Consider the following 57,671-nt stretch of genomic DNA (forward strand, 5'->3'; position numbering starts at 1 on the left):
CTCGGCCAACGGGCACGTCCGGTTCGGCGGGCGGGGACGGGAAAACCGACACCGGAAACGGTGCACGGCGTCCCGTCCCCGACCCAACATATGGAGCTGGACCGGCGCGGGGCCGAGCTGCTGTTCCAGGTTCTGACCGAGCGCGAGGAGAAGAACAGTATGGCCATCGCCTCCAACGAGTCGTTCTCTTCGTGGACCAAGACGTTCACCGACCCACGGCTCTGCGCGGCCATAGTGGACCGCCTCACCTTCGGCGGCAACATCATCGAAACCGGCAGCGACTCCTACCGACTCGCCCACACCAAAGCCCAGGCCGAACGCGCCGCAGCGAGCTGACCCGCGTCCTCAATGGAAACGATCATTGGTGTCGTGGCGAGCTTTGTCGGCGTCTTCGTGGGAGCTCTCCTGACTCGGCGGTCAGCCGATAGGCAGCGCAGGCTGACCGTCACCTTTGACCTTCACCGGGAACTGCAGGGAGCGGAGATGATGCGCGCACGGCACGCCGCGGCCGAACTGGTCGAGCAATATGCGGACAAGGACTACCGGGAACTGCGGGAGCTGTTGGGCGCCTCAGGAGTGTCCGACCTCCACCAGGTCCTCTACTTTTTCCAGCGGCTCTGGCTGGCGATCGAGCTCGGCGCCCTCCAGAAGGAGTACACAGCACGTCTGTTCGGCGACACGTTCTCCTGGTGGTACGACACGACGTTCCGTTCCATGCTCGTTCCGACACAAACCGAAGTGGCTCACGACATCGAAGCCCTGCACGGTTGGTTGGTGAGTCATTCAACCGAGGCTCAACAGCAGCGCTGGCGGGGAGCCAATCCTGATGCGTGGCGAAGGCGAGATACGCAAGGCTCCTGACGGGCACCGTCATGTCGACAGATTGCCCCGGGCGAACCCGGCATCAGCCATGGCATCGCCGAAAGCTGCGTTACGACTACGAGAACCCCGCAATGGGGCCAATCGACTCGTTCGCGACGAGCACCCAAGATCGCTAATCGGGGCCAGCGCACTCGTTCCTCTGGGGCCAATCGACTCGTTCGAAGCCACCAGCGCCAGGGCACCGCTCATGGAACCGCCTGCGACCCGGCTCTTGACCTGAACCGCCATGCGCACGGTTCCGTCCGCGTCCACCACGTCAAAATCAACCTTGTCCACCGCTTGGTCGCCGGGCGGCGGGCCTTCCACCCGGACGCCGGCAACCTGCGGCTCGTCGATCGCCGCAACCAGCTGTTCCAGTGTTCGCAAATACTGGTAGAGAAACCCTCGTGCCGCGACGCGTCCCCCGTCCATGCCCACATGCTCCTTCCGGATCGGCGCGCCGGGTGCAACCTCCCGACGACGGCGTGGGGATCAACAGCCAAGGCTATGGGAGAGCCGGCAGGACCGGACACTCCTGCCGATTCTGTCCCGATCACGTTTCCGGCCAACCCGCGAATGCGGCCGTGCCACCTGGGTCGCCTGCCGAGGTCAGGTCCGGCACCTCGGTGGCGCATTGGACGAGCGGGGCAGCCAGGTGATCTGCCTCACGGGGCTTCCACCTACTCGCCGGGGTCAGCGACGAGATCCGCCGATGCTTCACCCGCGGACGCCCGCGCGTTCAGACCGTCCGCACTCTGCGGAGGTTCCGGGACAGTAGCGGCATGGGGAATGGCGGCGGCACAGGCCGTACAAGCGTCTGCAAGGTGCCAAGTACGGCCGCGATCAGCCCGGATGAGCAGCAGGAGAAGCGGCCCCGAGCAGGGCCCCTGCCTCCGGTGCCATGGGCAGACCTTCTCCCGACATTGGCAGGTGCGCAGATGCGCAGGGAGTCGGGACTCCATGAGGTGACCTGCAAGGTGCCGGCGAATCTCCACAACCCCGGCGACAGCCAAGGCCACGGGCTGCGTGCACGCACTGCACATCAGCACACGCCGTCCAGCCGGACTGCTGATCGTGACGGTCCAGGCGCGTGAAGACAGGGCCACGGACATCGGTCCCTCCAAGCCGTGATCGGTCAGTCGCCGGCCCTCATTCCGGTCGACTTCGGGCGCGCACACCGTAGTGCAGACCCCTGCCCTTCCGGGGTCACTTCCGTTTCGACACAAATAGGGCAGAGGTCTGCACTGTCAGGGCAGGGGTCTGCACCGTCGGATGGACGGGTGACGATCTTCCCGCCGCCGGAGCCCGACCCGACGGCACTGAGGCTTTCCCTCGCACAGCTGCGCGCGCAGCACGGGTGGAGCTACGACGAGCTCGCCGCCCGCAGCGGCCTGTCCCGGCGCACTCTGATCGAGATCGAACAGGGCCGCACGATCGGCACATTGGCCACCTGGCATGCCCTCGCCCACGCCTTCACCATGCCGCTGGGAGAGCTTCTCGGTCCGCTATGCACGGGACACGAACCGCCAGCGTCCGCCACCTGAGCCGAGCCGTCCAACGGCCACCCGAACGGGACAGCGCGCTCGTACATCCGTCCTGGATTCGGATTCTTGTCGCCGTCCTGTCACCTCATCGAGGGGACCGGGCGGCGGGTGCTTAGGTGGCGGGCGCGTCAGTTGGCACTTTTCACTCCGGCACCTTCCCCAAGGTGCGGCCCTTTCCTGCGCCCACGTACCGCTGGGGTGGGCCTTCGAGCCTGCGGAGAGATCTGTCCCATGCCCTTTTCCCCGACCGACGAACAGGCCGCCGCCCTCGAGGCGTTCCGCAGCGGCAGTCATCTCGCCATCCAGGCCGGCGCAGGCACAGGAAAGACGTCCACGCTCGTCTTTCTCACGGAGCAGATGCTGCAGCGGCGTGGGCGCTACCTCGCCTTCAATCGCGCCATCGCTCTGGACGCCGCCGCCCGTTTTCCGTCGACGGTCCAGTGCAAGACGGCCCACTCACTGGCCTACGCCGCCCTCGGTCACCGCTACCGCGGCCGCCTCAACGGCCCTCGGCGCCCCGGCTGGCGGATCGGGCAGGACCTGGGCCTGTACGCCCCTGCCGATATCGGCAGGGCGGGGCTGATGCCGGCAACGCTCTCCAACGCCACCCTGCGGACGGTGACCCGCTTCTGCCAGTCGGCCGATGCAGAGCTGGCCCACCATCACGTTCCACGCCTGCGGGGCCTCGACGACGAGGACCATGCTGAACTGGCCGACCTGATCCTGCCGTACGCGGCGAAGGCCTGGGCCGACCTGCAGGACCCCTTCGGCGGAATGCTCCGTTTCGAGCATGATCATTATCTGAAGATGTGGGCGCTGACCGAGCCTGTCCTGCACGGCGACTTCCTCCTCCTGGACGAGGCCCAGGACACCAACCCCGTCCTTGAGCAGATCGTCCTGGCCCAGCAGGAACGCGCACAGATCGTCATGGTCGGCGACTCCGCACAAGCCATCTACGGCTGGCGCGGCGCACGCGATGTGATGGCAAGGTTCACCGGCCATCATCTGAGGCTCACCCAGTCCTTCCGATTCGGCCCCGCGCTCGCCATCGAGGCCAACCGCTGGCTCACCCTCAGCAACGCCCCCATCCGCCTGACCGGGACACCCGGCATCGCCACCACGGTCGGATCCCGTGCGGGCCGCCCGGATGCAGTGCTGTGCCGGACCAACATCGGCGCGATGACCGAGATCCTCTCTCTCATCGCGGCCGGCACCAGAACGGCGCTGGTGGGCGGCGGCGATTCCCTTCGCACCCTGGCATGGGCCGCCCGCGACCTCATCCAGGGGCATCGCGCCCACCATCCCGAGCTCGTGCTCTTCCCCACCTGGATGGCCCTGCGCGACTACGCGGAGCACGACCCGACCGGCAGCGACCTGCAGCCCTTCGTCAACCTCATCGACGAGCACGGCCCAGACGCCATCCTCCAAGCCGTCGACCGACTCGTTCGCGAAGACGACGCCGAGGTCACCGTTTCCACCGCCCACAAAGCCAAAGGCCGGGAATGGGCCCGGGTGCGCATCGCACCCGACTTCACGCCGCCGCCCGACACCGACGAGGTCGACTCCCAGGGTCATCCCGTTCCCCAGCCCGTCGACGAGGCAGAAGCCCGCCTGGCATACGTCGCCGTCACCCGAGCCCGCCACCACCTGGACCCCGCCGGCCTCGCCTGGATCCACCAACACCCCGACAATCCCGCCTGAACTGCCACCTACGAAGGCGTCGCGGGACGCGCCATACGCTGTCTCATGAGACAGGTCGCATCTTGGAGAACAGCGACCACCACAGGAAATTGGGCTGATGGGCGTCGCCGCGGCTTGAAGCCACCCAATGATGCTCAGACGCAGTGAAATTCCACCATCATGATCTGCCGACTACCCCTCTCAAGATCCGCCAACAGGACACCTCCACACGTTCCTGAAGGAACATCTCAGACCATGATTCGCCAACGAAGACTCTCGGTCACATGATTGAGACTGGCCAGAATCTCGCGCGGGTCCCGGGTACCGCAGGGTCCAGTCTGTCAGCGAACATCCGCGTACCAATCTGCATTTCGTTGCAGGTAGCGATATCCGACCCATTCCTGAGCGAGTCGTTTGCCTTCCCTGAGAAGTCCCACGGTATCCGCGCGGTGTTTTGCGGGAAGCCAGCTCGCCAGTTGTGTGGCCTCCGTCGCATTGGCCGGAGCTTCCTTGGCATTACGGGGCCGCCCTAGGTCGAATAGCACTTCGTACAGCTTTTCGGTGGGCTGCACGGCGGGCAGACCGAGCTGCGATGCCGTGTGGGAGGCCTTCAGCGGGATGCGTACACCGCTGAGGTCCAGGTCGCCGAAGTAGCGGATCTCCGAGATGCGGTGCTCCGCGGTGATGGCCCGGACTGACGCTCGGAAGGTGCCGCCCAGTCCCCACGCGACATATCCAAGGCGGTGCTGTTCGGGAAGGCACTTGACGAGGGACCACCAAGTGGTCGAGTTCTCGACAACGAGCAGGACGTCACCGGTGCCGACCCGCCAGTACCGGCCATCCGTTTCCTCCAGGGGGAAGGTTTCCGTGAGCAGCGGTGGGGGCGGCCGGAAGGTTCGGATGACCTCGTCGAGCCGGTCCGGATCGGAGAAAAGGGGCCCGGACTTCAGCTCGTCGAAGGTCTTCTCGGGCATGGGGAAGTCTGCCTCGGAGCCGAAGGTGCCGAAGATCTCCAGGGCGCGCTCGCGGATCGGTACGGCGAACAGGTCCGGGTCACTCTTGCGCCACAGGTTGAGGGCTGTGTAGGCGGTCCGCTGCTTGGGAGTGGCTCGCTGCCATTCTCGGGCGAGCCAGCTCAGTTCGTGATGCCAGCGTGGCATCGGTTCTTCGGTACGGACGGGACGGTCCTCGGGCAGGAGCCAGATACTGACCGGCAGGGATACCGTCTCGGGAGTCCTGTCCTGGAAAGCCTTGATCAGACCATTCTGTTCGAGGACTTTCAGACAGCCGTCGAGCACCGCCGGCTCGAACTCTCCTTCGGGATTGCGGTTGCGGATGGTCCGGAAGGCCTTCAGTACGGCGTCCAGCGGGATCTGCGTCTTGGTGTCGGCTCTGCGCTTGTTGTCCTTGGCCCACTGTCGCAGGAGCGCGAGGAGTTCACGTTCCCGTCGGCGCAGTGCGGTCGCGTCAGTTGGTGTCTCCCGCGTCATTCTCCGGCACCTTCCGCGTCGCGGGTGAAGACCCTGGCGGTGGACAGACGTCCGGTGCCGTCCGTGGGAGGGAGACGGTCGAGGTGGTTGCGGATTAGTTCGTCCACGACCAGGTACTTGCGCGCGGCCCTCAGGTCGGCGTCGTTCCGCAGCCGGATGATCAGGGGGAACTGTCCCAGTGCGTTCTCGTCGAAGAGTCCTGTGGTGTAGACGAGTTGGACTCCGAGCGCCTCCGCCACCGATCGTTGCAGGTCGAGCAGGTAGTCGGCGTTGGCCCGTCCGATGGGGTTGTCGAGGAAGAGGACGCCTGCGTGGCGGTCGCTTCTGCGGCCCTTGGTGTTGGCTCGCAAGGCCGCCATCGTGCAGTACAGGAGGATGGCGGCAGTGAGTTCCTGGCCGCCGGAGAAGATTTCCTTGACCTTGCACACCCGTACGCGCTCCGTTCGCAGGACCTTGTCGGGCTTGAGTATGTGCACCCGGAATCCCTTGGGGACGGCTGTGTGCACGCCACGCAGCAGCAGGGAGAGACCGTCGCGCCGCGTCTTGCGTCCGTCGCTGGTGACGCCAGCGGCAGCCTCGTCGACCACCTCTCCCAAGTGGGCCGTGAGTAGTTCGTCGCTGAGCCTGTCGAAGTTGAACTGGATGAATTCCTGCCCGGCCCATTCGGCGAGGGAGCGCGGTAGCGCGGACAGGCGCTGTGCCGACCGCAGGACGGCCAAGGCCTTGTCGACCTCGCCCTTGAGATGATCGATGATCACTTGCCGGTGTCTGCTGATCTGGTTCAGGTCGTCGGTGAGGCTCCGCAGTCGCGAGGTGAGGGGGATGTTCCAGCCGCGTGCCTGGGCGGTCAGTTCCTCGGGCGGGAGGATCAGGATCTGGCGACGGACGGGGATGTTCAGGGAGTCGTACTTGTCGGCGCCCGCGTGCTTCTTCAGCTTCTCGATTGCCTTGCGTAGGTTCCGCTCATGTCTGGCCAGATCGTCCCGGGCTGTGTTCCTGGCGTGGTCGAGCCGGCGGTGCTCGTGGCGTGCCGCAGCGGCGTCATCCGTGAACGGCTCGTCGGCGGCTTCCTCGGGAGTGAGAGCCGCGAGGGTTTCCGCCAGGATGGTGAACTCCTTGGCGGTGTCCTTCGCCGCCTCCCATGCCAGGACGGCCGCTGTGTGCAGGGAGGTCACCGAAGCCTCCGCGTCCGCGGCGGCCGACTGCTTCGACCGGGCTTCCTCGACCGCTTCCTGACATGCGGTGATGTCGCGGGGCTGCCGCTCCAGGGGCATAGGGGCAACGCTCTCCGAAACGAACACCCGGAATTCGCTCTCCCGCTCTTTCAGGGCGTTCTCCTGCTGCCCTTGGGCGAGTTGGGCCTTTCCGACCGCCACTTCGGCCGCCTTCTGCCTACGGCCCGCGCGCCGTAGGGCTTGTGCGCGGGTGGTCGCGTCGGAGGCCTCCGGAGTCAGCAGGAGTCGGTGGGCCTGGTCACGAGGAGCATCGTCCAGTGTGGAGTACTCGTCGCTGGCCTCCGTTTCCTCCGCCTCCGCCCGGATGAGACTTCGGCGCAACTCGTCCGGCACATTGGCTTTCTCGTAGTTGTCGGATGCGGTCTTGTAGATGTTACGCAGCAGAGCAATGGGCTCGTGTGGAGCATCCGCCTCGTCAGGGACACCTTGCGCGCCGGGCAGTGCAGCCCGTTCCTTGAGCGCGTCTTCCTTGATCCGGAGTTGTTCACCGGCTGTGTTCCTGTGTTCTTTCGCCAGACGGCGGTGTTCGTCCGCGGCAATCAGGGCTTGGTCAGCCGCTTCGTTCTGCTGATCTCGTCGTACTTCGGCGGCACGGGCCAGGTCTGACCATCCCGGGATCTGGGCCAGTCGTTGGGCGATGTCGTCGAGTCTGCCGCTCACCGCCCTCAGACGGTCCCGCTCGCTCGCGGCCGTGCGTTGCGCTGTCCGGTTTTGTGTCTGCCGCTTGACCAGGTCGGTGACGCCGCGTCGTCGGTCGGCTGTGAGTTTCTCCGCCGTGGCGAGATCCTCGGCGGCCACAGCAGCCCTTTCGGATAGGGCTGCGACGGCACCAGGCGGGTAGCTCTCCCGCCATGTGGTGATCCGGTGCCTGAGTTCCTCGTCCCTGCGTTTGGAGGCCACGACCTCGGCGAGGCGCTGTATCCGTTGGGAGCACCGCTCCTCAACGGCCCGGTGTTCGGTTTCGGCTGCGTCGTGGTCGTACAGCGCGGGATGGAAGGGGAGCGTGAACGCGACGCCGTCCGGTTGCCCGGCCTGTAGGGATTCGAGTGCCTCGCTGGTGCCCACGGCCACGTAAGCGGTGGGCTGGGGTGTGAGCGCGGCGAGGATGTCACGGGCCTCACTCACATCACCACCGGAGTTCAGCAGGACGCCGCTGACGAGATGGGGAGCCCTGGCTATGAACTCCTCGCGCTTGCGCTGGGGGTAGTCCGCAAGATGTTCCCAGCCCGGCCAGGCGTCGATCTGCCGGTCCCTCAGGATCCGGCAGGCTTCGGTTACGACGGCCGGCGGAGGCAGCAGCCGCCCATCGGCCAGGGCCAGCCGGGCTTGCTCGTCGCGGGCGTCCTCGATCCGCAGCGCAACGTGTTCCCGTTCGGCTTCGGCGATCGCTCCGGCAAGACGCTCGACCAGGAGGTGCGCGTCCTGGTCGAGGTCGACTCGTTCGCCGTTGAGGAGCTCGGTCAGCCGTGGCTCGGATTCCAGTGCCGTCTTGGGACCCGTGGCCTGTTCCAGCCTGTCCTGGAGGCGGTCGGCAGACTGACGTGCCTTCCCCTCGTTCTCCTTCGCATCGTCCAGGAGCCGCTGGACCTCGAGGTGTTCTTCGGCGAGCGCTTCCGCCTCCTCTGCCAGCGCGTCGACTTTTTTGCGTGCGGCTTCGAGAGCGTGCTGTGCGTCCTGGGCGGCCTGCGGCAGCGCCTCCGTGTCGGCTGCCAGTCCGTCGGCCACGGTCTGCTGGGCGTCTGCACGGACCGCCTCCATACGCTGGACGAGGCTCTGCCGCTCGGCCTCCGCTGCGGTCGAAGCCTTGAGCGACTCCTCTCGCTCGCCGCGGACTTTCGCCTCGGCCTCGTCACGTTGACACGCCGCCTCCTCCTCATCGCGTGCCCGGGTTCCGGCTTTGCGGACGAGGGCCGAGAGCCCGGCGGCAAATGCCCTGGCGGCCTGCTCACGCGCCTCGAAGGCGGGGCGGGTCTGTTCCTCGCCTGCGTTGACCAGCTCACGCAGCCGGGTCGCCTCGCCGGTCTTCTCCTGGTGGCGCAGTACGACGGCCGTCGCCTGCCATCCTGCTGTCAGAGCGTTGGCATCGTCCCGCTCCGTGGACGCCCGCGCGACAAGAGCCCTGGCCTCCTCCAGACGCATCGCGGCAAGGCTGAGTCGCTGCTCGGCAACGGTCGCGCTCCACCGCCTGGCCAAGCGCGCGGCGTCGTCCCGTTCCCGTGCGAGACGGGTCGCCTCCTGCTCCAGTTTCCCCAGGCGGGTGTCGTCGTCCTGGACGCGACGCTTGAGCTGCCCGGCGAACTTCACCAGGCCCTCCTCGGCCTGCTGGACGTGCTTCCGTGCTTCGGCCTCCGCGCGTGACGTCTCGATTAGCGGTCCGTGGAGTTCGACTGTGTGCTCCACGAACTCCTGCTCCAGCAACAGGCTCCGCCTCCGGGCGAGCTTGTCCAGGTGCTGGGACACCAGCTTGGCCAACTCGGTGAGGCTGTCCTGCTTGATCACGGCTTTGAGCAGGAAGTCGACGAAGCTCGCGTCCGAGTCGAGGTCGAACGCGCGTACCGCCTCACCCTCGCCCTTGTTCATCACCCGCTGGTAGCGGAAGAGTTCGGAATCGATGCCGACCTTCGCCAGACGCTCCGTCCAGTCGGTTTGGGACTTCGGCCAGTCGAGTCCCAGACGGGGGTCCTCGTCACTGAGTTCGAGCAGTTCATTGCGGTAGGAGTCGAAGGACAAATAGCGGCGTCCGCCGTCGGTGATCGGCAGAGTGTCCAGGGCCAGCGTCTCGGTGGGGTAGAAGTAGTACCACCCCTCCTGGAGGTTGTCGGCGGCCTTGGAGACTGTCTGGTTCTTCCACGCCATTGCCTTGCCGGTGACAAGGGACCGGCCGTTCACCGCGTGCGTCCATTCGAGAGCGACGTGTGAGACGTCCTGGGCCATCACGTAGTTGTCGAGGAGGCGGGGGTCGTCGGCCCCCTTCACGAGGCCCCGCCCCGGGAGCAGCACCGAGAACACCAGCTTGAGAAGCACGGACTTGCCGCCGCCGTTCTCGAGGAAGAGCACGCTGGCGGGCGACGGACGCAGTGTTTGCGTCACGGAATCGAACAGATCCGCCTGCTCCTGGGCGACCGGACGGCCGGCACCGCTGAGGTCCAGAGTCACATCCTGGAACCGTGCGCCCGCGGGGCCGACCGAGCAGAGGCGGATTCGGGAGAGCTCGTAGTTCATCGTGTTTTCCATGCCCGAGCCCGTCAGTACAGCGTGCCGGAATCGGAAACCCGCACGATGCCTGCGGCAGCCGGTCCTGCGGGGGCACCTAGGCGCAGCAACTCGTCGTACGCCTGGACGCCTGCCAGTTCGCGGACCTGGAGTTGGTAGCGGCTGGTCGTGCGGTAGACCTTGACCGAGCGCTCGTCGTCCTCGGTCTCGGTCAACATGCCCTGGTCGACCAGGTAGCGAAGGGCCTTGCCCACGATGGCCTCGGTGGACGGCGGGGCGACGCGGCCGTCGCTGGTCGAGCCGGCCTCGGGTCTGCGCAAGTACACGCGCCAGGCACGCTCCAGTTCGAGGGCGTCGGTCATGGGGTCGCTGTTCTCCTCCGATCCGGCCACACGCTCGGATAGTTCCTGGCACGCGTGACGTACCAGTTGGTCCACCGTCGGAACCGTGGCCTGGCCGACATAGCCGTCGTCGGCGAGATCCTCGGGCCGCGGGAAACAGCAGGCGGCGATGGCCAGGTGGGCGATGCCGTGCAGCACCCGCTCTGCCTCTCGCTGATGGGCCTGGCGCGCCTGCCGTGCGTAGTGATCGAGTTTGGTCTCGAACACCGAGCCCGGCAGAGCCCCGAAGACGGCACCGGCACGCTGGGTGATTCCGATGACCCGCAGCCCGAAGCCTGCCGCGCTCCTTCTCACGAGTTGCTCGAACGCCGGTTCCTCGTCATAGCGGCGGACGAGGGCCGCGTAGTCGGCGTCCCGGTGCGGACGCAGCCTGGGGCGAAGGCCGTATCCGACGAGCCGTGCCGCCTCCTCCGCGTCGTGCTCGCTGTAGGTGCCGAGGACCCCGCTCATCGGTTGTCGCCTCCGGTGTTCTTCGTGGTCGGTTCCGGGCCGTCGGCCGTGGCCGGGTCCACGAGCCGTGCCGTGGTGAGGAGCAGGTCGTCTCCCTCGAAGGCTTGGCTGTCCAGGCCGGCGTCGGCGTGCACGGCCACCAAGACCCGGGGATCTCCGCGGCGCAGAGCTGTTCCGGTTTGCGGACCGTACGCGTGCAACGCCAGGAGTGCTACGAGTTCAGGAAGCTCGGGGTCGAGGGCTGCCGCTTCGTCTAGAAGACCGGACAGCGTGCGTACTTCGTCCGGCAGGTCGAGGAGCGCGTTGGCCTGTTCCCACTGGCGGTTAGTGAAGCGCTTCCGCTCTTCCAACGTCTCCAGGTCGGGTTCGAGGACTTCTCCCGCGAACCGCGTGCGCTCCGGTGCCGGGCGCAGCAGCAGGGGAACGAGGGTGGCCAGGTCCGGAAGATCGCGGACGACCGGACCCGAGGAATCCGTGAAGTATCGGTCGGCTAATCCGGAGACATCAGTGACCGGCAGGTCGAGAGCAGGCGTGAGGAGGTGGCCGTACAGGTCGAGGGTCTGGCGCTGGGGAGTGTCGGCGAACTGCTGGCGATCCTGCTGCTCCCGGAACAGGTCCCTGGCTCCCATGAGGTGGGTGTGGAGCTTGATGTGGCGTCGTACGCAGTCCTCGACGATTTCGACGAGTTCCGCCGCCCGACTCTTGCGCACGGGCTCCTCCGCCTCGTCGCGTGCCTCGGCCATGTACTTCGCGATCGCCCGCTCGGCCTTGACCCGTTCCTCGACGTGGGCGAGCGCGTCGTCGAGCAGTTTCGGGACCTTCTCCTGCCAGTCCACCGCCTGCACGTTGCGCTTGGTGGCGTCCAGCTGGACCCGGATCATCTCCCCGTACTGGATCGTACGGATACGCGCCTGCTCGGCGATCTGCTTGGCGTCTGCCAGCTGGCCCCGCCTGATCAGGTTGTCGAGTTTCACCTCGGCGGCGACCTGGGCGGACTCGACGTCGGTGTCCAGGGCGCCGACCAGGACGTTCAGAGCCTCGTGCGAGGCACGCAGGTACAGCTTGCCCGTGGCGTCCCTGCGCTCCTCGATGAGCTTGAAGTCGAACGTGTGCACACGGTAGACGCCGTCGGCGTCCACTGCCCCGTACGGGCGGCGGAACGCGCGATCCACATCCCCGACATTGATCAGACTCTCCAGTACCCAGGCCGTGACCCGCGCGTGCTCCTTGGCTGGGCGCTGCGACGCCTGCCGCGCGACGAACCGCTGGACTCGGTCCACGATGTGCTGGTGACTGGCGCCCGTGTCGAAGTCCATGGTGATCGCGACCTGGTCGATGGTGTATAGAGCGATCTCCGCCATCAGATAGGTCTTCGCCTCGGCCCACTCGATCATGCCCTTACGGGCGTCGAGCTCGTGCAACGGGGCGGTACATGCCAACGCCTTCGCTCTGCGGCTGAGTCCTTCGTCAACCGTGACAGCAGGCTCCCAGGTCTCGTCTCGCACAGTTGACACACTAACCATGTACGACTACTCCGAACTCGGGTTTTCTCAGCCTATGTCGCCCCCGCCCTCAGATTCGCCACCCGACTGAGCCGTCTCGCTGTCCCGATGTGGGTCCGGTACCTCCTGGTCTCCGGCTGGACGGATGACGTGAAAGCTGGGGCGGGACTGGCGGACTTGGTGACGCGGCTCGCCACGGGCGACCAAGAGGACATCTGCCGTTCCACGAGCTCAGTGGCGCGATGCACGAGGCCCTCGGCACCCCGTCCCCACAGCGCAACGCCCAAGTCCTACGCGGGAGTCGATTCAGCCGATACGGGAGATCGACCTGAAGGCCTACTGAGCCGGAGTGAAGCGATCGATCAGGTAGCGGGCTACGCCGGTCAGAGCCTGTAGGCGAAAGCGTGCCTCGCCGGCGTGCGAGGCGCCCGGATGCGGGCCGTTGGTGTGCGTGATCTGCCACAGACCGCGTACGAAGGAGCCACCGTCGTTGTCGGGCAGCAGGCCCTGGTCGACGAGGTACCGAATGGCCGCTCCTCCCGCCCCCTGCATCGTGGTGGTAAATCCGTGGGCAGTGGCCACGTACACGGCGACAGCCTCGAACATCGCTCTCAACTGGCCGTTCGCCGCCTCGAAACGCTGCTCCACCAGGTTGTCCACGGCCTGGCGGTAGCAGTTCCTGGCGACGGTCAACCCGAGCCGGTCGAATTCGTGCTCCAGCGCTGTGATCTCGTCACTCAGCGGCGCACGCGGCTCGTCGAGAGGCAGGAGACGCGCACCAAGCAACCGCGACCTGGACCTGCCCCACATCTCCTCGGTGGTCTCGTACTCCGCGACGAGGTCCAAGCCATCCGACCTGAGCGCCTCCCGTAGCTGCCAGAACGAGGTACCGGCAGGAACATCCCCGTCCTCGGCGGGCGCCGTCCGCTCCGCGACCAGGCGGACGAACTCGTAGAGCGCCTTACGGGCCGCCAGATCGGCGTCGGCGGCCTGTTGCTGTGCGCCTCGAACCGTCCGGACAACCAGTTCGGCCTTGCCGTACGAGTCGGACGGCATGAAGCCGTCCAGGCCGGCCTTCATGAAGAGGAGTTCCAGCTCGGCCTTGGAGAAGACATCCTTCGCGATGTCCGCCGCGCACCCGATCACGGGCGACGAAATCAGTTTCACCCCGGCATCGTCCCAGCCCGGCGGGAAGCGTGTCGTGCCGTTTTCACATCGATCACCGGAATCGCTGCTCGCGACGCGGTCTGTTCCACCACGGGCCAGGCCCTCGTCGCCTTCGTCATCCTGCGCGGCGCCACGGAGGAGACTGACGCGTCCACGGCTGGCTACGCGAGCACGTGGCCCAGGAGATCGGCTTGATCCCCAAATCTCGCCGGGTCCTCCTCCGCCTCAGTGATCCGCCACGATGAAGCAGGCCCGCTCGTAGAGTTCGTCGAACGTGATTACCTCGACGTCCTGGATGGATGTCCGGTACAGCTCGAAGGAACTCATCTTCTCCGGGTTCACATCGCCGTTGTGGGTGAACTCGCGCAGGCACCCGATCACCACGACCTGTCGCGGGCGGGTGGTGGACAGTTCGGTACCTGTTGGGGTGCCGTCTTCCTCGTAAATCCGGGTGAGGAACTGGCTGGAGATGAGCTGTTGGGCCTTGCTGGCCGTCTTTTGCACCTGCGCCACACCGCCGCCGAGTTCCTTGGATGCCTGGTAGACGCCCGTGCGGTACGGGGTCTTGGAGAGCAGTTCGGTTTCGTGGGTCTTGATCTCGCAGAAGATCATGCTGCTGATCAGGCCCTTGGACCGCATAATGGCGTCGATGCGTTTCCCGGTTCCGCCGAAGATGTTGGCGCCGGTGGTGATGCGTTCCAGTTTGCCGTCGTTGATGGATTCGCAGGCGATGAGGTTGAGGCCGTAGCCGAATATCCACTGATTCGCCTCGAAGAAGGCCTGCCAGACCGCCTCTGCACCGCGTGTCGTTGCCAGGCTCTCCTCATGCTGGAAGTAGTCCGGATCGGTCAGCAGTCGTTCGAACCTCTGGAGCTGTTCCTTGCGGTTGCTGATCAGCCGGATGTCCTCCTCTGTGAGCCCGCCGCCGATGGCTGTCCTGACCGCACCGAGAACCGTCGTCCGGTCCTGGCCGGTCAGCAGATGGGCCAGTTGGGCCTCGTCGCCGACCACGAGCTGGAGGGAACTGCCGGGTGTGCTCAGGCCGGAGCAGCCCTGGAGGAAGTTGATGACTTTCCAGAAGTTCTCGTGGACGTCCCCGGTGTCGACGAGCGCTTTGACGGCCCGCGTGGTCCCGGTTTCAGGCACTGTCTGCGTGGTGGAGACTTCCCCAGCCTTCTTCTTGTCCTTCTTCCAGAGCTTGATCCTCGGCGTGAAGGTGTCACCCTTCTTGATGATGGTGATGTTGCACAGAGTCGCTACCTGCGGACGGTCGTCGAGGACGAAGTCTGTGATCATCCGGCTGGCGCGGGTGTCGTAGAGGTAGTGGAACCCGCTGCTGTCCTGCGAACCGCGGATCTCTAGGTCGGTGAAGTCCCTGCGAGTGACATCGAACTCGGTGGTGGAGAAGGGGAGCCGAAGGCCTCGAACGGTGGGGGTGGCGGGCGCTGCGGCCTGGGTCCGCCAGTCCGGTGGGATGTTGGGCAGCGGGCGGGTGTCGCCTTCGACCACGAGGTCCTGGACTTCGATGCGCCCGAGCTGGATGAGCACGGACCGCAGTGTCTGCCAGACCACCTCCTTCGCCTCCGGGGTGCAGGTGGGCAGAAGCTCGCGCTCCACCGTCAGGACCGCCTCGTAGGTGGCATCCGTCCAATTGTCACCAGGTATGGGATGGAAGAAGCCGCCGTCACGACGGAGGGTCAGGACCGCGGTGCGGAGTAGGTCACGTGAGGTCTCCTCGCCAGCGCAGTCCAGGAGGCTGAAGGTCTGGCCGAGGACCAGGTCGAGTTTGCCCGCGTCCTCGTCCTCAAGCGGCAGCGGGACCAACGGGCCACTAGGCGGAACTCGTACCGGCTTATACAGGGGACGGCCCGAGAGGAACTCGTGCGCACGCAGACCCCATCCGTCCGGCGCCAGAAGCTGGTTCAGTTCGTCGACGTGTTTTGTGGCCTCCTCGACGTCAGCCGCCACTTCAGGGTGGACCACCCGTGCCAGAAAGCTGAGCAGTACCTCGTCCGGCCCGTCGGAGAGCTCCAAGCGGGAGTCCTCGAAGATCCAGTCGTCGGGAAGGTCATCGTTGTTGAACCGGTGCTGCTGGATATCGGCGCGGACAGTCGGAAGCTGACTGTCGCCGACTGGAGTTCGGTCGAGGTCGTAGAGGCCCTCCAGGAAGGTGACCTCGTCCAGTTCGCCCCACCAGGGGCGCGAGATCCCGCGGAGGTACTTGATGATGTCACGTCGTGTCACCGCTGTGATGGTCGGCGGCTCGCTCGCTCTGACGGGATCGGTGGAAGTCATGCGTCCAGAATGGACGGTTAGGCAGCAGGGCGCCGGACCATTGCGACTCTCACCTCGCCGAACACGCTGACACCCACACTCGCTCTATCCGCACCGCCTCCAGGTGCGGGGGAGGCAATCCGTACGAGTCGTCACACTCGCCGACACTGCCGCTACCCGTGAGGAAGTGTCACGGGTAGCGGCGCCGGAGTCCGGTCATGAGGATGGCGTGGTGGCGGAGGACTGGAACCCCGGCGCGACCGGCCGTGATCCGTTTCTGGAGCTTCAGATCCGTGATCCGGCCTTCATTGAAAACGGAGTTGAACGGGGTAGTGATCCACGGGGCGACTGGGCGGGGCGAGTGTGGTCCGCTCGCGCGGTGTGTCGATCGGCAGACCGCGACGAAGGGGGCGCAAGGGCCATCTTGACTTTCTGGTACTGGCCGCCATAGTCCTTGGCCACGACCTCCTGGTGCAGCACTGTCGCGGTGTGCTCGCCTTCCTCCCAGTGTTGACGCATTACTCCAGATACGGCTCAAGGCTCGTGGACCGGCTAGGCCCGTACTTCGCAGGTCACCCGATCGTGAAGATCAAGTGGTCACGGCCGATCGGACGGCGATCGGCCCGAGCGTGCGTGTATCACGGCCCGCTTGATACCGGTCGGGAACGGGCGGCGATCATGCGCCCAGGCGTCACTAACGGGTGACCTGCGAAGTGCGAGGCTAGGCGGAGTGCGCCGTACGCACTCCTGCCAGGAGGCAGCGCGCTCGTACTTGGCCACGGTGCTTCGCTTCAGGCCCAGTTCGCGAGGTATCGCGCTTAGCGAGCGGCCGAAATCGTAGACAGCGTGCCGCCAGTCACCGCCCCGGCGTCAGCGTTCAATGCACGTCGCCTGAATGCGGGCAGATCCGCCACTCGTTCAGAACGCCGTTCGCCGTCAGACGGCTGAGCACACAGTGGAATCCTTGATCGCGCAGGCCGCAGTCGCTGATGATCCGGTCGCATTTACTCAGTCCCTCTCCCGAGGATGGATCGCTGCGCGCCGCGAGATAGACGCCCGACAGTCACAGGTGCGGCTCTCCGCACCGACCCCGGCAGGGCACCCGATGCGCAATGCCCAGTCGGCCGCGCGCCGCCGATCAGGGCGGGCCGGCGATTGGGCGAGCAGCGTCGCATCGCGAAGCTCCGTAGCCACCCCGGCCGTTCACCACGCTCAGCCACTGCGCGCGCTCCAACTCATGGCACGCCTCCTCCGCGTCGATACGAAGGCTGCGCAGCAGGCCCGCACTCAGTTCGACATGCATGTACGCGTTCATACGCAGGGCGCACTGCAGCGCGAGGAGCCGAGCCTCGCCCCGGCGGACACGTCCGCGGGCAGGGCTGCGGCCAGGTAGCTGAGGATCTCGCTCACGCGGACACGCTCCCCCGGCCCCCGGCAGGGCCGGGGACCGCGTGGCCGCGCGGAAGGCGGGTGGAGCGGTGCGGCCAGTACGGGAGAGCGTCAACTGAGTTGTCAGATCCGCTGGGGAACTCTCACGAACCCACGCGCGTCCTCGTTCGTATAGTGCTGGGATCACCATCGGACGGAGGTAGGGCGTGACGGCAGGGAGCAACCCGGAGGCGGCCACGCCCTTGCAAGTGCGGCAGGTCCGGCAGGCCCTCGCGAGCGAGTTCGACGGGTTGATCGAGCTGGGGGACGGCGAGTTCGCCCGAAACCGCGAGACCGTGTTCTTCTCCCGCGCCCTGGCGGCGAAGGCCGTGCGGATCACAACCGACTGCACCTCGCAGGAGGCGGCCGCCGCTGTCACTGACGGGGCCGATGACTTCGGCATCGATGCCGTGGCCACGTCACCGGCAACCGGCGAGTTGTGGCTCATTCAGGCCAAGTGGAGTGACCAGGGCACTGCCCGGTTCACGTCCTCCGACGCCTCCAAGCTCCTCCATGCCTTCCGGATGCTGGACAACTTGGACTTCGATCGCTTCAACGCCCGGTTTCAGGCCTTCGCTGACCGGATCCGCCACGTGCTCGCCCAGCCAACGCCCCAGGTTCACCTCGTCGCTGCCGTTATGGGACCGGCAGCACCAGCGACTCGTGCCCTGCAGCTAATCCACGGGGAATCCGCCGACCTGGACACTCGCACCGATCTGAGGGTGCTGGCGAGCAGCGACCTGTACGCCGCTATCCGCCAGGACGTGGCGCCGCAGCCGCTGATCGTGACCGCTACCTTCACCGACGGCTGGTTCGGGCAAGATCTGCCCTATCCCTCCCACGTCGGTACGGTCACCGCAGACGAGATCGCCCATTGGTACGAGCTTCACGGCGCAGAACTGTTCAACGTGAACGTACGCCGCCCGCTGGGGCACACATCCGTCAACGCCACACTTGATGACAGCCTGGCCAAAAGCCCTGAGCACTTCTGGTATTTCAACAACGGCATCACGGTGCTGTGCGAGTCGACCATCGCTGAGTACTTCGGCCGCCGCGCCCAGGGCGCGCCGGTGCGCCTCACCATGACCGACGCGCAGATCGTCAACGGCGCACAGACCGTGGCAGCGCTATACCGCGCCTTCGCGGACGATCCGCAGACGCTCGCGGAGGCCAAGGTGATGGTGCGGATCATCACCATCGGACAGACCCCGCCAGGGTTCGCCAACTCGGTCACGGTGGCCACCAATACCCAAAACCATGTAGAGCAGCGCGACTTCATCGCGCTGGACCAGGCGCAGGCGTACATTCGCGACGACTTCCGAATCACCCTGGACAAGGACTACGTCATCAAGCGCGGAGAGCTTGAGCCCGCGCCCGATGCAGGCTGCACCGTGCTGGAAGCAGCCACTGCGCTGGCCTGCGCCCATCCCGACGCGCGGATGGCCGCAGGGGCTCGCGCCTCCACCGATTTCCTGTGGCAATCTGCCCCGGAGGGCGGCTATACGCAGCTGTTTGCGGAGCCGCCCAACGCCGTGCAGATCTGGCGCTCGGTGCAGCTGCTGCGTACGGTGCAGCAGACCGTCCACGACCTCTCGGCGACCTTGCCCGGCCGCGCCGCCGCGATCGCAGAGAGCGGCGTACTCCTGGTGGCCCATCTTGTGTTCCAGCGCGCAGACACTGAGGCGATCGACGACCTAGACGCAGACTGGCAGCCCGCACTGAATGCGGCTCCGGAACTCACCGCGCAGACCCTGGCCCATCTCATCTCCGAAGTCGACCGGCAGTACGGGCCGCACAGCTTCGTCTCGCGCACCTTCACACAGGCGGCCGCCTCCCGGGAACTGGCGGCAGCAGTCCTGGCCTCGTTCAACGGCCAGGGGCACTACCCCCAACTTGCCTCCTACCAGCGTTCCACCGAGCCACGTCGCGGGCGGCGTCCCAACCCGACGCGAGTCCTGGTCGATCAGCACCGGCTGCAGGACGGCACCCAGCTCATGTATCACCCCAGGCCCCGGGAGGACGAGGCAATCGGGGAGTGGCTGAACGCCGACCCGAACCGGTTCATGGCGACATGGACTAACGACATGGCCAAGCCCCTGCTGTGGGCGGCTGACGGAGCGCGTTATTCCCCGGCCGGCCTGATCCTGCACATGTGGCGGCAGGCTGGCTGGGACGACGCCCCGCTCGCGGTGCAGGCCAGCACGCAGTGGGCCCTGCCCGGCGGCCCCACATTGAGCGAGCTTGCGCTGGAGCTGTGGCACGAGGCCCGGAGCACCGAGCCGCACTCGGGCGAAATCGGCGGAGAAGTGAGGCGGGGGGACGGCACGAACGGTGCCTGAGCCACGGATCATCGCCAAGCGCTACGCGCTGCGTGAGTCGATCGAGGAAGGCGGGATGGGCCAGGTCTGGCGCGCCAACGACCTGACCCTGGGGCGCGATGTCGCCGTCAAACTCATCCTTGACAACCTCGCTGCCCACCGTGATGGCGACGCCGTCGTGGAGCGCTTCCGCCGGGAGGTGCGCGTGACGGCGCAGTTGCATCACCCGGGCATCCCCCAGGTATACGACGCCTTCTTGGACGGCACCGCAGACCGCATGTTCATGGTCATGGAGCTCGTGCAGGGCATTTCCCTGAAGCGAGTGATCGACACTTCCGGCAGTGTGCCTCCCGTGTGGGCCGCGTGTCTGGCACTGCACATATGTGCCGCTCTGCACCACGCGCACGATGTCCACGTGATCCACCGTGACATCAAGCCAGCCAACATCATGATCGCGGTCGACGGCACCGTGAAGGTCCTGGACTTCGGCATCGCCATGGCCCTAGGCCTGGATGCACCCACCCGCCTGACGAAGCCCCAACAGATCATCGGCAGCCCGCACTACATGGCTCCAGAGCAGTTCGATGCGGGTCACATCACGCCCCAGACCGACCTCTACGCCCTGGGCGTAGTCCTGTACGAGCTCCTGACGGGTGAGCGGCCGTTCGACGGGGGCAACGTCGTGAACCTGATGTGTGCGCATGTGCTCCAGCAACCTGCACCACTACGCAGCCACCGTGCGAACGTCAACCCGCGACTCGAACGGCTCGTCCTCGGCCTGTTGGCCAAGCGCGCCGATGCGCGCCCCAACAGCGCCCGCCACGTGATGGACGAGCTCCTGGGCCACCTGCCGCACCAACATCACGGGTACCTCTCCTTCCCTGGACTGCCGACCTTGACGGTGCCCCCGGTCCTTATGCCCGGCCCCGACACACCTCGAATCCCGGCAGTCGCGTCGAGGGGCGTTCGCCATGTGCCCCCCGAGCCGGTCAGTACGGACGGTCACACCGACCGCCTGGGAACACCGCGGGCTCTGTTCGAGGCAGGTCGGCTGAGCGAGGCGCTGTCGGTCTACGAGGCCCTAGCTCATGAGTTCGACCTCCTCGGCGTGCAGGGTGCCGAGGATGCCCTGACCTGCCGCATCCAGGCCGCCCGTTGCCGGATCGGACTCGGCCAACATCAACGCGCGCTGGGCGATCTCCAACGCGAACTGGCCCAGTTGCGCGCCCATCACGCACCCACGGACACCGTCGTTCTTGAGGTGCGCCTGCAGGCAGGGCTGTTGCTGCGCGATGTGCACCGCTTCGCAGAGTCGGTACAGGAGTTGAGCAGCCTGTACAACGACTTGGTAGGCAAGCATGGTCCGGATTCTGCCCTGGCAAACCAGGCGCGCGAGGCTCTCATCGCGATTCGTCGGCGGCCGCCGGGCGGCCGGTCCATCTGATGGGGCCGGGGCAACCCCGCGCTTAGGTGTCGTCACCGTCCTCGGGGACGTCGACGCTGATGCTCGCAAGGTTCGCCTCGCGGTACTTCGCACCGAAGCCGTCCTCGGGGATCAGGTACTTGTCCGGTGGAAAGTCCCACGGCAGGCACCAGGTCATGGCCTTGCCGCGCATCCCGTTGTCGCGCGTGATGACGGTGATCTGGCGCGGTGCGATGGCCTGCTGCAGGTGGGCCGCGCGGGCCACGGCTTCGTCGTCGTTGTTCGGCAGGCGTCGGTGCCCAAGCTCGTCGCGTAGGACCTGGACCTCGGTGCCGTCGTGCAGTTCGAAGCGGCCGTCGCTGGACAGGCCCTTGAGGACGTCGCCCAGCAACTCGTAGACCCCACGCGCTCGTTTCCTGATCTTCTCGCTGCCGTCGGAGTAGGACTTGGTGTCGATCTCCTCCACCACCACGTGCGGGATCACCAGCGTCGCCGGGCCCTTCCCGCACACCCGAGACCACGGGATCTTGTCGAAGCGCTGACAGTGCAGCAGGGTGTTCGCGTCCAGGACCAGCACACGCTCCCGGTAGCTGCAGTAGTCCTCCACGGTCCGCCGCATCCGGTTCTGCAGTTCAATGAAGTACGTCGCCAGCTCGTCCAACTCCCAGTGCAGCAGCAGCGCGGTTCGGTAGGGCGTCAGGGGACTGTGCATGATGTGGCTGTAGTGCTCGTCGCGCAGCCGCGCCGGTACTGCGGGGTCGGCGAAGACACCCGCCAGTTGCCGGGCGGTCGTCGCGGTCCACTGGGCGTACTGCCGCAGCGTCACCACCAGGTCGGGCCCGGCCAGCTTCGAGGGCTCCACGCCCGCCAGCGTCGGCTGGGCGAAGTGCGGGACGGAGTTGCGGACGTCGTTGAGCCCGCCCTGGACCAGATCGTCGAGGAACCTGATCGCCTTCTCACAGGTGACCCCTGGCCGCAGCAGCATGGACAACTCCCTCGTCTCTCGGGCTGCCGCACCGTTGCGGGCGGCTTCGCCAGCCACATCGTGGCAGCCGATCCCGGCAGGCGGCCACCGAGATCCGCGGGTCTGCCGCACCCTGACGCTCGTTAAACCAGCAGAGACCATCCTCCATGGTCGATTCCAGAGGCGAGGGCTCATGACACGGTCGTTAGCGGTGCCCCGGGTTGTGAGAACCGTGCGGCATAGGTCCGCAAGTCGGGGCCCCCAGGTGAGGAATCAAGGAGAGCAAGTCTGGGGAACCCGTGAGCACCGGGTGGGGAAAATCAAGGCTCTGGCCCCGATTTCGTGAATGATCTTCGACTTCTGGCTTGGCCTCCCGAGCTCCTGCTCCCGATCGGAAGACGGCGGTGTTCTCAGTGGCAGAGTCGCCGCCTCCTTAGTGTCCGGCCGGGGCTCCCCGTCAAAGGCGCCTTCGGCGTCGCTCACGCGATGGGCTTCGACCCCGTGCTGTCAGTGCCGCCTTCTACAGTGCTTCCATGTCTGACAACGAACGGCCGCCGAACCGCAGGCTGGTGGAGGCCGTGTATCCCGCCGGCACCCACCTCGACTACTCCCGCGCCTCCTCCAACGGGATGCGCGGCAACGTACGCGACGACCGGGACAACTCGCTCATCGGCCAGGCCGAACTCTTCGACGCCCCCGACCGGTACGCCGACGGCTACCACGACGGCTACGACCACCGATCCCACGACGGCGAGTTCCGCCGCTACCTCATTGACGCCCTTGCCCGCGAGGTGACCCTCTTCTTGGGGGACCTCGTTTATGCCGCGGCGACCCGCGGCATCGACGCCGCCCGCCCACGCATCAACGCCTGGGTGCGCCAACGCGTGGACAAGCTGCGCAGCCGCTCAACGAGGGTCGCTGCAGCCGCCCTCCCCGAGCCCGCGCAGGAACCCGGTCCCGAGCACGCACCGCCGCGACCGGCCGCTGCGACGTCGGTCCACCACCGGGTGGACCCCGTGCTGCGCGCCGACCAGGGCGATACCTGCGCGAACGCCGCCCTGGAGCGGATCAGCGCTCGGGCGGTCGAGGTCCACGGGATGGCCGCGCACTACGCCGCTGACCTGCCCGCGGCCGACGCCGCCGACGAGGCCATGCGCCAGGCCGTGGCTGCGGCTGCGCCCGGACTAGCCGCCGCCGCTCTCCAACTCATCGCCTCTGACGAGGCGCTGGGCCTGACCCCTGAGCAGCAGATGTACATGTGGGAGCGTGCCGCCGAACTCGACCTCGCCGTGGTCGAAGACCTCACTGGCGCCCACACCATGCCGACAGAGGTCGTCGCGCCGCAGCCCTTCGGCCGATAGTAGGAGCGTGATGCCCCGGGCCGGCGGATCCGAAGATCATTCACGGAATTGCGGTCAGAGCCAAGCTCAACGAGTCTCATCCACGACGGAGGCGAGCATCGCGCTGTTCGGGTAGATGGACGGTTTTTACAACTCCCGGCACAGCCAGAAACGGCTCGGCTACCTCAGCCCACCGTTCGAATGGAAGCACCACACTGACCAGGCAACGTCCGAACGCACCTGAAAACCGAGAACCCCTGGCCATCCGATGAAAGTAACCACCGCACGTAGGGTGAACCTCAGACAGCACCCTCGACCGCCTGCCGGTCCGCTTCGACGGCGCCCCCTCGATCCCATACATAGGGGTCCAGATCAAGAGCGGCGTCGCCCATTTCCTCGCTTGCCCCGAACAAGCTCTGCGGCGACCCACTGCTCGAATTCGCCGATAGGGACTACTGGCACGCTGGAGGCAAGCACTCGGGGAGCCATGAGATCCCTGCTGGTGACGATGGCGGATGTAACGGTCCAGCTGGTGGTATCGCGATCCCTGAGGAAGTGAGTCAACGTTGCCCCAAGGTTCTGGCGTACCCACGCTGTGCGGCGACCAAGTTTGAAGAGAGCACTTTTGTCGCCGCGCAATAGCGCATCGGCTTCGTTGGCCATTTCGGTCGGATTACGTGACATCTCGAAATCCTTGGCTTCGATAACGATGATCACACGTCTAGCCGCGTTGATACCAAGCGCATCGATGTCGCCCAGATCGTGCCCCTCGGCCGACACGAGTCTACGTCTCGCGATTTTAGAGACACCCCTGACAGCGATGGAACAGCCTCCAGCCCTGAGTGTTTCGACGGCATGCGCTTCGAAGGCCTTGTTCTCGTCCTGCCGAATCACTCCCAGCAGTTTCTTCATCGCTGATGATGTGCTGCGCAATCGTCCGGAGTAGATGAGGTTGACCCAATACGAGCCACTGCTCCAAGTGTGTCTGGCTCCCCAGACGAGTTGAGAGCCGTCCCCTGCGCCCACACGGATAAGCGGGCGTCGAACGTACGACCATTCACGGTTGTAGCGCCACGGCCACGCATCGGAGTTGACAGAAAGGAACTTGGCCCGGGGACGCAGTGTGAGCCGATCGAGGAAGGTCTGCGCTTTCTCATGTTCCCAGTGCAGCGTCGTGGACAAGTGATCGGCAACAACCGACTCTGCAAGGGTGTAGGGCTCTGACTGGCAGCGTTCATCCCCCAGAGCGATGACCTCGCCGACACCCTGGGCCAAGTCGGTGAGAGAGAAGCCGAACTCGGCGACCATTGCTTCTTCTACCGGTGCGGTGGGCCCTTGGGGCTCGGATCCCCGGTGGGAATGACGAGTCGGTGCCGTAAGCAGGAGTGCCTCTGCTCGGGCTGTAGCAAGGGCGTTGGAGCCTGATTCGTATTGGTCGCCGCGGGAGACACCGAGTCGGCCGGAGGCCAATAAGGCAAGTTGAGCCTCTGAGAAGTCGTGGTGAATGGCTTCCGAGAGAGTGGCACGAGAGATGAGTTCTGCAGACAACGCCATGAGGTGGTCGTACGTGTCCAGGGTGAGTGACGAGTCTCCACTGGGAGGTTGGGCAGCGACGTATTCGATGAGGAATCGGCTGGCCTGAGCAGCTTCCACTTGGCGCTTGGTGGTCCTGACAAGGTTCTCGGCCGGCTGGCTTGCCTCTCCGAAGCAGGCGATGCGCGATGGGAGGATCTGGTCATTGAAGGCCTCGTCGTACAGGAGCGCTTCGTGCCGCAAAATCAGCGACTCGACGAGTCCCTCGGCCGCCAGACCGGCCACCATATCCTCGATGAGCGCGAAGTAGTGCCCCACGACCTTCTGCAGAACCTGGGTACGCTTCTCCGAGGGGATGGTCCCCACTGACGTACCGGCGCTATCGAGGTACCGACCCAGTTCGTCAAGAACCGTGGCGGAAGCGGCAGGTTGTACCAGTCGAGCCCTAGGGAGTGGACCGGGGCGCAGCGGAAGGCGTGGGTTCAGTTCGACGTGCAACATCTGTTTGGGACCCTCGGGCGCCAGTTGATCGACGAGCGCGTCAAGATCCTCGTCAGCCAATCCGGCGGTTTGCGTGATGCCTCCAAGCAGGGCTCGTAGCAGGATGCGGTCGGCTCCATTTGCGTCTGCGAGAAGGCTGGCCATGCCCTCCGAGTAGAGGCGCAGATCGACGAGCCCAGGTTCGGCGCCACGGACGCCGACCCAGGGACGTTCACTTTCTGTACCAGGATTGCCGTCCAACGCAGCCCGCCACGCTGAGGGATTGTCGAAGGAAAGGCTCACGTACAGCTCGCCCGTAGACGCGGCTAGCGGCAAGAGCTCGGGGCGGGCGGTGGAAATCTGCCAGGTCCAGAAGGCTGCTGCTTCTACCGTCAGGTGATGGAAACCCTCCAGCCCGTCGGCAACCTCATGGTCGCCAGCACCCAACCACACATTTACGTCTGAGACTTCGACGAGTCTCCCCACCTCGGGCACGTCTGAAAGAGGTCGATAGATCGGCGCAGTAGACGTGCCGTATACGGAGACCACCGGCACGAAGACAGGCCTCTGCGGGCTGGGAACGTCATGACGGTCGTAGCGTTGCTGAACTTCAATGCGCAGCGCTCGAGAGTGGTCCTGTTCGACGAGAAGCATCGTAGGTCTCGCGTCGTCTGACACGTAGTAGCTGTACTCACAGCTCCGGAAGAGCCCGTAGTTGTCCAGTGCGCTCCACGACTGCACACGAGTCGTCTCGTGCAACTCCGTTTCCGCTTGCGCAAATCGCCATAGGAACAAGGGGTCTGAGCCATCCAGCTCTGCCATGACCTGAAGGTCGCTGAGAGAGGTCACGACGACCGGGCCGGTGCGACGCTGGTCCGCGAGTCCCAAGAACGAGGATCGGCCCACGCCTTCGTTGATGATGAGGCGAAGAGTGCACGCGTCCTCGGGAAGAGGCGGGCCGACAGGGTCAATGACGTTCTGCACCCGCAGACCAAGATCCCGGATGGGCCAGTGACCTGCCGGATTGGTCTCGTCGTAGTCGGACAGGTCATCCATGACCACGGCAAGGTCGAGGATCTTGTCCTCAGCGAACGTGAAGGTGCGGCGGGTGATCAGGTCGTCACCCACCTGTTGAGCCGGCCCTGTCGGGACCGCACCACACAACGTCAAAAGGCGGCTGGTGTCTCTCATCGTCTGATCGCGCAGTAGGCGCGCAAGCTGGGGTCGGCATTCGTGCAACCCGGCTTGAACGATGAGTTCATGGCGCAGCGCCGTAACCAGTTCGGCTGGATTTGCGACGATCAAGCCATCTTCCATGAGGAGAAGAGGTTTGACTACGAGTCCATCGTCCGGCCCTGGTCCCGTGGTGAGCGTGTGCTCGCCTGGCCGGATACCCCATCCAGCGAGGAGATCGGCGGAACTGGCCGGCAGCAGGTCAGACAGGTCCGTGAAGCGATAGCGGACGGCTTCCCGCAGGGCGGTGAGGGTCTTCTCTCCCGGAACGAACACCTCGTCACTGTGTCGCTCCGGCGGAGCGATACCCCGGTGAAGCCCGGCCCGACGCAGCATGGCGTCGCTCAACCTCAATGCCGTGTGCGCCCACAACTGTGTCTCCTTGACCAACTGCGCCGGCAATCCAGCCTGTCCATCAGGCCCGAGGATGCTCCGCAGCATGAGATCGAGGGTGTGAGCACACCGTGATGTCAGTCCTTGCGCGACGAGACATGGCCCGCCGTGGAAGGAAACCTCGGCGGTGTACAGGTCGTCGTACAAGTCTTCTTGGGCACGGATCTGAGAGCCGCTAACCAGGGGATCCTTGAGCAGCGCTCGGAGCTTGCTGGGTGACAGCCGGGGTGCATCCGGACGACTGGGGAGGCACGCCCCGATGGAAGCAAGGCGCTGAAGCCTCACAAGGCGCGGAATGTTCTGAGGAATCAACTGCAGAGCGGCTGCCGACGCGACAAGCACGGGGCCATCTACATCGTGCCAAGGGCGGCCGGTCAAGCGGGCAGCGGTCATGCACGTCTCCTAGGGCTGGCGGACGATCCTTGATGCAGCCGAAGAAATCACTGCGACCAGCAACAAGCGCCTCCGTGCGTCACGGTAGCGCCCAAGACTGACAACGGACGCCTCTTCCCAACCCCGAACGTCCGGCGCCTACGGGATCGAGTTCACCAGGCGCTCGGCATCGCCGACGAGGAACCGGCTCACCCCGTCACTCACTCACAGTGAGAATCCAAGCTCATGATTCGCCAACTATGCCTCTCATGATTTGCCAACAAGGATTCTCCACGCGCTCCCGACCTGCGCGTCTCGGTCCATGATTCGCCAACTAAAGTTCTCGGTCACAATGGGTGCCAGGCCTCACCCGTCCGACAGGTCCACGTCCGTGTGCAGCAGGTGGTGGTCCGAGTACGGGGTGGGATGCACGCCGTGTTCGAGCGGGACGATGTCCCGCAGGAAGACGTAATCGAACTTGCTGTGCCAATCGGTGGTCGGCTCGCAGATACCGGTATCAGTGCCGGTGCCGGTGGGCGAGGGATGGCACTGGGGGTCCGTGTCCGTGGCCAGTGCCCATATTCCGGTGAGTTCGGAGGCGTCCGGCACGGCGTTGAAGTCGCCGAGGACGATCGCGCGGTCGTGCCGGGCGACTTCCGCGGCGAGTACGCCGGTCTGGTCCGCCCGGACCGCTTCCTGACGTCGTTGGGCGAGGTGCGTGTTGAAGACCCGGACGGACCGGCCGCCCACCGTGGTGGTCACGGCCATGTAGCCACGGTCCTCGGATCCGCCGTCGGGGTACTCCACGTTCACGCGGTCCGTCATCGGCGCCGCCGAGAGGATCGCCTGGCCGAAGGCCTCCGGGCGCCACGGCCATCCTCCGCAGCGGCCCCGGTTCCGAAGAACCAGCCCGTACTCGACGTGGTAGGTCAGCCCGTAGATGCTCTCCAGATGGTCCCGCATCCTCTCGACGTCACGCACGCACGCTTCTTGCAGGCCGATGACCTGGGGTGCGTACGTGGCGATCTCCGCCGCCCGGCCCACATTGCTCGCGTCGCAGGGGTTGCAGATGTTCCACGTCATGACGCGGTTCGGTACGACATCCCTGGCGGCTTCGGCGGGCAGTGACCCGGCGAAGAAGGGACCGCTCGGCGTACTGGGGCCGACGAGCACCACGCTGGCCAGCGTCATGGCGCCCGCCAACACCTGCGTGCCTCTTCTGCGCACCATCGCCTCCCCGCCTGCGCGGCGCGCGGCGAAAACAAAAAAGCAAGGAGGTCGAGCCCTCCTTGCCACTCTCAATGTATAGCGCACCGGGGGGCTTGCGGCAAGGCCCCCGTCGTGCCGCAGAATGCTCCGTCTCAGGCCAGTGGCCAGGCCACTGACCTGCAAAAAGACAGACTTGCGACGCCTCGTTGAATGGATGCTCCGATGATTGATGTGATCGTGGTCGGCGGCGGACCGACCGGCTTGATGCTGGCCGCCGAGTTGCGGTTGCACGACGTGCGGGTGGTCGTGCTGGAGAGACTGACCGAGCCGACCAAGGAGTCCCGCGGGCAGGGCCTGCACGCGCGCAGCGTCGAGGTGATGGATCAGCGCGGGCTGCTGGAACGGTTCCTCGCCGACAATGAGAAGTTCCAGGTCGGCGGGCTCTTCGGCGGCATCATGAAGCCGTGGCCGGACCGGTTGGACACGGCCCACCCGTACGGCGTCGCCGCCCCGCAGCCGGTCACGGAGCGGCTGCTCAACGAACGTGCCCTCGAACTCGGTACGGAGATCCGGCGCGGCTGCGAACTGGTCGGGCTGAGCCAGGACGAGGACGGGGTGAGCGTCGAGCTGGCGGACGGAACGCGGCTGCGCTCGCGCTACGTCGTCGGGTGCGACGGCGGGCGCAGCGCGGTGCGCAAGCTGCTCGGGGTCGGCTTCCCCGGCGAGCCCGCCACGGTCGAGACGCTGCTGGGCGACATGGAGATCACCGAGGACCCGGCGACGGTCGCCGCCGTCGTCGAGGAAGTCCGCAAGACCCAGCTGCGGTTCGGCGTCGCGCCGGGCGAGGGCGGGTTGTGCCGCGTCGTCGTGCCCGCCGACGGCGTGTCCGAGGACCGGGCCGCGCCGACCCTGGAGGAGTTCAAGGAGCGGCTGCGGGCGGTCGCGGGCACGGACTTCGGCGTGCACTCGCCGCGCTGGCTCTCCCGGTTCGGCGACGCCACCCGGCAGGCCGAGCGCTACCGGGTCGGGCGGGTGCTGCTGGCCGGCGACGCGGCGCACATCCACCCGCCGACCGGTGGGCAGGGGCTCAACCTCGGTGTCCAGGACGCGTTCAACCTCGGCTGGAAGCTGGCCGCCGCGGTCAACGGCTGGGCGCCGGAAGGGCTCCTCGACAGCTACCACACCGAACGGCACCCGGTGGGCGCCGCCGTCCTGGACAACACCCGCGCGCAGATCACGCTCCTCGGCACCGATCCGGGTGCGACCGCGCTGCGGGAGCTGTTCGCGAAGCTGATGGACTTCGAGGAGGTGAACCGGTACGTGACCGGGATGATCACCGCGGTCGAGGTCCGCTACGACTTCGGTGAGACGTCCGCCTCGGGTCACGATCTGCTCGGCCGTCGAATGCGGGACCTGCGCCTGAAGCAGGGTCGCCTCTACGAGCTGACACACGGCGGCCGCGGCCTGCTGCTCGACCAGACCGGCCGGCTCTCGGTGGAGGGCTGGGCGGACCGTATCGACCACGTCATCGACGTCAGCGAGGAACTGGACCCGCCCGCGGTACTGCTACGCCCCGACGGCCACGTGGCGTGGACCGGCGAGGACCAGCAGGACCTGCTCGACCACCTGCCCAGGTGGTTCGGCGCGGCGGCCGGCTGACGGGTGGATGGAGCCCGCCCACTGAATAATCCGCGCCATGGCGGCGGCGGAGGTGCAGACTCGGCTCATGGTGGACATGCGGGCATTCCGGGACGCGGTCGGCGGCTGGGCGAGTGGGGGTTCCGGTGGGGTGGTGAGTGAGCTGGCGGGGCGGTTGGGGGTGCGGGCGGCGGTGTTGTTGGAAGGGCCGAGCGACCTCGCGGCCGTCGAGGCGCTGGCCGCGCGGCGTGGCCGGGACCTCGCCGCCGAGGGGGTGTGCGTCGTGCCGATGGGCGGGGCGATGAGCATCGGCCGCTACGCCGAGCTCCTCGGGCCGCCCGGCCTCGGCCTGCGCCTGGCGGGACTGTGCGACGTGGGCGAACAGAGCTTCTACGATCGCGGCCTGAAGCGGGCACAAGCTCCCCGCCAGGACTTCTTCGTATGCGTGGCGGACCTGGAGGACGAGCTCATCCGCGCGCTCGGCACGGAAGGAGTCGAGGAGATCGTCCGGGCCGAGGGCGACCACCGTGCCTGGCAGACCTTCCTGCACCAGCCCGCCCACCACGGCCGGCCCCGGCACCAGCAGCTGCGGCGCTTCCTCGGCACGAAGAAGGGCCGCAAGATCCGCTACGGTCGCCTCCTCGTCGAGGCCCTCGTCCCCGGACAGGTACCGGCCCCGCTCGACGATCTCCTCACGGCCCTGTGACCCCACAGAAAATGACATGCCCCGGAGAACCCGGCGCGCTATCTTCACCCCTATGAACGACGTCACCGGCCGAAGCCGCACCGCGACCGCGCGAGCGACCAGCTCGCCGGTTGCCGCCGCCTGACGTACTCCCTCTTCCCCACCGGCGACCGGAAACGGCCCGCCGGTGGTTCCGTGGTCTCCCGTCCCGGTTCCGGTGATCTGCGGGCCGTCGCCCGGCGCCTCCCCCGTCGCGACGCGAAGGAGCCACTCCCATGAAGACCGAGCAGATCATCCGTACGTTCGTCGAGTACTACGAGGAACGCGGGCACCGCCGGATCACCGGCTCGACGCTGCTGCCACCGCCCGGTGACCCCGTGCTCTTCACCACCTCGGGCATGCACCCGCTCATCCCGTACCTGGAGGGGCTCCCGCATCCCCTGGGCCGGCGGCTGGTCAACGTACAGCGATGTCTGCGCACCACGGACCTGGAGGAGGTCGGCGACCCCACCCATCTGACCGTCTTCGAGATGCTCGGGACCTGGTCGCTCGGCGACTACGAGGGGCCGCTGAGCCTCGACTGGGGTCACGGGCTGCTCACCGAGGGGTTCGGCGTCGACCCGGGGCTGCTGCACGCCACGGTCTTCGGCGGCGACGACCGGACCGGGCCCGACACCGCTTCCCTGGAGCTGTGGCAGGAGCGCGGGGTTCCGGTGGAGCTGACCGTCGAGGACAACTGGTGGCCCAGCGGTTCGGCCGGCCCGTGCGGACCCGACTCGGAGATCTTCCTGTGGACCGGTGAGGGCCCGCCGGAGTCCACGCCCACGCGCGACGACCGCTGGGTGGAGGTGTGGAACCACGTGATGATGCGTTACCGCCGGCTCGCCGACGGTTCCCTCGTGCCACTGCTCCAGCGCAACGTCGACACCGGCCTCGGTCTGGAGCGGCTGGCCTCGCTGCTCCAGGGCCGTACGTCGGTGTTCGAGTGCGATGTGTTCGACCCCTGGCGCCGGCTCGTGCCGGAGCTGTGGCCGCTGGACGAGCCGTCGCTGCGGCTGGTCTGCGACCATCTGCGCTCGGCCGTGGTGGTGATCGGCGACGGGGTGGGCCCGGCCGTCTCCGGACGCGGCTACGTGCTGCGCCGGCTGGTGCGGCGAGTGCTCACCGTGCTGTGGCGGGACGATCCCTCACGCGGCCTCGGGGACCTGCCGGACGAACTGGTCCGGCACACCCTGGACCGCTTCCACCAGGAAGCCGGTCCGGGGCACGTGCGCCGGGTGCTCCTCGATGAGGAGCGCCGGTTCAGGCGGCTCCTGGAGCGGGGCCGGCAGGTACTGGCCCGGCCCCGGTTCCGGGGTCCGCTGGACGAGGAGGACTTCCGCTATCTGCACGACACCCACGGCCTGCCGCGTGACCTCGTCCTGAGTCTGCGGTCGCGGTCGCGGTCGCAGTAGCGGTAGCGGCGCCCGCTCACCGCAAGGTCAGGAGCGGGCGTCCCCGTCGGCGCTCGCCGCGCGCTTTAGGGCCTGCTCCGCCTGCTGCTCCTTGATCCGGACCGCTTCCTTGCGGACCTCTGCCTGGGTGGCGCGCTCCTGGCGGAGCCAGCCGGGCATCTCGTCCTTCAGCGCTTCGATCTGCTCGGTGGTGAGCGGCTCCGTGACCCCGCCGCGGGCGAGGCCCGCGATGGAGACGCCGAGCTTGGCGGCGACCACGGGGCGGGGGTGCGGGCCGTTGCGCCGCAGCTCCTGGAGCCACTCGGGCGGGTCGGTCTGCAGCGCGTTCAGCTCGCTGCGCGAGACGACACCCTCCTGGAACTCGGCGGGGGTGGCCTCGAGGTACACACCCAGCTTCTTCGCCGCGGTCGCGGGCTTCATGGTCTGGGTGGTCTGGTGCGACGTCATGGTGTCCAGGGTATCGAGCATGTGCGCTACTTCCGACCACGACCGGTAGCCTGGCGAGGTGACAGGCTCGGAAGTAACCCCTTCGTTCCGGCTCGCCTACGTCCCGGGGGTGACGCCCACCAAGTGGGTGCGTATCTGGAACGAGCGGCTGCCCGACGTCCCGCTGACCCTTCTTCAGGTCTCCCCCGCCGAAGTGCCTGACGTGCTGCGCGCGGGCGGCGCCGAGGCCGGTTTCGTACGGCTGCCGATCGACCGTACGGACCTCAGCGCGATCCCCCTCTACTCGGAGACGACGGTCGTCGTGATCCCCAAGGACCACGTCGTGGCGGCGGTCGAGGAGGTGTCCCCCGAGGACCTGGCCGACGAGATCGTCTTCCACCCCCTCGACGAGACGCTCGTATGGGAGCGGCGCCCCGGCCTGCCCGCCGAGGAGCGCCCGGAGACGACGGCCGACGCCGTCGATCTGGTCGCCGCGGGCGTGGGGCTGCTCGTCGTCCCGCAGTCCCTGGCGCGTCTGCACCACCGCAAGGACCTCACCTACCGTCCGGTCACGGACGCCCCCGAGTCGCGCGTCGCCCTGGCGTGGCCGGAGGCCGGGACGACCGATCTGGTCGAGGACTTCATCGGCATCGTCCGCGGCCGTACGGTCAACAGCTCGCGGGGCCGCGCGCAGACCCCCTCGCAGGACAAGGCCAAGGCCGCCGCCCAGCCGAAGCGGAAGCCCGCGGCCTCAAAGACCGGCGCCAAGGCGGCCGACAAGGGCCGCCGCGGAGCACCCGCCCGGCAGTCCAAGACGGCCAAGCCCGCCAAGCGCGGAAAGCCGGGCAAGCCCGGCCGCCGGTCGTAGCGCGTGGGCCTGTGGACGTGTGCCGCCCGTCCCACACCCGGCCTGGACGCTCTCACGCCCCGCGAGGCAGAGGTGCTGCTACTGATCGCGGAAGGTCTCTCGAACCCCGAGATCGCCGCGCGGCTGCACCTCAGCGAGGAGACCGTGAAGACCCACGTGAGCCGCGTCGATCCGGCGGGTCCGGTGCGGGCGAGCTCCGCGATGAGGCGGCGCGTGACTGTCGGCGCCAGCGGGCTCTCGCCCGCCGCGACCGCGCCCAGCGCATCCCCTGAGCTGGGGTGTTGCAACGACCACTAGAACGGAAGGTGACGGAGGAGGGGCCTCCCGCCGGCGTGGCGGGAGGCCCCTCTACTGCTGCGTACCGGAGCGTCAGCTCAGGATGGCGAGCGCCTGGTTGAGCGTCGCGGACGGGCGCATGACCTTGGTGGCCTTGGCGACGTCCGGCTGGTAGTAGCCGCCGATGTCGGCCGGGGAGCCCTGCACGGCGATCAGCTCGTCGACGATGGTCCGCTCCTGCTCGGCCAGCGTCTTGGCGAGGGCCGCGAACGCCTCCGCGAGCTGTGCGTCCTCGGTCTGCTTGGCCAGCTCCTGGGCCCAGTAGAGGGCGAGGTAGAAGTGGCTGCCGCGGTTGTCGATGCCACCGAGGCGGCGGCTCGGCGACTTGTCGTTCTCCAGGAACGTGGCCGTGGCGCGGTCCAGGGTGTCAGCGAGGATCTGGGCGCGCGCGTTGCCCGTGGTGGTGGCGAGGTGCTCGAAGCTGACCGCGAGGGCGAGGAACTCACCCAGGCTGTCCCAGCGCAGGTAGTTCTCCTTGACCAGCTGCTGGACGTGCTTCGGGGCGGAGCCGCCCGCGCCGGTCTCGAAGAGGCCGCCGCCGTTCATCAGCGGGACGACCGACAGCATCTTGGCGCTGGTGCCCAGCTCCAGGATGGGGAACAGGTCGGTGAGGTAGTCGCGCAGGACGTTGCCGGTGACGGAGATGGTGTCCTCGCCGCGGCGGATGCGCTCCAGGGAGAACGCGGTGGCCTCGACCGGCGACATGATCCGGATGTCCAGGCCGTCGGTGTCGTGGTCGGCGAGGTACTGCTTGACCTTGCCGATGAGCACGGCGTCGTGCGCGCGGGTCCCGTCCAGCCAGAACACGGCCGGGTTGCCGGTGGCGCGGGCGCGGGTAACGGCGAGCTTGACCCAGTCCTGGATCGGCGCGTCCTTGGTCTGGCACATGCGGAAGATGTCACCGGCGGCGACGGCCTGCTCCAGGACGACGTTGCCCTCGGTGTCGACGACGCGGACGGTGCCGGTGGTCGGGACCTCGAAGGTCTTGTCGTGGCTGCCGTACTCCTCGGCCTTCTGCGCCATCAGGCCGACGTTGGGGACGGAGCCCATGGTCGACGGGTCGTAGGCGCCGTTGGCGCGGCAGTCGTCGATGACGACCTGGTAGATGCCCGCGTAGCTGCTGTCCGGGAGGACCGCGAGGGTGTCGTGCTCCTCGCCGTCCGGGCCCCACATGTGGCCGGAAGTGCGGATCATGGCCGGCATGGAGGCGTCGACGATGACGTCGCTCGGGACGTGCAGGTTGGAGATGCCCTTGTCGGAGTCGACCATGGCCAGCTCCGGGCCCTCGGCCAGCTCCGCCTCGAAGGACGCCTTGATCTCAGCGCCCTCCGGCAGCGACTCAAGGCCCTTGAAGATGCCGCCGAGGCCGTCGTTCGGGGTCAAGCCCGCGGCGGCGAGGGTCTCGCCGTGCGCGGCGAAGGTCTTCGGGAAGAAGGCGCGGACCACGTGGCCGAAGACGATCGGGTCGGAGACCTTCATCATCGTGGCCTTGAGGTGCACGGAGAAGAGCACGCCCTGGGACTTGGCGCGGGCGACCTGCTGCTTCAGGAACTCGCGGAGCGCCGCGACGCGCATGACGGCGGCGTCGACGACCTCGCCCGCGAGGACCGGTACGGACTCGCGCAGGACGGTGGTGGAGCCGTCGTCACCGACGAGCTCGATGCGCAGCGAACCGGCGTCGGCGATGACCGCGGACTTCTCGGTGGAGCGGAAGTCGTTCTCGCCCATGGTGGCGACGTTCGTCTTCGAGTCGGCCGTCCAGGCACCCATGCGGTGCGGGTGGGCCTTGGCGTAGTTCTTGACCGACGCGGGGGCGCGGCGGTCGGAGTTGCCCTCGCGCAGGACCGGGTTGACGGCGCTGCCCTTGACCTTGTCGTAGCGGGCGCGGATGTCGCGCTCCTCGTCGGTCTTCGGGTCGTCCGGGTAGTCGGGGAGCGCGTAGCCCTGGCCCTGCAGCTCGGCGACCGCGGCCTTCAGCTGCGGGATCGAGGCCGAGATGTTGGGCAGCTTGATGATGTTCGCCCCGGGCGTCTTGGCCAGTTCACCGAGCTCGGCGAGGGCGTCGTTGATGCGCTGGCCCTCCTCCAGGCGCTCGGGGAAACTCGCGATGATCCGCCCCGCGAGCGAGATGTCACGGGTCTCCACGCTGACCCCGGCCGTCGAGGCGTAGGCCTGGACCACCGGCAAGAAGGAATGGGTCGCCAGGGCCGGGGCCTCGTCAGTGTGGGTGTAGATGATGGTCGAGTCAGTCACCGGGTGCTCCGCTCCGCGTCTGCAACATTTCTCGACATCAAGATACCTCGTACCTCCCCCCTGGAGGACAGGGCCCTGGGTATTCCGATCTAGGTAGACACTGTCTACGCGGTGTAGTAGACAGTGTCTATGACGGAACAGGACGCCGGGCTGCGGGCCCGGCTGGTGGACGTGGGCGTCGAACTTCTGGCGGCCGAGGGTGTGCAGGCACTGACCCTGCGGGAGATCGCCCGCAGGGCGGGGGTCTCGCACGGTGCTCCCCGGCGCCACTTCCCCACGCATGTGGCGCTGCTGTCCGCCATCGCGCGGCGGGGCTTCGCCGAGCTGGCGGCCCGGGTGGCGCAGGCCGCGGCCGAAGGGGACGCGCGTACGCGGCTGACGGCGCTGTGCCGTGCCTATCTCGGCTTCGCGGCGGACCACCGCGGCATGTTCGAGCTGATGTTCCGCCACGACCTCCTGGAGAGCGACGGACTCGGCCTGCGGGAGACCAGCCTGCCGCTCTTCGACGTGCTGGTCGGGCTGGTCGCCGAGGCCCGCGGGGCGTCCGGCGCGGCGTCCAGCGCAGTGCCCGGCGTGGGAGCGCGGGTCGCCGCGGGGGCGCTGTGGGCGAATCTGCACGGCATCGCGCAGCTGTGGGGTTGGGGCAGTCTGCGGCTCGCGTCGGGGGCCGCGGATGTGGAACCGCTGATCGAAGCGGCGCTGGACGCGCATCTCGCGCCGGAGCGGCCGTGACGGCCGGGCCTGCGGCGCAGGCAACGCAGGCGACGCAGCAGAGACTGACCCTCGCGTGCAGCGTTCTCGGCGCCATGATCGTCGCTCTGGACGGCACCGTGCTGACCGTCGTACAGCCCGCCCTGCAACGCGATCTGGGCGCCTCGTTCGCGCAGGTGCAGTGGACCAGCACCGGGTATCTGATCGCCGTGGCGAGCCTGCTGGTCTTCTCGGGGCGGCTCGGCGACCGGTACGGGCACCGGCGGCTCTTCGCCGTCGGAACACTCGGCTTCGCGCTCGCCTCGGCGGGCATCGGCCTCGCGTCCGGCGTCGGCTGGGTGATCGCGCTGCGGGTGGCGCAAGGGGTCTTCGGCGCGCTGCTGCAGCCCGCCACGCTCGGGATGCTGCGGGCCGCGTTCCCACCGGACAGGCTGGGGATGCCGATCGCGGTGCGGACGAGCGCGATCGGCCTCGCGGCGGCGGCCGGGCCTGTGCTCGGCGGGGCGCTCGCGACGCATCTGGGCTGGCGCTCGGTGTTCTACCTGAGCGTGGTGCCCGCGCTCCTGATCGGCGTACTGGCGCTGCTGATCCGAGTGCCCGCGCCGCGCCGGGAGGTGCCCGCGCCCGAGCTCGACCTGGCCGGTGCCGCGCTGCTGGCTGCGGTGCTGGGGTGCCTCGTGCACACGCTGGTGGGCGTCCCGGAGAAGGGCTGGACGGCGGCCACCATGCTCGGCTTCTGCGCGGCGGCGGTCTCCGCGGCCGTGTTCGTACGCCACGAACGCCGTGCCGCGAGCCCGCTGGTGCCGCCCCGCCTGGTCGGTTCGGCGGCGGTCGGGCCCGCGCTCGGCATCCTGGTGGCGGCGTCAGCGGCGATGTTCGGGGCGCTCTTCGTGGGGACGTACTACCTACAGGACGTGCTGGCGCTCGACCCGCTGCACAGCGCGCTGAGGGCGCTGCCGCTCGCGCTGATGATGGTGGTGGGCGCGCCGCTCGCGGCGGTGCTGCTGCGGCGGCACGGACCCCGGCGGACGCTCACGTGCGCGATGGCGCTGCTCACCCTCGGGGTCCTCGCTCTCTCCACCCTGGACCAGGCGTCGGGCGCGGTGGCGATCGGCGGCGGGTTCGCGCTGGTCGGCGCGGGTTTCGGCACGGTGATGGTCGCCGCGACGGCCGTCGTCGTACGGCATGCCCCGGTGGCCGAGGCCGGGGTGGCGGGCGGCCTCCAGCAGACGGCGATGAACGTGGGCCCGACGCTGGGCATCGCCGTGGCAACCACGCTGATGACCACCCTCACCGCCCCCGCCCCACACCGGCCCGGCACCCGGCCGCCGCACTGGACCGACTCCTCGTTCCTCGACGCGATGGGCCCGACGCTGGCGGCGTTGGCGGCCGTGGCGGCGCTCGGCGCGGCAACAGCGACGAGACTCCCACGCCGCCCCGCCGACGACCCCCCTCCGACGACGAAGAAACCCCGCCCGACGACTCCCCGTCACACTGCCGGACACTGACCGGCACCCGCCGGACGACGCTAGCGGCCTCCCGGGACATCGGCGGCGCGGAGGCAACGCCAGTCACGGCGATGGCGACGCCGAGGTGCCGCGACGGTTAGAGCAAGCCGCGACCAGCGACCCGTGAGACCGAGCCGCCCCGCCCGATGCCAGGATCCCCGTCACGCCGCCATCCGCTGAGCGGGACTGCCCGGCGGCGCTAGCGGTCTCCCCCGGGGCCGGCGGCGGCCCCCAGTGCCGTATCGACCATCCGAAGCGTGGCCCGCGCCTGCGACTCGTGTCGCTCCGGGCTGTCGAGGCGCAGTGTGAAGGCCGCGCTGGTCACCGCCGTGGTGCCGTCCGGGGTCACGCCGCCCTCGGAGACGCAGCCGAGGCTGGTGCCGCCGTGGAACCAGATGCCGTCACGCCGCCCGGCCACCGGGCGCCAGGCGATGCCTAGGCCGTAGCGGACGCCGTCGGCCGGGATCCAGTCCTTGACGGGCACGGTCCGCTTCATCGCCGCGAGTTGGGCGGGGTGCAGGAGCCGGCCGCCGAGCAGGGCGCGCAGGAAGGCGCCGTGGTCGCGCGTCGTGGAGATGAGGCAGCCGTCCGCGCCGCCGCCGAAGCCCAGGGTCGTGTCGACGGGCCGGCCGTTCTTGGGCGAGTTCGGGAAGTACGTGTAGCCCGTGGCCGTCGGTCCCGGTACGTACGGCGACGTACCGGGCGTGAAGGTGTCGTCGAGGCCCAGTGGCTCGATGATGCGTTCGTGGACCTCCTGGGCCCAGGGGTGTCCGGTGACCGCCTCGACGAGCAGGCCGGCGACGACGTAGTTGGTGTTGGAGTACTCCCAGCGCCGCTCCCCCGCCGGGTCGGCGGCGTCGGGAAGCCACCGCGGCGGCTCGCTCAGGGCCGCCGTCAGCTGCTCCTGGGGCGTCTGCGAGCGGAAGCGGTTCCGGCGGTAGGCCTCCGGGGTGAGGTCGTCGGGGTCCGCTCCGAGGGCGAGGTAGTCGTTCAGGCCGCTGGTCTGCCGCAGCAGGTTGGTGACGGTGATCCGGCGGCCGTCGTTGCCGTGGCCGTGGACCGCCCCGGGCAGCCACCGTTCGACGGTGTCGGTGAGCTTCAGCCGTCCCTCGCCGACGAGTTGGAGGACGACGACGGCCGTGAACGTCTTGGTGTCGCTGCCGATGCGGTAGTACGCGTCCCAGGGCACGGGGTCCTTCGCCGTGAGGTCGGCGACGCCCGCGCGGGCGGCCGTACGGTGGCCGTGCGCACCCTGCACCTCGGCGAGCACACCGGTCGCCCCGGTGGCGAGGATGGCGTCGACGCCGTGCTGGAGGGCGCGTCCCCGCCAGGGGGAGGCAGAGGCGGAGGCGGGTGCCGCCGCCCCCGTGAGCAGGGCCACCGCGGTCGCCGCGAGCCCGGCCCGCCTGCTGATGCCTGTCGTCGTCATCGGTTCGCCTCCGGCTTCGGGCAGGTGAGGTCGGCGGCGGGCAGCTTCCCGTCGCGCAGATAGGTGTTGACGGCCTGGTCGGCGCAGGGGACGGGGGTGAGGCCGTCGTTCCCGCGCCCGTACACGCCGTGCGCGCGGATGTCGGCCGTCACGAGGCGGGACCCGGTGAGCCTGCGGTGCAGGGCGAGGGCACCTTCGTAGGGGACGTTGTTGTCGTGGCGGGCCTGGAGCAGCAGGACGGGCACACCGTTGCCGATCTTCGTGCCGGGTTCGCGGGGCTCGCCGCCCCAGAACGCGCACGGCGCGATCATGCTGTTGACGTAGGGGCCGAAGACCGGCTGCGTGGCGCGGCTGCGCTGCATGTTCTTCCAGTACGTCCCCGGGTTCTTCGGCCAGCCGCCCGCGGGCCACCCGCCGTCCCCGCACATGAAGACCGCGCCGCCGACCATGCTGCTCTCCAGCTCGGGCGAGGAGAGGAGTTCGAGGAGCCCGGCGAGCGCGGGCCCCGGTTCGACCGCCTCACCCGTCGCGGCCTTCCGCAAGTCGGCCACCACGCGCGCCAGTTGGCGGTCGTTCTCCTCGTGCTGGACGAGCTGCTTGAAGATGATCCGCAGGAGCGGCGCGTTGAGCCGCTGCCCCTTGACGGGGACGGGGTTCCGCTCGGCCGCGGCCAGCAACTCCCTTACGCCCGCCCGCATTTGCCCGCCCAGCGCCGCCTCCGCGGGCGCGCCCGATCGCTGGAAGAGTTCGTACTGTGTGGCCGCCGGGTCCGTCGAGGAGTCCAGGACGACGCGGTCGGCGCGGCGCGGGAAGAGCTGGGTGTAGACGGCGCCCAGGTCGGCGCCGTACGAGACGCCGTAGTACGACAGTTCACGCTCGCCGAGTGCGGCGCGGATCGCGTCCATGTCGCGGGCGACGTTGCGGGTCGAGGCGTGGGGGAGCAACTCGGCGTTGTCGCCGTGCTCCTGGCAGCGGCGCGCGGTGTCGCGCGAGGCACGCACCGAGGCCTCGAAGTCCTTGCGCGGGGTGGTGGCCGGCGCGGCCGGGGCCGGGCGCGGGGTGGTGCCGCAGGTGATCGGGGTGCTCTCACCGAGGAAACGGGGGTCGAAGCCGATCAGGTCGTAGTGGTCGGCCACGTCCTTCAGCGTCGGGCGCAGGGCGAGGGTGTGGGCGAGGCCGGTGCCGCCCGGGCCGCCCGGGTTGGAGAGCAGGATGCCGCGCCGCTGGGGCGACTTCGCCTTGATGCGGGAGATCGCGAGCTGGATCGTACGGCCGCCGGGGTCGGCGTGGTCGAGCGGTACGGTCACCTTCGCGCACTGCGCGCCCGCCTCGTTCAGCTCCTTCTGGTCGACGGAGAAGCTGCCCCAACTCAGCGCCGAACGCGGCGTCTTGGGTAACTCGGGGACGGCGGCCGCGGCCACTCCACCCGCGAGGAGACCGGCCAGGCCCAGGCCCGCGGTGACTGCTGACGCGACGCGCATCGTGCGTACTCCTCGTTCGGCGGCGGTCGCCCGGGCCGGACGGCCGGAGCGATCGATCACCACGCCAGGAACACGGGCGGGGCCGGACCATCGGGCCGGCGGGCCGAAGATCCCTGGGGCCAGCCCCCGTACAGTCGCTGCGGTTCTCCGGACTCCCCCGCCTTGACCTGGAGTCCGCTCCAACTCCTAGGGTCGGAACCGACCACGGAGCACCAGCCAGGAGGTACCACCATGAGCAGCCTTCCCACCCGCCGGCTCGGCGCACTGACCGTCTCGGCGCAGGGGCTCGGATGCATGGGGATGAGCCACGCCTACGGCACGTCGGACGACGCCCAGTCGATCGCGACGATCCACCGCGCGCTCGACCTCGGCGTCACCCTGCTCGACACCTCCGACTTCTACGGCAGCGGCCACAACGAGGAGCTCATCGGCCGTGCCCTCGCGGGCCCCCGCCGCGAACAGGCCGTCCTGGCGACGAAGTTCGGCTTCGCCAACCGGCTCGGCGATCCCCTGCACATCCGGGGCGACGCCGCCTACGTACGACAGGCATGTGACGCGTCGCTGCGGCGCCTCGGCGTCGACCACATCGATCTGTACTACGTGCACCGGGTGGACAAGACCGTGCCGATCGAGGAGACCGTCGGCGCGCTCGCCGAGCTGGTCGAGGCGGGCAAGGTCCGTCACCTCGGGCTCTCCGAGGCGGGCGCGCGCACGATCCGCCGGGCGCACGCCGTGCACCCGATCACCGCGCTGCAGAGCGAGTGGTCGCTGTGGACGAGGGACCTGGAGGCGGAGATCGCGCCGGTCTGCCGGGAGCTCGGCATCGGCCTCGTGCCGTTCTCACCGCTCGGACGCGGCTTCCTCACCGGCCGCTACACCTCGCTCGACGAGCTGTCCGAGAACGATATGCGGCGCGGCCAGCCCCGCTTCGCCGACGGCAACCTGGAGCGGAACCTGTCCATCGTGGACACCCTGAAGGCGCTCGCCGCCGAGAAGGGCGTCACCGCCGGGCAGCTCGCGCTCGCCTGGGTGCAGCACCGCGGCGACGACGTCGTGCCGATCCCGGGCACGCGCCGCGAGAAGTACCTGGAGGAGAACGTCGCGGCCGCCACGCTCCAGCTGTCCGCCGACGACCTCGCGGCGATCGACGCGGCGGCCCCGGAGGGCAAGGTCGCGGGCACGCGGTACGACGAGGGCAGCATGGCGGTCGTGGACAAGTAACGGCGATCAGCGGCGAGCAATGACTGGCAGTACCCCGCGTAACCTGCTGGTATGCCCTCCACGTCCCTCCACTCCGTCCCGGAGGTCCTGTCCCATCTCGTCGGCGAGTGGCGCGTGACCCGCACGGTCCGCGACCTCGCCGACGGGTCCGAGGGCCGCTTCACCGGTACGACGCTCTTCTCGCCGCTGCCCGCCCCGGACGACGGCGGGCTCCTCCACCAGGAGTCGGGCGTCTTCACTTGGCGCGGCACCACGCGCCCCGCCGAGCGCACCCTGCGCTTCCTGCCGGGCGAGGTCCGGGGCACGGCCCGCGTCGAGTTCGCCGACGGGCGCTTCTTCCACGACCTCGATCTGCGCTCCGGCCGCCACACAGCGGATCACCCCTGCGTGGCGGACCTCTACCGCGGCGAGTTCGAGGTGTACGACGCGGACCGCTGGCGCAGCCGGTGGCGGGTGGGCGGCCCCGCCAAGGATCTGCTGCTCGTCACGGACTACGCACGCGTGCGCGTCGACGCGGGTCGGCGTCCGGTCACTGGGCGCCCAGCGCCATCCACTTCTCCGGAGTCTCCAGGGTCTTGAACCCCACCTTCTCGTAGACGCCGTGCGCGTCGGCCGTGGCGAGGAGCACGCGGCGCAGGCCGAACGGCTCCAGGTGCGTACGGACCGCGTCGACGAGCGCGGTGCCGAGGCCCTTGCCGCGCGCGGCCTGGGAGACGTACACGTCGCAGAGCCAGGCGAAGGTGGCCAGGTCGGTCACCACCCGGGCGTACGCGACCTGCTCCCCCGAACTCCCTTCGTACGCGCCGAAGTTCAGCGACCCGGCGATCGCCGCGTCCTGCTTGGCGCGGGCGCGGCCGAGGGCCCAGTACGCGTCTGTGGAAAGCCACCGGTGGACGCGGGCCGCGTCGATGCGGGCGGGGTCGGCGGATATCTCGTACGCGCCGTGGAGCGTGACACTGTCGTTCATGCTCCGACCCTCGCAGCACTCCTCGCGCCGCGTCGAGCGTATTCCGCCTGGTGGGACAGGGCTGCGGGCTACCCGCGCACCTCATCCAGGGCCACCCGCAGCCTGCGCACCCCCTCGCCGATCTCCCCCACCCCGGCGACCGCCGCGAAGCTCAGCCTGACGTACGCCGCCGAGGGCTCCGCCGCGAAGTAGGGACGGCCGGGAGCCACGGCGACGCCCGCGCGCAGGGCGGCCGAGGCCAGTGCCGCCTCGTCCGTGCCGTCGGGCAGCCGCACCCACAGGTTGTAGCCGCCCGCGGGGATGTGCGGCATCGCCAGTTCGGGAAGGCGCAGCCGCAGCGCCGCGGCCATCGCCTCCCTGCGCACCCTCAACTCGCCCGACAGCGACCGCAGATGGCGCGGCCAGGCCGGGGAGCCGACCAGTTCGAGCGCCGCCTCCTGCAACGGCCTCGGCACGAAGAAGTGGTCGACGACCTGGATGGCGCGGAGCCGTTCCAGGACCGGGCCGCGCGCCGCGAGGGCGCTCACCCTGAAGCTCGGCGATGTGGCCTTGGTGAGCGAGCAGACGTGCACGACGACGCCGTCCTGGTCGTCGGCGGCGAGCGGCCGCGGCAGCGGTCCGGCGTCCTCGTGGACGAGGCGGCGCACGAAGTCGTCCTCGATGACGAACGCCCCGGCCTCCCGGGCGATCCGCAGGACCTCGGGGCGCCGCCCGGCGGAGAGCACCGCCCCGGTCGGGTTCTGGAACAGCGGCTGGCAGACGAAGACCCGCGCGCCCGTCGCACGGAACGCGGCCTCCAGGAGCTGCGGGCGCACCCCGTCCGTGTCGACCGGGACCGGCACGGGCCGCAGCCCCGCCGCGCGGGCGATCGCCAGCATCCCGGGGTAGGTGGGCGACTCGACGAGCACCGGCGCTCCCGGCGGGGCGAGCGCCCGCAGCGCCGTCGTCAGCGCGCTCTGCCCGCCCGCCGTGATCAGCACCTCGGCGGCCGTGATCGCCCCGCCCACCCCGCGCGCGAACCACTCCCGCAGCTCCGGGAGCCCGTCGACCGGCGGGCGCCCCCACGCCCCGGGCCGCCGCCCCGCCCGCGCGAGCGCCGCGGCCATGGCGCGTTCGGGCTGGAGGGAGGAGTCGAGGTAGCCGCCGTTGAACTCGATGACGCCCGGCGCCGGTGCGGCCAAGGTGGCGAGCACCCCGGACGCGTCCACCGTGCGCGGCACCAGCTCCGCCGCGGCGTCGGCGCTCAGGGACACCTCCTGCCACGAGGTGTCCCCGGCGGGCGCGGCGGGCGCCGTCGGTTCGGCGCGGAAGACCCCGGCGCCCGGCCGGGTGACGACGAGCCCTTCGGCGGCCAGCTGCCCCAGGGCGCGCGACACGGTCACCGGGCTGACCTTGAACCGCTCGACGAGCGCCCGGCTCGACGGCAGCTTTCCGCCCGGAGAGTAGCGGTCCAGCTCACTCCGCAGCCATTTCACCAGTTCACCCACGCTGCTACTGTCTTGCATGACAGCACAGGATAGCGCTACTCGTCCGGAGCGGATAGCGGTCGGCGAAGCCCCCACCGGCAAGGCGACCACCGCCCGCACCCCGCACAGCTCCCGCCGCACCGGCACCCTGATGGCCGCCCTCGGCGTCACCGCCTTCTCGCTCACCTTCCCCGCCACCGCGTGGGGCCTGGAGGGCATCGGCCCCTGGAGCCTGGTGACCCTGCGCGGCGCGCTCAGCGCCCTCATCGCGGGCGGCTGCCTGCTCGCGCTGCGCGTCCCGGTCCCGCACCGCCGCCACTGGGCGGGGCTCGCCGTGGTCGGCGCCGGCGTCGTCGTCGGCTTCCCGCTGCTCACCACGCTCGCCCTGCAGACCTCCACCACCGCGCACGCGGCCGTGGTCGTCGGCCTGCTCCCGCTGACGACCGCCGTCCTCTCGGCGCTGCGCACCGGGGCGCGGCCCTCGCGTACGTTCTGGGGGGCGGCGCTCGCCGGAGCCGCCGCGGTCATCGCGTTCACCGTGCAGCAGAGCGGCGGCGCCCTGTCGGCCGCCGACCTCTACCTCTTCGGCGCGCTCCTGGTCTGCGCGGCCGGCTACACCGAGGGCGGCCGCCTGGCCCGCGAGATGCCGGGCTGGCAGGTCATCGGCTGGGGTCTTGTCCTGTGTCTGCCGCTCAACGCCGTGGGCGCGGCCGTCGCCCTCCAGCACGAGTCGTTCCAGCTCACCGGGCACAGCACGGCGGGCCTGCTCTACTCCGCGATCGGCTCGCAGTTCCTCGGCCTGGTCGTCTGGTACCGCGGCATGGCCGCCATCGGCGTCCCCAAGGCCAGCCAGCTCCAGCTCGCCCAGCCGCTGCTGACCCTGGTCTGGTCGGTGTTCCTGCTCGGCGAGCACCTGCCCGTCGCCGCGCCCCTCACGGCGGCGGCGGTGCTCGTCTGCATCGCCGTCACACAACGGGCCCGCGGCTGACCCGCGGCGCGTCCGGCCAGGCGCCAACTTCCGCCACCCGTCGTAGACTGACGGCCACGGATCGCGACCGCAGAGCGGGACGAGGGAGCACTCCACATGCGCGCAACCGTAGGTGACAGGCTATTGGTGCACGGCCGGATCGTCGGACAGCACGACCGGACCGCGGAGATCATCGAGGTGCTCGGCGCGGACGGTGGCCCGCCGTACCGCGTCCGGTTCGAGGACGGCCACGAGACGCTGATGTCGCCGGGCCCCGACACCGTCGTACGGCATCAGGACCCGGCGAACTAGCCCCGGAGCGTCAGCGCGGCGGTTTCGCCGGCTCCTGGTAGTGGTCGGCGACCACCCGCGCCATCGCGCCGATCTTGTCGACGCCGACCTCCTTCGCCGAGAAGTAGATGTGCCCGCGCACCTCGCTGTGGCCCTCGGCGAAGGTGAGGTGGCGGGAGAGCTCCGCCGGGTCCTGCCAGGCCGCGGGCTGCGCCGGGTCGCCCGCCTTGTAGAGGGCCTCCCCGATGTACAGGTTCACGCCCGTGCCGCGCACGACGTCGTTCCACCACGGGACCAGCTTGGCGTAGTCCGCCGCGGGGAAGCCGATGTTCCAGTACACCTGCGGGACGATGTAGTCGAGCCAGCCCTTCTTCACCCAGCCGCGCGTGTCCGCGTACAGATCGTCGTACGTCTGTACGCCGGCCCGGGTGTCCGAGCCGGTCGGATCGGTCGCGAGGTTGCGCCAGACGGCGAACGGGCTGATCCCGAACTGGGTGCGCGCCCGTGTCTTCTTCACCCGGCCCGCCATCTCGCGCACCAGACGGTCGATGTTGTCGCGCCGCCAGGATGCGCGGTCCGGGAAGCCGCCGCCGTAGCGCGCGAACGCGTCGTCGTCGTCGAAGGCCTGTCCCGCGACGGGGTACGGATAGAAGTAGTCGTCCCAGTGCACCGCGTCCAGCGGATAGCGGCGGACCGCGTGGAGCATCGCGTCCTGCACGAAGCGCCGCACCTCGGGCAGGCCCGGGTTGTAGTAGAGCTTCCCGCCGTACGGCACGACCCAGTCGGGGTGCACGCGCGCGGGGTGCGTGGCCACCAGGCGCGACGGGTCGGTGTGGTTGGCGATGCGGAAGGGGTTGAACCACGCGTGCAGCTCCAGGCCCCTGCGGTGCGCCTCCCGCACCGCGGTGCCCAGCGGGTCCCAGCCCGGGTCCTCGCCCTGCACGCCGGTGAGGTACTCCGACCACGGCTCGTGCGGCGAGGGCCACAGCGCGTCGGCGGTGGGCCGCACCTGGAAGACCACCGCGTTCAGTCTGCGGTTCACCGCCGAGTCCAGATAGGCCAGCAGCTCGGCGCGCTGCTGCTGTGCGGGCAGGCCCGGCTTGGAGGGCCAGTCGCGGTTGACCACGGTCGCCAGCCACATGGCCCGCAGCTCGCGCACCTTCTTCCGACGCCGGTCGGGGGCCGCCGCCGCGTCCCCCGCCGACGCCAGGCCCGCGATCGTCGCCGCGGCCACCACCGAGAAACCCCGACGTGACATACGCCTCATCTGTACGCCCCTGAGCTCGCTGTGTCCGGCACCTTTCGCCGGGTTGCGGCCAGCATGCCCGACCCGGCACCTCATGGACCCCTCGTTGCGGAGTAACGTTCACGGCCGAGGCAGGGACCGCATCCATACGGGGGACCCTGCCGGCCCAGTTGAACAGCGAAAGGCACGAGGTGACCGACTCCATGACCGATATCGCACGCGTCGGAGTGGTGGGCTGTGGCCAGATGGGCGCCGGGATCGCAGAGGTCTGCGCCCGCTCCGGACTGGACGTGAAGGTCGCGGAGACCACCGGCGAGGCCCTGGAGATCGGCCGTACCCGGCTGCACAACTCGCTCTCCAAGGCGGCCGAGCGCGGCAAGATCTCCGAGGAGGAGCGCGACGCCACGCTGGAGCGTCTGAGCTTCACCACCGACCTCGGCGAGTTCTCCGACCGTGACCTGGTCATCGAGGCCGTCGTGGAGAACGAGCAGGTCAAGACCGAGATCTTCCAGGTGCTCGACCAGGTGGTGACCCGGCAGGACGCGATCCTCGCCTCCAACACCTCCTCCATCCCGCTGGTGAAGCTGGCCGTCGCGACCTCGCGGCCCGACCAGGTCATCGGCATCCACTTCTTCAACCCGGCGCCGGTGCAGCAGCTCGTCGAGCTGATCCCGGCGCTGACCACGTCCGAGGGCACCATCAGCCGGGCGCAGGTCATGGTCGAGAAGATCCTCGGCAAGCACGCGATCCGCGCCCAGGACCGCTCGGGCTTCGTGGTCAACGCGCTGCTCATCCCGTATCTGCTCTCCGCGATCCGGATGTTCGAGTCGGGCATCGCCAGCCGCGAGGACATCGACAACGGCATGGAGATGGGCTGCGCCCACCCGATGGGCCCGCTCAAGCTCGCCGACCTCATCGGCCTGGACACGGTCGCCTCGGTCGCCGACTCCATGTACATGGAGTACAAGGAGCCGCTGTACGCCGCTCCCCCGCTGCTCCAGCGGATGGTGGACGCGGGCCGCCTCGGCCGGAAGACCGGCTCTGGCTTCTACACGTACTGACCCTCGCACGCGGCGGCGTTCACTCCCCGTACGAGCACGCTCCGTATTGGACGGGCCCGGCACTCCTGTGAGTGCCGGGCCCGCGGCGTTCACACACCGTGTGCGCAGTGGGCTCGCATATGCCCATCGCACACTCTCCCGCCCTGCCCACCAGGCGAGTTGACTGCCCGTGCGGATGAAGGGGGGACGCGCCACTACAGAGAGGAGTGGACTCGTGACCACCGACGGCCAGAGTGCCGTGGTCCCGGAGGAAGTCGCCGAGTTGCGCCGTAGCCTGGACGTGGGTCTCGCCCGCGTCGACGGACGGCTGGCGCTGCTCACCCAGCACGACGAACAGACCGCCAAGAACGTGGAGGCCCTGCAGGCCAAGGTCGCCGCTCTGGAGCACACGCGTTGGCCACTGCCGACGATCGTCGCTCTCGCGGCGGTCGCGGCACTCGCCGTGGCGGTCTGGCAGGCCATCGGCCATTAGAGCCGGCGCGCGTCCTGGCCGAGGCGCAGATGGTGCAGGAGGAGGAGCGCCGCGGCCATATTGGCGGCCGGGACCTCCCCGCGCGCCACCATGTCGGGGACGAGCTTGAGCGGGACCCACTCACGGCGGTCCGACTCGAAGTCGTCCACGGGATGGCCGACGTAGGTCCCCTCGTCGGACCAGTAGATGTGGTGCCGGGCGTCGGTGAGCCCGTTGGAGGGCTCGACGCTCATCAGGTGCCGCAGCGGGCCCGGCCGCCAGCCGGTCTCCTCCTCCATTTCGCGTGCCGCCGCGTACGCGATGTCCTCGCCGTCCTCGACGACGCCTGCCGCGAGCTCCCAGCCCCAGCTGTCGGTGATGAAGCGGTGCCGCCACAGCAGCAGCACCTCGTTGGCGTCGTTGACGACGGTGGCCACGGCGACGGGCCGCAGCCGTATGAGGAAGTGGTCCAGATGCCGGCCGTCGGGTAGCTCGACATCCGCCAGATTGACCGAGAACCATCGATTTTCATACACAGTTTGTTCGCTCTGTTTCGTCCACTGCACGGTTCTGCCACCTTCCGCCGAATAGATGGCAATATCGCAGCAGGCGGAAACTCAGAGCAGAGTGTGCGGGGCGCGGAGCGGCGCGTCAGGGCGTCACAGCGGTACGCGCAGCGCCCCGTCGATGAGTGCGGCCGCCTCCGCCGTGCCCGCGCAGTCGCTGCGGACGAGGTGCTCGCGCACCGCGCGCAGCCGGTCGCGCAGCCGCTGGGACTCCATCCCACGCGCCTGCTCCGCCATCTGCACCGCGGTGGCCACCGCCTCGTCGGTGTTTCCCTGGCGCAGTTCGATCTGGCTGAGCATGGCGAGCCGGTGGACCCGGCCCCGGTCGTGCGCCGGAGTGTCCACGGCCGCCGCGGCGTGCTCGCGGGCGCTGACCAGATCGCCGAGGCTGAGCAGGGCCTCCGCCACCTGTACGTTGACGAGTCCGGGCTGGACATATCCGGTCTCGTCCGGCTCGCGGCCGCGCAGGATCCGCTCGGCGGCGGTCTCCGCACGCCGGATGCAGGACAGCGCGCTCCTGCCGTCGCCCAGGTGCGCGTACGCCTTGGCCTGCATCGCGTACAGATCGGACGCGAGCGCCGGGGTGAAGTCGCGGCCCGCGGTCCGCAGCGCCGCCTCCGCGAACGCCACGGCCTGGCGGTACTCCCGCATGAACAGCGACTGGTTGACCAGCAGGGCGATGACGTACGCCCCAAGTCCCCGGTCGCCGCTGGCCTTTGCGAGCCGCAGGGCCTGGTGGAAGTAGCGCTGGGCGAGGCCGTGCGCGTCGGAGTCGTAGGCGCAGATTCCCGCTATCGCGACCAACCCCCCTGTGGAGCGGTGGAGTTGGCGGCCCATCTCGTCGGTGTAGCTGCCCCGCAGCAGCGGCGCGGCCTCCGCGTTGAGGAAGCCGACGATGCGGGTGCGGGTCGCGACGCCACCGGTCTTGCGGTACATCTGCTCGTAGTGGGCGCGGGCCGCGCGCATCATCTCGATGTCGGCCGTGCTGACGGGGTGGCGTCCGCCGCGGGACACGTCGACGTCCTCGGGCGGGTTCTCCCACTCCCAGACCGGCATCACCGCGGGGGTGCCGGTGACGGCGGGCGCGCCGAGCAGGTGGGGGCGCTGCTGTTCGTCCGAGCGCCACAGGGCCGTGGCCCGCTCCACGAAGCCGGAGAGCGTGGAGGACGCGGAGCCGACGCGGGCGGCGGGGACACCGGGCAGTCCGAGGCCGATGTCGTCGAGGGTGACGGGCCGCTGCAACCGGGCGGCGAGCACCTCGCAGATCAGATCGGGGACCTGGCCGCGCGGGCGCTGGCCCTTCAACCAGCGGGAGACGGCGGTGTGTTCATAGCGCAGCGCGAGACCCCTGGACTTTCCGGCCTGGTTCACATGTGCGGCAAGTCCCGCGTGCGAGATGCCCGCTTCGTCGAGGATCGCGTCGAGCAGAGAGTTGGGCTGCATGGATGCCCTCCGGTGGCTCGGTGCCGTTCAGCCTAATGGAGGGGCCTTCACACGGGGTGTGAACGGAGTGCCCGGATCCGGGGGGTGTGCGCTCTGCCGCACGCCGTGTGCAGTCGCTTGACTGAGATGCCTCATCAGTTAAGGAGGTCGGCGGGCCGCCGGCTCCCCCCTCATACAGTGCGGCGGCCCTCACCAGCGCCGTCCGTCCCGCCGTCTGCCCGACAACTCCATGGCGGGGCGGACGGCGCGTGCCGCTCGCTCCTCGCCCCGGTCGTTGCGCAGTACGAGCAGCGCCGCGTCGTCGGACGGCAACCGCCCGGTGTGCCGCAGGAGTTCGGCGTAGACGGAGTGGATGAGGACCTGCGGGGAGACCGGCTGGACCCGGGCGGCCTCGGTGAGCGCGGCCTCCAGCGGGAAGAACTCCCCCGCAGCGTCGCGGGCGTCCTCCATGCCGTCCGTGTGCAGGGCGAGCGCCTCGCCGGGCAGCAGCCGCCCGCAGTCGAGGACGGGCAGGTCGGCGGGGAGCGGGAAGGTGCCGAGCGGCGGCAGCGGGTCGGCGTCCGTCAGTGGCCGGGCGTGGCCGCTCAGCAGGAAGGGCCAGGGGTGGCCGCAGTTGAGCGCGGTGATCTCCCCGCCGTCGCCGATCTCCAGGAGCAGTACGGTGACGAACTCCTCGGCCACCGGGTTCTCCGGCGCCGCCCCGCCGCTCGCGGGGTGCTCGGCACGCGCCCGCTCCCGCAGGTGCCGCCCGAGTGCCCGCTCCAACCTCCGCATGACCAGGGGCAGTTCGGGCTCGTCGTGGGCGGCCTCGCGGAAGCTGCCGAGGACGGCGGCGACGGTCCCGATGGCGGCGAGGCCGTGGCCCCGGACATCGCCCATGACGACGCGCACGCCGTGCTCGGTGGCGGCCACCTCGTACAGATCGCCCCCGACGGAGGCGCCCTGCGAGGCCGCGAACCGTCCGGCGGCGAGCACCAGCCCGTCGACGCGGGGCGGCAGTGGCCGCAGAAGTGTGTTCTGCGCGGCGCCCGCGACCTCGCGGACCTGCCGCAACTCCCGCAGCAGCGCCCGTCGGACGTGCACGATGAGCCCGGTCCCTACGGCGAAGAAGACCGCGCTGCTGACGATCCGCGCTCCCATGCCGTCCTGCTGGGCGAGCGGACAGGCCAGTTTGTACGTGATGGCGACGGCGCCCCATACGGTCGGGAGCCCCAGAGTGAGCGCGCGGCGGAACCGCCTGCGCCCCCCGCCGGAAAGCAGCCGGGGGGCCGCTCGGGGCGTTCTGCCACGTACGAACAGCCCCTGGTCGTGGTCTCGACGGCTCCCGCCACCTCGTGCCCTTGCTCCGAGCATCGTCCGGCGGGGAGCCCCAACCTTGTTACGGATCATGCCGTCGGCCCCCCTAAGGCCCCGTTCAGCGCGCATGCCGACCCCTACGGCCGGTCTGATTCTTGCGACCGGGTGACCCGATTGAGCCATAGTGAAGCCAGTTGTCACCCTAACGAGTGAGGGGCTCAACCGGTGATCCGGTTGAGCCCCTCTGTGCGCCTCATGGTGCGCCTGTTACCACCTACGGACGGTGACTACGCTCCGCGGAGCACCGCGCCCGTGCGCTCGGCCGCCAGGGCGACGGCCGCGTCGCGGGCCGCCGACGCCTCGTCGACGGTCAGTGTGCGGTCGGCCGCGCGGAAGCGCAGCGCGTACGCCAGGGACTTCTTGCCCTCGCCGATCTGCTCGCCCTCGAAGACGTCGAACAGCCGGATGGACTCCAGGAGTTCACCCGCGCCGCCGGTCAGGTAGTACTCGACCACGGCGGCCGGCACCTCCTTGTCGACGACCAGCGCGACGTCCTGGGTGGCCACCGGGAAGGTGGAGATGCGCGGCGCGCGCAGCGTCCCCGCCCCGGCCTGCTCCAGGCGGTCCAGGTCGAGCTCCATCGCGCAGGTGCGGGCGGGCAGCCCGAACGCCTTGACGACGCGCGGGTGCAGCTCGCCTGCGTGCCCGACGGAGACGATGTCGCCGTCGATGACGACCTTCAGCTCCGCGCAGCGGCCCGGGTGCCAGGGGCCGTACTGCCCCTGGTCGACGATGAGTTCGGCACCGGCCTCGCGGGCGAGGGTGCGCGCCGCCTCGACGGCGTCCGCCCAGTCGGCCGGGCGGCCCTTGCCCCACCAGCCGGCCTGCTCACGGGCGCCCGCGAGGACGACGGCGGCGTGCCGGGGCTGGACGGGCAGCGCCTCGGTGAGGGAGGCGATCTCCTCGTCGGTGGGCCGCCGGTCGACGGGAAGCCGCACCGCGACCTTGAGCTGCTCCCGCGGGTGGAACACGAGACCGGTCTCGAAGAGCGCCAGGTCGTGGCTGCCCCGCCCGTCGTTGCGACGGAGCGCGGCGAGCAGGCCCGGCAGCAGCGTCGTACGGAGGGCGGGCTCCTCGTCGGAGAGCGGGTTGACGAGCTTGACCACGCGGCGGTTCGGGTCGTCCGCGTCCAGGCCGAGCTGGTCGAAGACGCCTTCGCCGAGGAAGGGGTAGCTCAGCGCCTCGACGTACCCGGCCCCGGCCAGGGCGCGCCCGACGCGGCGGTGCAGACGCTGCCGGTCGGTCAGGCCGCGGCCCGCGGGGGGCTTCGGCAGGGTCGAGGGGAGGTTCTCGTACCCCTCAAGTCGGATGACCTCTTCGGCGAGGTCGTTCGGCTCCGACAGGTCGGGGCGCCACGACGGCACGGTGACGGTGAGGTCGTCCTGGCCGTACACGTCGCAGCCGACCTGCTGGAGGCGGCGTACGACGGTCTCGCGGCCGTAGGTGACACCGGCGACCTTGTCGGGGTGGTCGGCGGGCATGGCGATCGTGCGCGGCGCGGTCGGTGCGATGACCTCCGTGACGCCCGCCTCCGCGGTGCCGCCCGCGAGGAGCACCAGCATGTCGACGGTGCGCTGCGCGGCGGCGGCCGCGGCCTGCGGGTCGACGCCGCGCTCGAAGCGCTTGGCGGCCTCGGAGCCCAGCTTGTGGCGGCGCGCGGTGCGGGCGACGGAGAGCGCGTCGAAGTGCGCGGCCTCGATGACGACGTCGGTGGTACCGGCCGTCTCCTCGTGGTCCGCGATCTCGGTGTTGGCGCCGCCCATGACTCCCGCGAGGCCGATGGGCCCGCGCTCGTCGGTGATGACGAGGTCCTCGGCGTCGAGGACGCGCTGGGCGCCATCGAGTGTCGTGAACTTCTCGCCCTGCTCGGCCCGGCGCACGCCGATCGTCCCCTGGATGCGGGAGCGGTCGTACGTGTGCAGGGGCTGGCCCAGCTCCAGCATCACGTAGTTCGCGACGTCGACGGTGAGCGAGACGGGGCGCATTCCGGCCTTCTGGAGGCGCCGCTTGAGCCAGATCGGCGAGCGGGCCTCGGGCTGGAGGCCGGTGACGGTGCGCGCGGTGAAGCGGTCGCAGCCGAGCGGGTCGCTGATCTTGACGGGGTAGCCGAAGGAGTTCGGCGCGGGCACGTCGAGGAGCGCCGGGTCGCGCAGCGGCAGGCCGTACGCGATGGCGGCCTCGCGGGCGACGCCGCGCATCGACAGCGCGTACCCGCGGTCGGGCGTGACGGCGATGTCCAGGACCTCGTCGACCAGTTCGAGCAGCTCGATGGCGTCGGTGCCGGCCTCGTGCTCGGGCGGCAGCACGATGATGCCCCCGGAGCCGTCGTCGCCCATGCCCAGCTCGTCGCCGGAGCAGATCATGCCGTGCGAGGTCTTGCCGTACGTCTTGCGGGCGGCGATGGCGAAGTCGCCGGGCAGGACGGCGCCGGGCAGGACCACGACGACCTTGTCGCCTTGCGTGAAGTTACGGGCGCCACAGACGATCTCCTGCGGCTCGCCGGTGCCGTTGGCGGTGCCGACGTCGACGGTGCAGAAGCGGATGGGCTTCTTGAAGCCCTCCAGCTCCTCGATGGTGAGGACCTTGCCCACGACGAGCGGGCCCTTGAGGCCGCCGCCGAGCTGTTCGACGGTCTCGACCTCCAGGCCGACCTCGATGAGCTTGGCCTGCACGTCACGGCCGGTCTCGGTGGCGGGGAGGTCGACGTACTCCCGCAGCCAGGAAAGCGGGACCCGCATCAGATCTCCATCCCGAACGGTCGGGTGAACCGGACGTCACCCTCGACCATGTCTCGCATGTCTTCGACGTTGTGGCGGAACATCAGCATCCGCTCGATGCCGAACCCGAAGGCGAATCCGCTGTACTTCTTGGGGTCGACGCCGCAGGCCGTGAGCACCTTCGGGTTGACCATGCCGCAGCCGCCCAGCTCGATCCAGCCCTCACTGCCGCAGGTGCGGCAGGGGCGGTCGGGGTTGCCGACGGACTCGCCGCGGCAGACGTAGCAGACCATGTCCATCTCGGCGGACGGCTCGGTGAACGGGAAGTAGTTCGGCCGCAGCCGGGTCTTCATGCCCGCGCCGAAGAGCGCCTGGACCATGTGGTCGAGGGTGCCCTTCAGGTCGGCCATGGTCAGGCCCTCGTCGACGGCGAGCAGCTCGATCTGGTGGAAGACCGGGGTGTGCGTGGCGTCCAGCTCGTCCGTGCGATATACGCGGCCGGGGCAGACGATGTACACGGGCGGCTCGCGGCGTTCGAGGAGCGCGCGCGCCTGCACCGGAGAGGTGTGCGTACGCAGCACGACACCGGACTCATCGCCTTCCGTCCCCTTCGGGCCCTGGACGAAGAAGGTGTCCTGCATCTGCCGGGCCGGGTGGTCGGGCGTGAAGTTGAGGGCGTCGAAGTTGAACCACTCCGCCTCGACCTCGGGGCCCTCCGCGACCTCGTAGCCCATGGCGACGAAGACGTCCGCGACGCGCTCCATGAACGTGGTCAGCGGGTGCCGGGCGCCGGCGGCCGTGCGGTCGTACGGCAGCGTGACGTCCACCGCCTCCTCGACGAGAACGCGGGCGTCGCGCTCGGCCTCCAGCTCGGTCTGGCGGGCGGCCAGCGCCTTGCCCACGGCGCCGCGCGCCATGCCGACGCGCTTGCCCGCCTCGGCCTTGGCCTGCGGGGGCAGCGCGCCGATCTCGCGGTTGGCGAGCGACAGCGGCGAGGTACCGCCGGTGTGCGCGACCTTGGCCTCCTGGAGCGCGTCGAGGGAGCCCGCGGCCGCGAAGGCGGCGAGCGCCTCGTCCCGCATGCGCTCGATCTCTTCAGGTTTCAGTGCCTCGACCTCAACAGGGTCGTACGACTTGTTCGGTGCCGACATCTCTTCCCGTGCTTCCGGTTGGCTGGCGGATGGTCCCCGTCGACGAATCGGAGACGGAGTGTCCCAAGGTTGGGGACGCAAAGTGCCAACGACCGAGTCTAACGGGGGTGCGGTGAACGAATGCGCCCGCGGGCGGCTCAGGACGTCCTTCGCGGAGCCGATGGACTCACTGGAGATACGCCGGGGCCGCCACGGGCAACGTAAATCGGAACTGGGCGCCGCCGCCGGGGGCGCGGCCGACGGTGATCGTCCCGCCGTGCGCCTCCACGATGCCCTTCACGATGTACAACCCCAGTCCTGTCCCGCCGCGCTTGCTGCCCCGCCAGAAGCGGGTGAAGACGCGGCCCATCGACTCCTCCGGAATGCCGGGACCCTCGTCGCTCACGGTCACGGCCGTCTCGGTGCCACCCCGCTCCCGTGGGGACGAGGAGGGCGCCACGTCAATGGTGACGGTTCCCTCGCCGTGCCGCACCGCGTTTTCGAGGAGGTTGCTGAGCACCTGGTCGATCTTGTCGGGGTCCGCCCAGAGGTCGGGCAGCGGCTGCTGGAGGCGGACGAGGAAGCGGGCGGCGTCCTGGCCGGAGGCGACGTGCGCCTGGATGTGCCGGCCGACGGCCGTGCCGATGTCGACGGGCTGACGGCGCAGTTCGAGCCGTCCGGAGTCGATGCGGGAGATGTCCAGAAGTTCGGCGATCAGCCGGGTGACGCGGTTGGCGTCGGCGTCGACGGTCTCCAGCATCAGTTTCTTCTGGTCGTCCGTGAACCGCTCCCACTTGGCGAGCAGCGTCGCCGTGAACCCCTTGACGGAGGTGAGGGGGGAGCGCAGCTCATGGGCGACGGTGGCGATCAGCTCGGCGTGGCTGCGCTCGGTGCGGCGGCGGGCCTCGGTGTCACGGAGGCAGACGATGACACGGCGTACGGGCCCGGTGCGGGCGGTGCGCAGATAGCGGGCGGAGACCAGGACCTCACGGCCGCCCGGCAGCAGCAGATTGCGCTCCGGCTGGCCGACGCGGATGGCGAGGCCTCCGTAGGGGTTGGTCAGCTGCCACCAGCGGCGGCCTTCGAGGTCCTCCAAGGGGAGGGCGCGCTCCAGGGGCGCGCCGAGGGCGTCGTCCGCGCGGACGGCGGTGATCCGCACGGCCGCCGCGTTGAAGCAGATGATCCGGCCCGTCTCGTCCGCGACGACGAGCCCGTCGGGCAGTTCGTCCGGGTCGAGTCCGAGGCCGCCGAGGTCACCGGGAACGCCACGGTCCGCCCGAGCACGGACGATGTCCTGTACTCCCGGTGCCCTGCTCGTGCCGACGCTCATTCCCCGTACCCCACCTCTCGGACTGGCCCGTCACCCTACTAGCTCGATGTGACGGAGCGGCACCCTCCGGCGGCTCGCTGTGCACGAGCGGAGGCATAGAGGCACACCGCCGCCGCCGTCGCGAGATTGAGGCTCTCGGCTCTGCCGTGGATCGGAACGC

General features: G+C 69.0%; 43 protein-coding genes and 1 pseudogene (1 of these 44 running past the window's edge). 20 read left to right on the forward strand and 24 right to left on the reverse strand.

Features of this window, described 5'->3' with window-relative positions; genetic code table 11:
* A partial coding sequence (locus ACWDVB_RS31480) for an ATP-binding protein (RefSeq protein ID WP_451518145.1) occupies positions 1-336 on the forward strand: 336 nt, incomplete at its 5' end.
* A gap of 33 nt (positions 337-369) precedes the next feature.
* On the forward strand, positions 370-861 hold the full coding sequence (locus ACWDVB_RS31485) for a hypothetical protein (RefSeq protein ID WP_451518146.1): 492 nt from the start codon (positions 370-372) through the stop codon (positions 859-861).
* 9 nt (positions 862-870) lie between these two features.
* Here ACWDVB_RS31485 and ACWDVB_RS31490 read toward each other — a convergent pair whose 3' ends face one another.
* Positions 871-1,293: a hypothetical protein gene (locus tag ACWDVB_RS31490; RefSeq protein WP_451518147.1), complete on the reverse strand. Its 423-nt coding sequence runs from the start codon at positions 1,291-1,293 to the stop codon at positions 871-873.
* 848 nt (positions 1,294-2,141) lie between these two features.
* Here ACWDVB_RS31490 and ACWDVB_RS31495 point away from each other — a divergent pair.
* Together ACWDVB_RS31495 and ACWDVB_RS31500 are read left to right on the forward strand one after the other, a co-directional pair.
* Positions 2,142-2,405 (forward strand): helix-turn-helix transcriptional regulator, encoded by a 264-nt coding sequence (locus ACWDVB_RS31495; RefSeq protein ID WP_362722826.1) that lies wholly within the window; start codon positions 2,142-2,144, stop codon positions 2,403-2,405.
* A 231-nt stretch (positions 2,406-2,636) separates the two neighbouring features.
* Complete coding sequence (locus ACWDVB_RS31500) at positions 2,637-4,106, forward strand: UvrD-helicase domain-containing protein (RefSeq protein WP_451518148.1); 1,470 nt, start codon at positions 2,637-2,639, stop codon at positions 4,104-4,106.
* 320 nt (positions 4,107-4,426) lie between these two features.
* Here the strand turns inward: ACWDVB_RS31500 and ACWDVB_RS31505 are convergent, their stop codons facing one another.
* The 6 genes from ACWDVB_RS31505 to ACWDVB_RS31530 all read right to left on the reverse strand — a co-directional run bounded on the left by ACWDVB_RS31505 (position 4,427) and on the right by ACWDVB_RS31530 (position 15,838).
* Positions 4,427-5,575: a Wadjet anti-phage system protein JetD domain-containing protein gene (locus ACWDVB_RS31505; RefSeq protein WP_451518149.1), complete on the reverse strand. Its 1,149-nt coding sequence runs from the start codon at positions 5,573-5,575 to the stop codon at positions 4,427-4,429.
* Positions 5,572-10,032 (reverse strand): hypothetical protein, encoded by a 4,461-nt coding sequence (locus tag ACWDVB_RS31510; protein WP_451612010.1) that lies wholly within the window; start codon positions 10,030-10,032, stop codon positions 5,572-5,574. Before ACWDVB_RS31510 ends, ACWDVB_RS31505 begins: the two co-directional genes overlap by 4 nt.
* 23 nt (positions 10,033-10,055) lie before the next feature.
* Entirely contained in the window at positions 10,056-10,874 is an 819-nt protein-coding gene (locus ACWDVB_RS31515) for a hypothetical protein (RefSeq protein WP_451518151.1), read from the reverse strand.
* The gene (locus ACWDVB_RS31520; protein ID WP_451518152.1) at positions 10,871-12,295 is read right to left on the reverse strand and encodes a hypothetical protein; all 1,425 of its coding nucleotides are present in this window, start codon (positions 12,293-12,295) and stop codon (positions 10,871-10,873) included. Before ACWDVB_RS31520 ends, ACWDVB_RS31515 begins: the two co-directional genes overlap by 4 nt.
* Before the next feature lie 417 nt (positions 12,296-12,712).
* Positions 12,713-13,543, reverse strand: a complete 831-nt coding sequence (locus ACWDVB_RS31525) for a hypothetical protein (protein ID WP_451518153.1) — start codon at positions 13,541-13,543, stop codon at positions 12,713-12,715.
* A 225-nt stretch (positions 13,544-13,768) separates the two neighbouring features.
* Complete coding sequence (locus tag ACWDVB_RS31530; RefSeq protein WP_451518154.1) at positions 13,769-15,838, reverse strand: Shedu anti-phage system protein SduA domain-containing protein; 2,070 nt, start codon at positions 15,836-15,838, stop codon at positions 13,769-13,771.
* A 1,574-nt stretch (positions 15,839-17,412) separates the two neighbouring features.
* Between ACWDVB_RS31530 and ACWDVB_RS31535 the strand changes: the two genes are divergently transcribed.
* Together ACWDVB_RS31535 and ACWDVB_RS31540 are read left to right on the forward strand one after the other, a co-directional pair.
* Positions 17,413-19,584, forward strand: a complete 2,172-nt coding sequence (locus ACWDVB_RS31535; RefSeq protein ID WP_451518155.1) for an AIPR family protein — start codon at positions 17,413-17,415, stop codon at positions 19,582-19,584.
* Complete coding sequence (locus ACWDVB_RS31540) at positions 19,577-21,007, forward strand: protein kinase domain-containing protein (protein WP_451518156.1); 1,431 nt, start codon at positions 19,577-19,579, stop codon at positions 21,005-21,007. The genes ACWDVB_RS31535 and ACWDVB_RS31540 overlap by 8 nt, the downstream gene beginning before the upstream one ends.
* A gap of 22 nt (positions 21,008-21,029) precedes the next feature.
* Here ACWDVB_RS31540 and ACWDVB_RS31545 read toward each other — a convergent pair whose 3' ends face one another.
* Positions 21,030-21,971 (reverse strand): PIN domain-containing protein, encoded by a 942-nt coding sequence (locus tag ACWDVB_RS31545; protein ID WP_451518157.1) that lies wholly within the window; start codon positions 21,969-21,971, stop codon positions 21,030-21,032.
* 512 nt (positions 21,972-22,483) lie between these two features.
* Here ACWDVB_RS31545 and ACWDVB_RS31550 point away from each other — a divergent pair.
* Entirely contained in the window at positions 22,484-23,311 is an 828-nt protein-coding gene (locus ACWDVB_RS31550; protein ID WP_451518158.1) for a hypothetical protein, read from the forward strand.
* 351 nt (positions 23,312-23,662) lie between these two features.
* On the opposite strand, the gene ACWDVB_RS31555 is transcribed toward ACWDVB_RS31550, so the two are convergent.
* Both ACWDVB_RS31555 and ACWDVB_RS31560 read right to left on the reverse strand, forming a co-directional pair.
* Positions 23,663-27,322 carry a hypothetical protein gene (locus ACWDVB_RS31555; protein ID WP_451518159.1) on the reverse strand — a complete coding sequence of 1,220 codons (3,660 nt, stop codon included), beginning with the start codon at positions 27,320-27,322 and terminating at the stop codon, positions 23,663-23,665.
* Positions 27,323-27,667: 345 nt separating this feature from the next.
* Entirely contained in the window at positions 27,668-28,531 is an 864-nt protein-coding gene (locus ACWDVB_RS31560) for an endonuclease/exonuclease/phosphatase family protein (RefSeq protein WP_451518160.1), read from the reverse strand.
* Between the two features lie 201 nt (positions 28,532-28,732).
* Between ACWDVB_RS31560 and rox the strand changes: the two genes are divergently transcribed.
* The 3 genes from rox (at position 28,733) to ACWDVB_RS31575 (ending at position 32,287) form a co-directional block, all read left to right on the forward strand.
* Positions 28,733-30,169 carry a rifampin monooxygenase gene (gene rox, locus ACWDVB_RS31565; protein WP_451518161.1) on the forward strand — a complete coding sequence of 479 codons (1,437 nt, stop codon included), beginning with the start codon at positions 28,733-28,735 and terminating at the stop codon, positions 30,167-30,169.
* Positions 30,170-30,236: 67 nt separating this feature from the next.
* Positions 30,237-30,854 carry a TOPRIM nucleotidyl transferase/hydrolase domain-containing protein gene (locus ACWDVB_RS31570; RefSeq protein ID WP_451518192.1) on the forward strand — a complete coding sequence of 206 codons (618 nt, stop codon included), beginning with the start codon at positions 30,237-30,239 and terminating at the stop codon, positions 30,852-30,854.
* 254 nt (positions 30,855-31,108) lie between these two features.
* Positions 31,109-32,287: an alanine--tRNA ligase-related protein gene (locus ACWDVB_RS31575; RefSeq protein WP_451518162.1), complete on the forward strand. Its 1,179-nt coding sequence runs from the start codon at positions 31,109-31,111 to the stop codon at positions 32,285-32,287.
* A gap of 27 nt (positions 32,288-32,314) precedes the next feature.
* Here ACWDVB_RS31575 and ACWDVB_RS31580 read toward each other — a convergent pair whose 3' ends face one another.
* Complete coding sequence (locus ACWDVB_RS31580; RefSeq protein ID WP_451518163.1) at positions 32,315-32,734, reverse strand: DUF5997 family protein; 420 nt, start codon at positions 32,732-32,734, stop codon at positions 32,315-32,317.
* Positions 32,735-32,792: 58 nt separating this feature from the next.
* On the opposite strand from ACWDVB_RS31580, the gene ACWDVB_RS31585 reads away from it, so the two are divergent.
* Together ACWDVB_RS31585 and ACWDVB_RS31590 are read left to right on the forward strand one after the other, a co-directional pair.
* Positions 32,793-33,581 (forward strand): LysR family substrate-binding domain-containing protein, encoded by a 789-nt coding sequence (locus ACWDVB_RS31585; RefSeq protein WP_451518164.1) that lies wholly within the window; start codon positions 32,793-32,795, stop codon positions 33,579-33,581.
* A 36-nt stretch (positions 33,582-33,617) separates the two neighbouring features.
* Positions 33,618-33,749, forward strand: a pseudogene (locus ACWDVB_RS31590) (helix-turn-helix domain-containing protein); the annotation flags it as partial.
* Positions 33,750-33,950: 201 nt separating this feature from the next.
* On the opposite strand, the gene ACWDVB_RS31595 reads toward ACWDVB_RS31590, so the two are convergent.
* The gene (locus ACWDVB_RS31595) at positions 33,951-36,170 is read right to left on the reverse strand and encodes an NADP-dependent isocitrate dehydrogenase (protein WP_451518165.1); all 2,220 of its coding nucleotides are present in this window, start codon (positions 36,168-36,170) and stop codon (positions 33,951-33,953) included.
* Between the two features lie 129 nt (positions 36,171-36,299).
* Here ACWDVB_RS31595 and ACWDVB_RS31600 point away from each other — a divergent pair, with 129 nt between their 5' ends.
* Positions 36,300-36,902, forward strand: coding sequence for a TetR/AcrR family transcriptional regulator (locus tag ACWDVB_RS31600; protein ID WP_451518166.1), 603 nt, complete (start codon positions 36,300-36,302; stop codon positions 36,900-36,902).
* 74 nt (positions 36,903-36,976) lie between these two features.
* A complete protein-coding gene (locus tag ACWDVB_RS31605) occupies positions 36,977-38,389 on the forward strand; it encodes an MFS transporter (RefSeq protein WP_451518193.1) in 1,413 nt (470 codons plus the stop codon).
* A gap of 199 nt (positions 38,390-38,588) precedes the next feature.
* On the opposite strand, the gene ACWDVB_RS31610 is transcribed toward ACWDVB_RS31605, so the two are convergent.
* Complete coding sequence (locus ACWDVB_RS31610) at positions 38,589-39,818, reverse strand: serine hydrolase domain-containing protein (RefSeq protein ID WP_451518167.1); 1,230 nt, start codon at positions 39,816-39,818, stop codon at positions 38,589-38,591.
* On the reverse strand, positions 39,815-41,299 hold the full coding sequence (locus tag ACWDVB_RS31615) for an alpha/beta hydrolase (protein WP_451518168.1): 1,485 nt from the start codon (positions 41,297-41,299) through the stop codon (positions 39,815-39,817). The genes ACWDVB_RS31610 and ACWDVB_RS31615 overlap by 4 nt, the downstream gene beginning before the upstream one ends.
* A gap of 231 nt (positions 41,300-41,530) precedes the next feature.
* Between ACWDVB_RS31615 and ACWDVB_RS31620 the strand changes: the two genes are divergently transcribed.
* Positions 41,531-42,520: an aldo/keto reductase gene (locus ACWDVB_RS31620; protein ID WP_451518169.1), complete on the forward strand. Its 990-nt coding sequence runs from the start codon at positions 41,531-41,533 to the stop codon at positions 42,518-42,520.
* A 51-nt stretch (positions 42,521-42,571) separates the two neighbouring features.
* On the forward strand, positions 42,572-43,099 hold the full coding sequence (locus tag ACWDVB_RS31625; protein WP_451518170.1) for a DUF6314 family protein: 528 nt from the start codon (positions 42,572-42,574) through the stop codon (positions 43,097-43,099).
* Here ACWDVB_RS31625 and ACWDVB_RS31630 read toward each other — a convergent pair.
* Together ACWDVB_RS31630 and ACWDVB_RS31635 are read right to left on the reverse strand one after the other, a co-directional pair.
* On the reverse strand, positions 43,050-43,487 hold the full coding sequence (locus ACWDVB_RS31630; protein WP_451518171.1) for a GNAT family N-acetyltransferase: 438 nt from the start codon (positions 43,485-43,487) through the stop codon (positions 43,050-43,052). The genes ACWDVB_RS31625 and ACWDVB_RS31630 overlap by 50 nt on opposite strands.
* Positions 43,488-43,555: 68 nt before the next feature.
* On the reverse strand, positions 43,556-44,992 hold the full coding sequence (locus ACWDVB_RS31635; protein WP_451518172.1) for an aminotransferase-like domain-containing protein: 1,437 nt from the start codon (positions 44,990-44,992) through the stop codon (positions 43,556-43,558).
* Here ACWDVB_RS31635 and ACWDVB_RS31640 point away from each other — a divergent pair.
* Positions 44,991-45,941 carry a DMT family transporter gene (locus ACWDVB_RS31640; RefSeq protein ID WP_451518173.1) on the forward strand — a complete coding sequence of 317 codons (951 nt, stop codon included), beginning with the start codon at positions 44,991-44,993 and terminating at the stop codon, positions 45,939-45,941. The two genes, ACWDVB_RS31635 and ACWDVB_RS31640, sit on opposite strands and share 2 nt — an antisense overlap.
* 96 nt (positions 45,942-46,037) lie before the next feature.
* Positions 46,038-46,232, forward strand: coding sequence for a DUF1918 domain-containing protein (locus ACWDVB_RS31645; protein ID WP_451518174.1), 195 nt, complete (start codon positions 46,038-46,040; stop codon positions 46,230-46,232).
* Positions 46,233-46,242: 10 nt separating this feature from the next.
* Here the strand turns inward: ACWDVB_RS31645 and ACWDVB_RS31650 are convergent, their stop codons facing one another.
* Positions 46,243-47,478 carry a glycoside hydrolase family 10 protein gene (locus ACWDVB_RS31650; protein WP_451518175.1) on the reverse strand — a complete coding sequence of 412 codons (1,236 nt, stop codon included), beginning with the start codon at positions 47,476-47,478 and terminating at the stop codon, positions 46,243-46,245.
* Positions 47,479-47,660: 182 nt separating this feature from the next.
* On the opposite strand from ACWDVB_RS31650, the gene ACWDVB_RS31655 reads away from it, so the two are divergent.
* Together ACWDVB_RS31655 and ACWDVB_RS31660 are read left to right on the forward strand one after the other, a co-directional pair.
* Positions 47,661-48,518, forward strand: a complete 858-nt coding sequence (locus ACWDVB_RS31655; protein WP_451518176.1) for a 3-hydroxybutyryl-CoA dehydrogenase — start codon at positions 47,661-47,663, stop codon at positions 48,516-48,518.
* 214 nt (positions 48,519-48,732) lie between these two features.
* Positions 48,733-48,990 (forward strand): hypothetical protein, encoded by a 258-nt coding sequence (locus tag ACWDVB_RS31660; RefSeq protein WP_451518177.1) that lies wholly within the window; start codon positions 48,733-48,735, stop codon positions 48,988-48,990.
* Here ACWDVB_RS31660 and ACWDVB_RS31665 read toward each other — a convergent pair.
* From ACWDVB_RS31665 to ACWDVB_RS31695, 7 genes are all read right to left on the reverse strand, one after another.
* The gene (locus ACWDVB_RS31665) at positions 48,987-49,535 is read right to left on the reverse strand and encodes an NUDIX hydrolase (protein WP_451518178.1); all 549 of its coding nucleotides are present in this window, start codon (positions 49,533-49,535) and stop codon (positions 48,987-48,989) included. The two genes, ACWDVB_RS31660 and ACWDVB_RS31665, sit on opposite strands and share 4 nt — an antisense overlap.
* A 93-nt stretch (positions 49,536-49,628) precedes the next feature.
* Complete coding sequence (locus ACWDVB_RS31670) at positions 49,629-50,978, reverse strand: tetratricopeptide repeat protein (RefSeq protein ID WP_451518179.1); 1,350 nt, start codon at positions 50,976-50,978, stop codon at positions 49,629-49,631.
* Between the two features lie 189 nt (positions 50,979-51,167).
* Entirely contained in the window at positions 51,168-52,118 is a 951-nt protein-coding gene (locus ACWDVB_RS31675; RefSeq protein WP_451518180.1) for a PP2C family protein-serine/threonine phosphatase, read from the reverse strand.
* Positions 52,119-52,561: 443 nt separating this feature from the next.
* A complete protein-coding gene (gene pheT, locus ACWDVB_RS31680; protein WP_451518181.1) occupies positions 52,562-55,072 on the reverse strand; it encodes a phenylalanine--tRNA ligase subunit beta in 2,511 nt (836 codons plus the stop codon).
* The gene (gene pheS / locus ACWDVB_RS31685) at positions 55,072-56,202 is read right to left on the reverse strand and encodes a phenylalanine--tRNA ligase subunit alpha (protein WP_451518182.1); all 1,131 of its coding nucleotides are present in this window, start codon (positions 56,200-56,202) and stop codon (positions 55,072-55,074) included. Before pheS ends, pheT begins: the two co-directional genes overlap by 1 nt.
* Positions 56,203-56,368: 166 nt before the next feature.
* Positions 56,369-57,511 (reverse strand): ATP-binding protein, encoded by a 1,143-nt coding sequence (locus tag ACWDVB_RS31690; RefSeq protein WP_451518183.1) that lies wholly within the window; start codon positions 57,509-57,511, stop codon positions 56,369-56,371.
* A gap of 38 nt (positions 57,512-57,549) precedes the next feature.
* Positions 57,550-57,671, reverse strand: the final stretch of a protein-coding gene (locus ACWDVB_RS31695; RefSeq protein WP_451518184.1) for a TrmH family RNA methyltransferase. 724 nt of this gene lie beyond the right edge of the window; the window shows 122 of its 846 coding nt (coding positions 725-846); its start codon lies beyond the right edge, outside the window — the gene reads right to left on this strand; its stop codon occupies positions 57,550-57,552.

The sequence above is a fragment of the Streptomyces sp. NPDC003379 genome (genome assembly GCF_053589195.1).

Coding starts and splice junctions, on each gene's coding strand:
- ACWDVB_RS31490 (WP_451518147.1), bottom strand. CDS start 1,293: ATGGACGGGGGACGCGTCGCGGCACGAGGGTTTCTCTACCAGTATTTG.
- ACWDVB_RS31500 (WP_451518148.1), top strand. CDS start 2,637: ATGCCCTTTTCCCCGACCGACGAACAGGCCGCCGCCCTCGAGGCGTTC.
- ACWDVB_RS31505 (WP_451518149.1), bottom strand. CDS start 5,575: ATGACGCGGGAGACACCAACTGACGCGACCGCACTGCGCCGACGGGAA.
- ACWDVB_RS31510 (WP_451612010.1), bottom strand. CDS start 10,032: ATGAACTACGAGCTCTCCCGAATCCGCCTCTGCTCGGTCGGCCCCGCG.
- ACWDVB_RS31515 (WP_451518151.1), bottom strand. CDS start 10,874: ATGAGCGGGGTCCTCGGCACCTACAGCGAGCACGACGCGGAGGAGGCG.
- ACWDVB_RS31530 (WP_451518154.1), bottom strand. CDS start 15,838: ATGACTTCCACCGATCCCGTCAGAGCGAGCGAGCCGCCGACCATCACA.
- ACWDVB_RS31545 (WP_451518157.1), bottom strand. CDS start 21,971: ATGCTGCTGCGGCCAGGGGTCACCTGTGAGAAGGCGATCAGGTTCCTC.
- ACWDVB_RS31550 (WP_451518158.1), top strand. CDS start 22,484: ATGTCTGACAACGAACGGCCGCCGAACCGCAGGCTGGTGGAGGCCGTG.
- ACWDVB_RS31555 (WP_451518159.1), bottom strand. CDS start 27,322: ATGACCGCTGCCCGCTTGACCGGCCGCCCTTGGCACGATGTAGATGGC.
- ACWDVB_RS31560 (WP_451518160.1), bottom strand. CDS start 28,531: ATGGTGCGCAGAAGAGGCACGCAGGTGTTGGCGGGCGCCATGACGCTG.
- rox (WP_451518161.1), top strand. CDS start 28,733: ATGATTGATGTGATCGTGGTCGGCGGCGGACCGACCGGCTTGATGCTG.
- ACWDVB_RS31570 (WP_451518192.1), top strand. CDS start 30,237: ATGGTGGACATGCGGGCATTCCGGGACGCGGTCGGCGGCTGGGCGAGT.
- ACWDVB_RS31575 (WP_451518162.1), top strand. CDS start 31,109: ATGAAGACCGAGCAGATCATCCGTACGTTCGTCGAGTACTACGAGGAA.
- ACWDVB_RS31580 (WP_451518163.1), bottom strand. CDS start 32,734: ATGACGTCGCACCAGACCACCCAGACCATGAAGCCCGCGACCGCGGCG.
- ACWDVB_RS31600 (WP_451518166.1), top strand. CDS start 36,300: ATGACGGAACAGGACGCCGGGCTGCGGGCCCGGCTGGTGGACGTGGGC.
- ACWDVB_RS31605 (WP_451518193.1), top strand. CDS start 36,977: ATGATCGTCGCTCTGGACGGCACCGTGCTGACCGTCGTACAGCCCGCC.
- ACWDVB_RS31610 (WP_451518167.1), bottom strand. CDS start 39,818: ATGACGACGACAGGCATCAGCAGGCGGGCCGGGCTCGCGGCGACCGCG.
- ACWDVB_RS31615 (WP_451518168.1), bottom strand. CDS start 41,299: ATGCGCGTCGCGTCAGCAGTCACCGCGGGCCTGGGCCTGGCCGGTCTC.
- ACWDVB_RS31620 (WP_451518169.1), top strand. CDS start 41,531: ATGAGCAGCCTTCCCACCCGCCGGCTCGGCGCACTGACCGTCTCGGCG.
- ACWDVB_RS31625 (WP_451518170.1), top strand. CDS start 42,572: ATGCCCTCCACGTCCCTCCACTCCGTCCCGGAGGTCCTGTCCCATCTC.
- ACWDVB_RS31630 (WP_451518171.1), bottom strand. CDS start 43,487: ATGAACGACAGTGTCACGCTCCACGGCGCGTACGAGATATCCGCCGAC.
- ACWDVB_RS31640 (WP_451518173.1), top strand. CDS start 44,991: ATGACAGCACAGGATAGCGCTACTCGTCCGGAGCGGATAGCGGTCGGC.
- ACWDVB_RS31635 (WP_451518172.1), bottom strand. CDS start 44,992: ATGCAAGACAGTAGCAGCGTGGGTGAACTGGTGAAATGGCTGCGGAGT.
- ACWDVB_RS31645 (WP_451518174.1), top strand. CDS start 46,038: ATGCGCGCAACCGTAGGTGACAGGCTATTGGTGCACGGCCGGATCGTC.
- ACWDVB_RS31650 (WP_451518175.1), bottom strand. CDS start 47,478: ATGAGGCGTATGTCACGTCGGGGTTTCTCGGTGGTGGCCGCGGCGACG.
- ACWDVB_RS31655 (WP_451518176.1), top strand. CDS start 47,661: ATGACCGATATCGCACGCGTCGGAGTGGTGGGCTGTGGCCAGATGGGC.
- ACWDVB_RS31670 (WP_451518179.1), bottom strand. CDS start 50,978: ATGCAGCCCAACTCTCTGCTCGACGCGATCCTCGACGAAGCGGGCATC.
- ACWDVB_RS31675 (WP_451518180.1), bottom strand. CDS start 52,118: ATGGGAGCGCGGATCGTCAGCAGCGCGGTCTTCTTCGCCGTAGGGACC.
- pheT (WP_451518181.1), bottom strand. CDS start 55,072: ATGCGGGTCCCGCTTTCCTGGCTGCGGGAGTACGTCGACCTCCCCGCC.
- pheS (WP_451518182.1), bottom strand. CDS start 56,202: ATGTCGGCACCGAACAAGTCGTACGACCCTGTTGAGGTCGAGGCACTG.
- ACWDVB_RS31690 (WP_451518183.1), bottom strand. CDS start 57,511: ATGAGCGTCGGCACGAGCAGGGCACCGGGAGTACAGGACATCGTCCGT.